The sequence below is a fragment of the Metabacillus arenae genome (genome assembly GCF_014773385.1).
GTDB lineage: Bacteria > Bacillota > Bacilli > Bacillales > Bacillaceae > Metabacillus_D > Metabacillus_D arenae.
On record NZ_JACXAI010000011.1, the window covers coordinates 115,344 to 168,539 of the forward strand.

51 protein-coding genes and 1 pseudogene (1 of these 52 cut by a window edge) are annotated in these 53,196 nt (G+C 37.7%); 14 read left to right on the forward strand and 38 right to left on the reverse strand.

What is annotated here, in order from left to right:
• A protein-coding gene (locus tag IC621_RS10590; RefSeq protein ID WP_191158265.1) for an IDEAL domain-containing protein crosses the window boundary here: on the forward strand, positions 1 to 58 show its final stretch. The gene continues 176 nt to the left of window position 1, outside the view; only the last 58 of its 234 coding nucleotides appear in the window; its start codon lies off the left edge, out of view; the stop codon is at positions 56 to 58.
• A 95-nt stretch (positions 59 to 153) separates the two neighbouring features.
• Here the strand turns inward: IC621_RS10590 and IC621_RS10595 are convergent, their stop codons facing one another.
• From IC621_RS10595 to IC621_RS10630, 8 genes are all read right to left on the reverse strand, one after another.
• Positions 154 to 1,413 (reverse strand): M48 family metallopeptidase, encoded by a 1,260-nt coding sequence (locus tag IC621_RS10595; protein ID WP_191158266.1) that lies wholly within the window; start codon positions 1,411 to 1,413, stop codon positions 154 to 156.
• Positions 1,414 to 1,731: 318 nt separating this feature from the next.
• Positions 1,732 to 2,526 (reverse strand): ABC transporter ATP-binding protein, encoded by a 795-nt coding sequence (locus IC621_RS10600; protein WP_191158267.1) that lies wholly within the window; start codon positions 2,524 to 2,526, stop codon positions 1,732 to 1,734.
• On the reverse strand, positions 2,501 to 3,520 hold the full coding sequence (locus IC621_RS10605; RefSeq protein ID WP_191158268.1) for an ABC transporter permease: 1,020 nt from the start codon (positions 3,518 to 3,520) through the stop codon (positions 2,501 to 2,503). Before IC621_RS10605 ends, IC621_RS10600 begins: the two co-directional genes overlap by 26 nt.
• A gap of 24 nt (positions 3,521 to 3,544) precedes the next feature.
• Positions 3,545 to 4,531, reverse strand: a complete 987-nt coding sequence (locus IC621_RS10610; protein ID WP_191158269.1) for an ABC transporter substrate-binding protein — start codon at positions 4,529 to 4,531, stop codon at positions 3,545 to 3,547.
• Between the two features lie 180 nt (positions 4,532 to 4,711).
• On the reverse strand, positions 4,712 to 5,488 hold the full coding sequence (locus IC621_RS10615) for an enoyl-CoA hydratase-related protein (protein WP_191158270.1): 777 nt from the start codon (positions 5,486 to 5,488) through the stop codon (positions 4,712 to 4,714).
• 8 nt (positions 5,489 to 5,496) lie between these two features.
• Entirely contained in the window at positions 5,497 to 7,056 is a 1,560-nt protein-coding gene (locus tag IC621_RS10620) for a fatty acid--CoA ligase family protein (RefSeq protein WP_191158271.1), read from the reverse strand.
• Between the two features lie 865 nt (positions 7,057 to 7,921).
• On the reverse strand, positions 7,922 to 8,911 hold the full coding sequence (locus IC621_RS10625; RefSeq protein WP_191158272.1) for a lipoate--protein ligase: 990 nt from the start codon (positions 8,909 to 8,911) through the stop codon (positions 7,922 to 7,924).
• Between the two features lie 11 nt (positions 8,912 to 8,922).
• Positions 8,923 to 9,657: an MBL fold metallo-hydrolase gene (locus IC621_RS10630; protein WP_191158273.1), complete on the reverse strand. Its 735-nt coding sequence runs from the start codon at positions 9,655 to 9,657 to the stop codon at positions 8,923 to 8,925.
• 160 nt (positions 9,658 to 9,817) lie between these two features.
• On the opposite strand from IC621_RS10630, the gene yhfH reads away from it, so the two are divergent.
• Positions 9,818 to 9,952 (forward strand): protein YhfH, encoded by a 135-nt coding sequence (gene yhfH, locus IC621_RS10635; RefSeq protein WP_191158274.1) that lies wholly within the window; start codon positions 9,818 to 9,820, stop codon positions 9,950 to 9,952.
• Positions 9,953 to 10,095: 143 nt separating this feature from the next.
• On the opposite strand, the gene IC621_RS10640 is transcribed toward yhfH, so the two are convergent.
• The 17 genes from IC621_RS10640 to IC621_RS10720 all read right to left on the reverse strand — a co-directional run bounded on the left by IC621_RS10640 (position 10,096) and on the right by IC621_RS10720 (position 31,533).
• The gene (locus IC621_RS10640) at positions 10,096 to 10,710 is read right to left on the reverse strand and encodes a nitroreductase family protein (protein WP_191158275.1); all 615 of its coding nucleotides are present in this window, start codon (positions 10,708 to 10,710) and stop codon (positions 10,096 to 10,098) included.
• Between the two features lie 242 nt (positions 10,711 to 10,952).
• Positions 10,953 to 12,272 (reverse strand): alpha-glucosidase/alpha-galactosidase, encoded by a 1,320-nt coding sequence (gene melA, locus IC621_RS10645; RefSeq protein WP_191158276.1) that lies wholly within the window; start codon positions 12,270 to 12,272, stop codon positions 10,953 to 10,955.
• 43 nt (positions 12,273 to 12,315) lie between these two features.
• Entirely contained in the window at positions 12,316 to 13,146 is an 831-nt protein-coding gene (locus IC621_RS10650) for a carbohydrate ABC transporter permease (RefSeq protein ID WP_191158277.1), read from the reverse strand.
• Positions 13,146 to 14,072 carry a carbohydrate ABC transporter permease gene (locus IC621_RS10655; protein WP_191158278.1) on the reverse strand — a complete coding sequence of 309 codons (927 nt, stop codon included), beginning with the start codon at positions 14,070 to 14,072 and terminating at the stop codon, positions 13,146 to 13,148. The genes IC621_RS10650 and IC621_RS10655 overlap by 1 nt, the downstream gene beginning before the upstream one ends.
• A gap of 97 nt (positions 14,073 to 14,169) precedes the next feature.
• On the reverse strand, positions 14,170 to 15,447 hold the full coding sequence (locus IC621_RS10660; protein WP_191158279.1) for an ABC transporter substrate-binding protein: 1,278 nt from the start codon (positions 15,445 to 15,447) through the stop codon (positions 14,170 to 14,172).
• Positions 15,448 to 15,960: 513 nt separating this feature from the next.
• Positions 15,961 to 16,995 (reverse strand): LacI family DNA-binding transcriptional regulator, encoded by a 1,035-nt coding sequence (locus tag IC621_RS10665; RefSeq protein WP_191158280.1) that lies wholly within the window; start codon positions 16,993 to 16,995, stop codon positions 15,961 to 15,963.
• A 331-nt stretch (positions 16,996 to 17,326) separates the two neighbouring features.
• Positions 17,327 to 18,154, reverse strand: coding sequence for a carbohydrate ABC transporter permease (locus IC621_RS10670; protein WP_191158281.1), 828 nt, complete (start codon positions 18,152 to 18,154; stop codon positions 17,327 to 17,329).
• A 14-nt stretch (positions 18,155 to 18,168) separates the two neighbouring features.
• The gene (locus IC621_RS10675) at positions 18,169 to 19,479 is read right to left on the reverse strand and encodes a carbohydrate ABC transporter permease (RefSeq protein ID WP_191158323.1); all 1,311 of its coding nucleotides are present in this window, start codon (positions 19,477 to 19,479) and stop codon (positions 18,169 to 18,171) included.
• A gap of 113 nt (positions 19,480 to 19,592) precedes the next feature.
• The gene (locus tag IC621_RS10680) at positions 19,593 to 20,906 is read right to left on the reverse strand and encodes an ABC transporter substrate-binding protein (RefSeq protein WP_191158282.1); all 1,314 of its coding nucleotides are present in this window, start codon (positions 20,904 to 20,906) and stop codon (positions 19,593 to 19,595) included.
• A 30-nt stretch (positions 20,907 to 20,936) separates the two neighbouring features.
• Positions 20,937 to 21,974 carry a LacI family DNA-binding transcriptional regulator gene (locus IC621_RS10685; RefSeq protein ID WP_191158283.1) on the reverse strand — a complete coding sequence of 346 codons (1,038 nt, stop codon included), beginning with the start codon at positions 21,972 to 21,974 and terminating at the stop codon, positions 20,937 to 20,939.
• Between the two features lie 485 nt (positions 21,975 to 22,459).
• Positions 22,460 to 22,630: a hypothetical protein gene (locus IC621_RS10690; RefSeq protein ID WP_191158284.1), complete on the reverse strand. Its 171-nt coding sequence runs from the start codon at positions 22,628 to 22,630 to the stop codon at positions 22,460 to 22,462.
• A 28-nt stretch (positions 22,631 to 22,658) separates the two neighbouring features.
• Positions 22,659 to 23,759 carry an ABC transporter permease gene (locus IC621_RS10695; protein ID WP_191158285.1) on the reverse strand — a complete coding sequence of 367 codons (1,101 nt, stop codon included), beginning with the start codon at positions 23,757 to 23,759 and terminating at the stop codon, positions 22,659 to 22,661.
• Positions 23,756 to 24,685, reverse strand: a complete 930-nt coding sequence (locus tag IC621_RS10700) for an ABC transporter ATP-binding protein (RefSeq protein WP_191158286.1) — start codon at positions 24,683 to 24,685, stop codon at positions 23,756 to 23,758. The genes IC621_RS10695 and IC621_RS10700 overlap by 4 nt, the downstream gene beginning before the upstream one ends.
• Before the next feature lie 708 nt (positions 24,686 to 25,393).
• On the reverse strand, positions 25,394 to 26,830 hold the full coding sequence (gene hemY / locus IC621_RS10705; protein WP_191158287.1) for a protoporphyrinogen oxidase: 1,437 nt from the start codon (positions 26,828 to 26,830) through the stop codon (positions 25,394 to 25,396).
• Positions 26,831 to 26,953: 123 nt separating this feature from the next.
• Positions 26,954 to 27,889 (reverse strand): ferrochelatase, encoded by a 936-nt coding sequence (gene hemH, locus IC621_RS10710; protein ID WP_191158288.1) that lies wholly within the window; start codon positions 27,887 to 27,889, stop codon positions 26,954 to 26,956.
• Between the two features lie 310 nt (positions 27,890 to 28,199).
• Positions 28,200 to 29,255 (reverse strand): uroporphyrinogen decarboxylase, encoded by a 1,056-nt coding sequence (gene hemE / locus IC621_RS10715; protein WP_396653002.1) that lies wholly within the window; start codon positions 29,253 to 29,255, stop codon positions 28,200 to 28,202.
• A 136-nt stretch (positions 29,256 to 29,391) separates the two neighbouring features.
• Entirely contained in the window at positions 29,392 to 31,533 is a 2,142-nt protein-coding gene (locus IC621_RS10720) for a transglycosylase domain-containing protein (protein WP_191158290.1), read from the reverse strand.
• A gap of 296 nt (positions 31,534 to 31,829) precedes the next feature.
• On the opposite strand from IC621_RS10720, the gene IC621_RS10725 reads away from it, so the two are divergent.
• Positions 31,830 to 32,345, forward strand: coding sequence for an antibiotic biosynthesis monooxygenase family protein (locus IC621_RS10725; protein ID WP_191158291.1), 516 nt, complete (start codon positions 31,830 to 31,832; stop codon positions 32,343 to 32,345).
• Between the two features lie 192 nt (positions 32,346 to 32,537).
• Positions 32,538 to 33,926, forward strand: coding sequence for a hypothetical protein (locus tag IC621_RS10730; protein ID WP_191158292.1), 1,389 nt, complete (start codon positions 32,538 to 32,540; stop codon positions 33,924 to 33,926).
• 335 nt (positions 33,927 to 34,261) lie between these two features.
• Here IC621_RS10730 and IC621_RS10735 read toward each other — a convergent pair whose 3' ends face one another.
• The 3 genes from IC621_RS10735 to IC621_RS10745 all read right to left on the reverse strand — a co-directional run bounded on the left by IC621_RS10735 (position 34,262) and on the right by IC621_RS10745 (position 37,083).
• Positions 34,262 to 34,972 (reverse strand): EcsC family protein, encoded by a 711-nt coding sequence (locus tag IC621_RS10735; protein ID WP_191158293.1) that lies wholly within the window; start codon positions 34,970 to 34,972, stop codon positions 34,262 to 34,264.
• Between the two features lie 154 nt (positions 34,973 to 35,126).
• Positions 35,127 to 36,347 (reverse strand): ABC transporter permease, encoded by a 1,221-nt coding sequence (locus tag IC621_RS10740; RefSeq protein WP_191158294.1) that lies wholly within the window; start codon positions 36,345 to 36,347, stop codon positions 35,127 to 35,129.
• A complete protein-coding gene (locus tag IC621_RS10745; RefSeq protein WP_191158295.1) occupies positions 36,337 to 37,083 on the reverse strand; it encodes an ABC transporter ATP-binding protein in 747 nt (248 codons plus the stop codon). The genes IC621_RS10740 and IC621_RS10745 overlap by 11 nt, the downstream gene beginning before the upstream one ends.
• A gap of 844 nt (positions 37,084 to 37,927) precedes the next feature.
• On the opposite strand from IC621_RS10745, the gene IC621_RS10750 reads away from it, so the two are divergent.
• The 3 genes from IC621_RS10750 (at position 37,928) to IC621_RS10760 (ending at position 40,448) form a co-directional block, all read left to right on the forward strand.
• Complete coding sequence (locus IC621_RS10750; RefSeq protein ID WP_191158296.1) at positions 37,928 to 38,350, forward strand: HIT family protein; 423 nt, start codon at positions 37,928 to 37,930, stop codon at positions 38,348 to 38,350.
• A 368-nt stretch (positions 38,351 to 38,718) separates the two neighbouring features.
• Complete coding sequence (serC, locus tag IC621_RS10755; RefSeq protein ID WP_191158297.1) at positions 38,719 to 39,798, forward strand: 3-phosphoserine/phosphohydroxythreonine transaminase; 1,080 nt, start codon at positions 38,719 to 38,721, stop codon at positions 39,796 to 39,798.
• Positions 39,799 to 39,923: 125 nt separating this feature from the next.
• On the forward strand, positions 39,924 to 40,448 hold the full coding sequence (locus IC621_RS10760; protein WP_191158298.1) for a tryptophan transporter: 525 nt from the start codon (positions 39,924 to 39,926) through the stop codon (positions 40,446 to 40,448).
• A 128-nt stretch (positions 40,449 to 40,576) separates the two neighbouring features.
• Here the strand turns inward: IC621_RS10760 and IC621_RS10765 are convergent, their stop codons facing one another.
• Positions 40,577 to 40,768, reverse strand: a complete 192-nt coding sequence (locus IC621_RS10765) for a hypothetical protein (RefSeq protein ID WP_191158299.1) — start codon at positions 40,766 to 40,768, stop codon at positions 40,577 to 40,579.
• 145 nt (positions 40,769 to 40,913) lie between these two features.
• On the opposite strand from IC621_RS10765, the gene IC621_RS10770 reads away from it, so the two are divergent.
• Together IC621_RS10770 and IC621_RS10775 are read left to right on the forward strand one after the other, a co-directional pair.
• On the forward strand, positions 40,914 to 41,270 hold the full coding sequence (locus tag IC621_RS10770) for a YtxH domain-containing protein (RefSeq protein WP_191158300.1): 357 nt from the start codon (positions 40,914 to 40,916) through the stop codon (positions 41,268 to 41,270).
• Between the two features lie 204 nt (positions 41,271 to 41,474).
• Positions 41,475 to 42,056: an HTH-type transcriptional regulator Hpr gene (locus IC621_RS10775; protein WP_191158301.1), complete on the forward strand. Its 582-nt coding sequence runs from the start codon at positions 41,475 to 41,477 to the stop codon at positions 42,054 to 42,056.
• Between the two features lie 2 nt (positions 42,057 to 42,058).
• On the opposite strand, the gene IC621_RS10780 is transcribed toward IC621_RS10775, so the two are convergent.
• On the reverse strand, positions 42,059 to 42,400 hold the full coding sequence (locus tag IC621_RS10780; RefSeq protein WP_191158302.1) for a DUF1878 family protein: 342 nt from the start codon (positions 42,398 to 42,400) through the stop codon (positions 42,059 to 42,061).
• Positions 42,401 to 42,927: 527 nt separating this feature from the next.
• Between IC621_RS10780 and IC621_RS10785 the strand changes: the two genes are divergently transcribed.
• From IC621_RS10785 to IC621_RS10800, 4 genes are all read left to right on the forward strand, one after another.
• Entirely contained in the window at positions 42,928 to 43,470 is a 543-nt protein-coding gene (locus tag IC621_RS10785) for a DUF3267 domain-containing protein (RefSeq protein WP_191158303.1), read from the forward strand.
• Between the two features lie 221 nt (positions 43,471 to 43,691).
• The gene (locus IC621_RS10790; protein ID WP_191158304.1) at positions 43,692 to 44,150 is read left to right on the forward strand and encodes a hypothetical protein; all 459 of its coding nucleotides are present in this window, start codon (positions 43,692 to 43,694) and stop codon (positions 44,148 to 44,150) included.
• Between the two features lie 5 nt (positions 44,151 to 44,155).
• Complete coding sequence (locus tag IC621_RS10795; protein ID WP_191158305.1) at positions 44,156 to 44,674, forward strand: hypothetical protein; 519 nt, start codon at positions 44,156 to 44,158, stop codon at positions 44,672 to 44,674.
• Positions 44,675 to 44,841: 167 nt separating this feature from the next.
• A complete protein-coding gene (locus IC621_RS10800; protein ID WP_191158306.1) occupies positions 44,842 to 45,027 on the forward strand; it encodes a hypothetical protein in 186 nt (61 codons plus the stop codon).
• Positions 45,028 to 45,151: 124 nt separating this feature from the next.
• On the opposite strand, the gene IC621_RS10805 is transcribed toward IC621_RS10800, so the two are convergent.
• Positions 45,152 to 45,244: a YjcZ family sporulation protein gene (locus tag IC621_RS10805; protein WP_191158307.1), complete on the reverse strand. Its 93-nt coding sequence runs from the start codon at positions 45,242 to 45,244 to the stop codon at positions 45,152 to 45,154.
• A gap of 111 nt (positions 45,245 to 45,355) precedes the next feature.
• A complete protein-coding gene (locus IC621_RS10810; RefSeq protein ID WP_191158324.1) occupies positions 45,356 to 45,442 on the reverse strand; it encodes a YjcZ family sporulation protein in 87 nt (28 codons plus the stop codon).
• Between the two features lie 171 nt (positions 45,443 to 45,613).
• Here IC621_RS10810 and IC621_RS10815 point away from each other — a divergent pair, with 171 nt between their 5' ends.
• The gene (locus IC621_RS10815) at positions 45,614 to 46,480 is read left to right on the forward strand and encodes a peptidylprolyl isomerase (protein WP_191158308.1); all 867 of its coding nucleotides are present in this window, start codon (positions 45,614 to 45,616) and stop codon (positions 46,478 to 46,480) included.
• Positions 46,481 to 46,607: 127 nt separating this feature from the next.
• On the opposite strand, the gene IC621_RS10820 is transcribed toward IC621_RS10815, so the two are convergent.
• The 6 genes and pseudogenes from IC621_RS10820 to IC621_RS10840 all read right to left on the reverse strand — a co-directional run bounded on the left by IC621_RS10820 (position 46,608) and on the right by IC621_RS10840 (position 52,344).
• Positions 46,608 to 46,832, reverse strand: a complete 225-nt coding sequence (locus tag IC621_RS10820; protein ID WP_191158309.1) for a sporulation YhaL family protein — start codon at positions 46,830 to 46,832, stop codon at positions 46,608 to 46,610.
• Positions 46,833 to 46,903: 71 nt separating this feature from the next.
• Positions 46,904 to 47,848, reverse strand: a complete 945-nt coding sequence (gene yhaM, locus IC621_RS10825; protein ID WP_191158310.1) for a 3'-5' exoribonuclease YhaM — start codon at positions 47,846 to 47,848, stop codon at positions 46,904 to 46,906.
• Between the two features lie 224 nt (positions 47,849 to 48,072).
• A pseudogene (locus tag IC621_RS27335) lies at positions 48,073 to 48,156 on the reverse strand (Pr6Pr family membrane protein); the annotation flags it as partial.
• Positions 48,157 to 48,593: 437 nt separating this feature from the next.
• Positions 48,594 to 49,796 carry a Gfo/Idh/MocA family protein gene (locus IC621_RS10830; RefSeq protein ID WP_191158311.1) on the reverse strand — a complete coding sequence of 401 codons (1,203 nt, stop codon included), beginning with the start codon at positions 49,794 to 49,796 and terminating at the stop codon, positions 48,594 to 48,596.
• Between the two features lie 121 nt (positions 49,797 to 49,917).
• Entirely contained in the window at positions 49,918 to 51,342 is a 1,425-nt protein-coding gene (locus IC621_RS10835; protein WP_191158312.1) for a sugar porter family MFS transporter, read from the reverse strand.
• A gap of 24 nt (positions 51,343 to 51,366) precedes the next feature.
• Complete coding sequence (locus IC621_RS10840; RefSeq protein ID WP_191158325.1) at positions 51,367 to 52,344, reverse strand: sugar phosphate isomerase/epimerase family protein; 978 nt, start codon at positions 52,342 to 52,344, stop codon at positions 51,367 to 51,369.
• Positions 52,345 to 53,196 lie beyond the last annotated feature (852 nt).

Below are 53,196 nucleotides of genomic sequence, written 5' to 3' on the forward strand. Positions count from 1 at the left end.
CAAAGACAGTTTTATGGATCTTTCGAAGAAATATAATAAATTAAAACTCATACTATAAGAGCCCAATCCTAAGGATGGGCTCTTTATTTATCAATAGACGGTGCCAGGCACCAAATTGAAATTTGGTGCCTGGCACCTAAATGGCTGTTTTTACTAATTTTTTGGATCAGCTTCCTCCAAATACGTAATTCGTTCTAACATGGTTGGATGTCCGTACCTGAATAGCTTGACTAACAAAGGAGGATGGACTTGACTTAGCCCTGCTTTTGAAAGCTCCTGAAATGTCTTTATTGCAGCTTCTGAGTCGGCCGTCATTTCAATCGCATACATATCAGCCTTCTTTTCTTGATACCGTGAGACGGCATTTGAAAACGGACTCGATGCAAATGTTAAAATCCCAACTAACATTAATAATAATGGTAATGACGCAAGCTGTTTTTTTGAAGTTAAATGTAATGTGTCCCCAAACCGCAGAATAATTAAATTGAGCAATCTATTTACTAAATACAATCCTAATAACGATATGGCGAGATAGCCGGCGATTCCAATATAAATATGATTCATGACGTAATGTCCCATTTCGTGTGCCATGATAAATAAAATTTCTTCATCACTTAGCTTATTTAACGTCGTATCCCATAATACAATTCGTGAATTAGAGGAAATCCCTGTTACATAAGCATTCAATGCATTTGTTTTCTCCGACATGTTCACTTCATATACATGTTCCGCAGGAATATCAGCTTGCTCGGCAAGCGATAAAATCTTTTCTTCCAGCTCTTTATTTTTCAATGGGTAAAAGTCATTGTAAAGCGGATCAATAACAACAGGCTGAAGGAACATCATAAATAAAGTAAACGGAATAGAAAGGAACCATGCGTAAAGCCACCATCTTTTCTCAAATTTCCGAATAAGCCAAAACAGCACAAAGACTATAAAAATCATCATCCCAAAATTCACCCAAAAATCGATTAGTTGATCTTTAAACCAGCTTGAAGTACTTTGGGCAGAAATCTGAAAAGTATAGGAAATTTTATAGCTGATCCATTCAACTGGCAAAGTAACTGCTGTAACAAGCAGGGTAAGCCAGAAAGTAAACACAGCACTTTGGACAAACAAAAATTTTGATGTGCTCTCTGACCAGCTTTGCATTTTTTTAGAAAGACCCGATATTAATGCCACGATAAAAATAAACCATTCAAATGGAATTGTTATGAAAAACAGAAAATTCTTTATCTTCGAATAATCCTCAGACAATATCAGCTCCCGGCTGTTCATAAATGTTTGAGGATCTGCTGCAGACCCCTGATATGCCTCTGGTACACCTGTAGAGCCACCCATAAAAATATATCCGTACATAAATAATCCATACAAAAAATAAACCAATACAGCAGCAGTCAGCCACTTCCGCATGCTTCGCCCCCCTAGAACAAGCTTCTTACCTCTATTGTAGTTATGTTGTCCACTTCTTAGAACCTAAAGACATTTATTATTGGAGGATCACCAACTAAGCCTCGTAAAGCTGTCCGCCAGGGAAAAAGAACTGTAAACCATTAAAACGACCACCTGAGCTCACATCGATTGCTAACTTTAATACGTTAACACTTTAATCAGCTTAAACTTTCTGAAACGATAATAAACACCTCAGGAAGTCAAAGCAGCTTGAACTGCAAATGGGAATAGACCGCCACATAATGTGGCAGCCTTAATGATTGATTGGTCCCTTAAAAACTATACGAGCAGCGTCCGATCTGACAGTTCCCCGTTTGTTTTCATTTTCGTAAACTCATTTAGTAAATCTTGAACCTTCAAATTCTTCTTCGTCTCTTCTCCTGCTTCATAAATGATTTTACCGCTATCCATCATGACTAACTTATTGCCTAGGTCGACAGCCTGCTGCATATTATGAGTGATCATGATCGTCGTTAATTTCCCATTTTCAACAAGAGTTTTCGTTAAATTGGTGACAAGCTCTGCTCGAGACGGGTCAAGAGCTGCAGTATGTTCATCCAATAGGAGGATTTTAGGATCAGTGAAGGTTGCCATAAGCAAAGATAATGCTTGCCTTTCTCCACCAGACAGAAGCCCAACCTTTGCCTGAAGTCGATTTTCTAATCCTAACCCTAACGTTTCCAGCTTTGCTTTAAAAAATAAGCGCCTTCTGGCTGTCACTCCTGGCCTTAGCGATCTTCTTTGAACTCTGGCATATGCAATCGCAAGATTTTCCTCAATTGTTAATGTAGGAGAAGTACCGGCCATTGGGTCTTGAAACACTCTGCCAATATACTTGGAACGTTTATGTTCAGGCAATCCGGAAACATCTGTTCCATCAATAGTGACAGAACCATGATCAGCAAAAAGCCTTCCTGCAATAATATTAAAAAGCGTACTTTTTCCAGCGCCATTACTGCCTATAACCGTTACAAAATCACCTTGCTGAACTTGCAGGGAAATTTGATTCAAAGCAATTTTTTCATCAGGAGTACCTTCGTTAAATACTTTATAAATCTGATTGAGCTCTAACAACTTGATCGCCCCGTTCTTTCATCGTTGTAATTTTTTCTTGTAAGCGTAATTTCTTTCTTCGTTTCTCTTTTTGCTTTTCATATAATTGGGGAATTATTAGCGCAGCAATAACAATGATAGCTGTAATTAACTTCATATCTCCTGTTTCTAGAAAATCAACTCGAAGGGACAGGGCAACAATGACTCTGTAAATGATGGCTCCTAAAATAACGGCAAGAGTGGCCCGAAAAATAGTCTTTATACCTAAAATCGCTTCTCCGATAATGACGGATGCAAGACCGATAATAATCATTCCGATCCCCATTCCTACATCAGCATATCCTCCAGTTTGTGCAACGAAGGCACCGGATAATGAAACTAAAGCATTAGATAGTCCTAAACCTGCTATCTTTAATGTGTCCGTATTTCCTGAAAAGCTGGTAATCATTTGGTGGTTATCCCCAACAGCCCGGATAGCAAGGCCAACCTCAGTTTTTAAAAAGTAATCCAGTATACCTTTTAATAGAATAATAAACAAAAACATCACGAATAGAACCAACCATGTACTTGGAGCAACCCAAGACATGCCAATATTTGCAAAGAAACCGTTTATCCCTTGATCTATCCCTGTTTTTTCCCACATAGCTCCCATAATCGTAAAAACCGTTTCCTGTCCATGGAGAGGTACGTTAGGCTTATCCATAATTCTAAGATTTATAGAGTAAAGGGCAATCATCATCAAAATTCCCGAAAGAAGTGCATTAATTTTCCCTTTTGTGTGGAGAAGACCAGTTATCGAACCAGCTAAAAAACCAGCCACAAATGCTGTTCCTGTCGCAAGAAAAGGATTAAACCCACTGACAATCATAACGGCTGCCACGGCTGCCCCTGTTACAAAGCTCCCATCCACCGTTAAGTCTGGAAAATCTAATATCCGAAAGGAGAGGTATACCCCAAGAGCCATAATGGCATAAATTAGCCCTGATTCAACTGATCCAAATAGTGCTGTAAACATTATTCCTCACCCTTTTCTTTTTCCCTACTCAATGTATTCCGCTTTTTCTTCCCAATCATCCTGCAATTCAATACCCATTGCTTCTGCCGCTTTTTTATTGATTTGAAGCTTTAATTTCTGTGGGTATTGAACCGCTAATTCAGAAGGGTCTTTTCCTTCTTCTAAAATCTGAACGGCAAGCTCTCCTGCTTCATAGCCAATATCAAAGTAATCAAATCCATATGCAGCAAAGCCTCCGCGCGCGACAGAGTCAAGTTCCCCGACAAATAATGGAATTTTATGCTCTTCTGCAACTCCAATGACCGATTCGAGTGCAGACACAACTGTGTTATCAGTAATAATATAGAGAGAGTCTACTTTTCCTACAAGTGACTCTGCTGCTTGCTTTACTTCAGCAGAAGATGAAACAGAAGCCTCTTCAATAGAGAGATCTGTTCCCTCCATTGCTTTTTTCACTTGCTCAATTTGGGCAACTGAATTTTGCTCACCCGAATTATAAACCATGCCAACTTTCTTACCTTCAACATATTGATCTATAAATTTTATCGTATTCGGAATGGCATCTGGGTGTGAATCTGTTGTTCCTGTTATATTTGCATCTGGGCTCTCCAAGCTTTCAACTAGCTTTGCACCAACAGGGTCGGTAACAGAAGTAAACACAATCGGTATCTCCTTTGTCGCATTTAACGAACTTAAGGCACTAGGCGTTGAGTTAGCAAAAATTAGGTCTACTTCGTCCCCAACAAAATTATTTGCAATCGTCTGATTGTTGTTTTGGTCTCCTTGCGCATTTTGAACATTAAAATCCACCTCAAGCCCCTTATCTTTAAATGCCTGTTGAAAGCCCTCATAAGCAGAATCAAGGGATGGGTGTTCAACAAATTGTGTAACTCCGATTTTATAGGTTTTTTCGGAGGATTCTCCTGAAGAACTCTCACTATTTCCACAGCCTGCTAAAACTAATAAGCCTGCAAGAGCTGCTGATATTCCTGCTTTCCATCCTTTTTTCATCGCGCATTTCCCCCTCTAGTTCTTTGTTCACTTTTACGCTTTTGTGCATAAAATTATACATGAAGATCATACCAATTAAAACATGTTTTCTTAATTTTTTGAAATTTATAGCATTTATGGTACCTGGTACTGAAACACCAAAAAATGCCAGAAATCCGGTTGTCTGGCATTTTGATAGCATTATTTACCTTTAAATTGGGGTGATCGTTTTTCTGAAAAGGCTTGAAGGGCTTCTTTGCGGTCCTTCGTCGGAATTGTAACCTCATATGCTTTTCGTTCGATTTGCAGTCCTGTTTGCAGATCTGTGTTCATTCCATTTTTAATCGCGAACTTTGCCTGCTTCAGAGCGATTGGGCCATTTTTCTTTATTTCATCAGCTAGCTCCCTTGCTTTTTCCATCAATTCAGCAGGGGAAACAATATCATGTGCTAATCCATATGAAAAAGCTTGCTTTGATGTTAATTTACGAGCTGTTAAAATTAGTTCGAGCGCTTTTGACTCTCCAATAATACGGGGGAGTCTTTGCGTGCCGCCAGCACCAGGAATAATAGCAAGACTCGTTTCTGTCAAACCAATCCTTGTTCCCTCGGCAATAATCCGGAGATCGCAGCAAAGTGCAAGCTCCAATCCCCCACCAAAAGCATAGCCATTAATCGCAGCGATAGTCGGCTGTGGGAGCTGTTCGATTTTAGAAAACACCTCTCCAATTTTATACAGGTTTCTTTTAACCTCTTCTTCGGTCAGTAATTTTCGTTCTTTTAAATCAGCCCCTGCACTAAATGCTTTTTCGCCCGCTCCTGTAAATATAGTAATGACTACATTTGGGTTCATGCGAATATTCTCTACACATTCCTCCAGCTCGATAATCGTGTTGTAGTTGAAACAGTTTAACTCGTCAGGTCTGTTCAAGGTAACAGTAGCGACTTGGTCTTTTATATCTAGCAAAATAGTATCCATAGACCCTCCTATTGATTTTGAACAAATTGATTTCTCAGTGCACGGCGGAGTATCTTTCCAGTCGCATTTTTCGGAAGCTCCTCCAAAAATTCAATTGAGCTGGGAAGCTTGTATTTTGCAAGGTGCTCTTTACAATAAGCTAACAGTGTCTCCTCTGTTAAATCTGGATTCTTCACAACAACAAAGCATTTCACTGATTCCCCATTATTGGGATCTGGAATTCCAATCACCACCGCTTCGACAACGTCCTCATGATCGTATAAAACCTCTTCAACTTCACGTGGATAAACATTATATCCGCCTACTAGAATCATATCTTTTTTTGGGTCAACAATATAAAAATATCCTTCCTCATCCTTCCTTGCTAAATCTCCTGTGTACAGCCAGCCATTACGAATCGTATGGGCGGTTTCTTCAGGCATTTTGTAATATCCTTTCATTACATTGGGCCCTTTTACAATCAATTCACCAACATGACCGGAGGGCAGTTCCTCACCGAGCTCGTTAACTATTTTATTTTCAACATTTAAGATATTTGTCCCAATTGAACCCGGTTTCCTCGAGCGATCAAGCGGATTAAAGCATGTAACTGGCGAAGCTTCTGACAAACCGTACCCTTCGGAAACAACTACTTTAAACTTTTGCTCAAAGCCTTTTAACAAGGCGACTGGCATAGAAGCTCCTCCGGAAATACATAGCCTTAATGAATTCAAATCTGCTGGATTCCCACTCTCATATTGAAGCAAAAAATTATACATTGTAGGAACTCCGGCAAAGATCGTCGCTTCATACTCTTTTGCTATTTTAAAAACTCCTGCTGGACTAAATTTCGGTAAGATAAGAAGCACTGCTCCACTCATTAAAGGAGCATTTAATGAAACCGTCAAACAAAAGACATGGAACATCGGCAGAGTTGTAATGATTTTGTCTGACTCATTCATTTTTAAATAACTCGCAACATCACTTGCATTACTGAATAAGTTTTTGTGTGACAGCATCGCCCCTTTTGGTTTCCCTGTTGTACCCGATGTATACAAAATAATAGCTGTATCTTCCTCGCTCATTTCAGGTGCAAGGAATGACTGATAATCACTAGATAACATTTTTGAAAACGGTTTCATTAAAGAGTAGATCGAATACTGTGAGACATCAAGCTGCTGCTTTTTATCACTAGGTGGAGTTTCACAAACGATTACCGTCTCCAATTTTGGAAGGTCCCCATGCATTCTCTCAAGCATTGGAACAAGCAAGTCAAGTGTAATGACTGCCTTAATATCCCCTTTATTCAGCATATAGCTTATCTCGTTTGCCGTATAATTCGGATTTATTGGTACTGTGGTTGCCCCCGCTTTTAAAGCTCCGTACAATGAAATAACAAAAGATGGACTGTTTCCAAGAAGTAATGCAACATGATCCCCTTTTTTAATCCCTGACTCCTGTAAACCGCTCGCAAACCTTGTCACTGCGTCTTCCAGCTGAATGTAACTTATCATATCACCATCATAATAAATGGCAGGTTTGTCCCGTTTCTCAGTTGCAATTTCAGACAATCTTTGACATACATTCATTCTCCCACCCCTTTGTCTTCAACAAAAAACTGAATGGCTATTCATTCATTTTAATTATTTAAAAAACTCTAACTATATTATAATTGAAAATGGAGATTTTTCTCAACCATTATTATGGTTTGTTGGAAAATAGATTGTTTTTAGCAATGAGTAAATATATTACTTGTTATATTTTGCTGATGCTGGGATTAATGCGGATCTTAGGGCGAAATTGAATCCTATGAGATTCTCTATGCGTTAAATCTATCTTTCTATGAGCGAATTTCTTCGGTCTATGCGCGATTTGGGGCTGGCTATGAGCGATACCGGGTCTATGAGCGCTTTACCCTTTTCTATGCGCGAAATTCCTCTTTCTATGAGCGAATTACTTCGGCCTATGCGCGATTTGTAGCTGGCTATGAGCGATACCGGGTCTATGAGCGCTTTACCCTTTTCTATGCGCGAAATACCTCTTTCTATGAGCGAATTTCTTCGGCCTATGCGCGATTTGGAGCTGGCTATGAGCGATACCGGGTCTATGAGCGTTTTACCCTTTTCTATGCGCGAAATACCTCTTTCTATGAGCGAATTACTTCGGCCAATCCGCGATTTGGAGCTGGCTATGAGCGATACCGGGTCTATGAGCGTTTTACCCTTTTCTATGCGCGAAATACCTCTTTCTATGAGTGAATTTCTTCGGCCTATGCGCGATTTGGAGCTGGCTATGAGCGATACCGGGTCTATGAGCGTTATACTCTTCTTTATGCGCGAAACCTCCTCTTCTATGAGTGAATTTCTATGTACTAGCGCGATTTGTAGCTGACTTTGAGCGAAATCGGGTCTATGGGAGATATGCCAAAAAAGCCCAGACACAAGGTCTAAGCTATTAATAAAGCATATTGAGAAATTCTTCTTTTTCTATATTTCCGAAGTAATGTTTGAAATTCACGCCAGCCAAAGCTTGCGTTATGGCTGCTTTTTCGTAACGTGTTCCGATTAATTTGTCTTCTACTTCGGAAACATCTCCTGCCCCGAAGAAATCTCCGTAAATTTTGCAGTTTTCTATCAGCCCCTTTTTCACTTCCATTCTGACATCGATTTGGCCAACTGGGAAGCGGTTGTTATGCTGATAGTTGAAAGTTGGGGATTTCCCGTAGTTCCAATCCCAACTTTGATAGCGCTCTTTGGAGATTTCGTTTATTTTTTTCCAATCTTCCTCTGTTAATTTGTATTGGGGGATTTCTCCATTTGTATCAAAGATATAATTTAATAACATTTCTTTGAATTTCTCTATAGAGATTGGCTCTTTTAAAAATTCGGTTATGTTCGCTACTCTGCTGCGGATTGATTTAATTCCTTTTGATTCGATTTTTTCTTTTCTGACTCTCAAAGCGGAAACAACATTCTCCATCTCTGAATCAAATAGTAGAGTTCCGTGGCTGAACATGCGTCCGCGGGTAGAGAATTGAGCATTTCCAGAGATTTTTCGGCCTTCTGCGAGCAAATCATTTCGACCTTTTAGCTCTGCATTGACCCCTAATTTTTGCAAAGCCTGGACAACCGGCTCGGTAAACTTTCTGAAGTTATGGAAGCTATCCCCATCATCCTTTGTAATAAAGCTAAAGTTCAGATTACCTAAATCATGATAAACCGCTCCGCCCCCTGATAGCCTTCTAACAACATGTATGCCGTTTTCTTCCACATAGCTCGTATTAATTTCTTCCATCGTGTTCTGGTTTTTTCCGATAATAATGGAAGGCTCATTTACATAAAATAACAAGTAGGTTTGCTTTGGATCTAAATATTTCAAACAATATTCCTCAATCGCCAAATTGACCCTTGGGTCAGTAACTTTTTCATTATCAATAAATAACATGCATTTCTCTCCTATTCCTTGCCCCAAGTCAGTCCTGATTGAGCTAACTGGATAGATCCTTTAAAAATTTCGCCGGCTTCTGTCACTAATTGATTGATGTCTCCATAATGAGGCAGATGAGTCAAAATTAGTTGGCCGGCTCCTGCTTTTTGGGCAATAGTAGCAGCGTTTACACTATTCATATGACCGGCACTTGATCCATCTTGATCTCCATAAAAATTACACTCACATAGTAACAAGTCAGCACCTTTTGTAAATGGCACAAATTCTTCTTTATAGCTTGAATCCGCTGTATAAACAATCGTATGTTTTCCATCTGATATCCTCATTGCATAGCACTCGACTGGGTGTTTCGTAAGTAGAAACGTAATTTGAAAAGGGCCGATTTGCAAAGATTTTGCAGGATAATAAGTGTGACCAACTGTCGCTTGTTTATAAGTTAACTCTGTAAGCAGCCCGCTGTTTTGATGAGCATAAATCGGCAGCTGGGTCGTTGATTTACCTAAATAAGTTGCAATCAGCCTTGCAAATTGCAAAGGTCCAATATCTGCTGTATGGTCATGGTGATCATGAGACAAAATGACGGCGTCAAGCTTTTCTGGCTCAATATAGTTTTGAAGCTGTGATAATACAGCACTTCCACAATCAACTAAAAGATGATAGCCACCGCTTTCAAATAAATATCCCGATGTGGCTTCATTTTTTCCTGGGAACCCGCCCCAGTAGCCTACTACAGTTACTTTCATGCCAGCATTCACCTGCTTCAATTCGATTTTTACCTCTTAATACAATATACCCATTTTTATAAAAAAAAGCATTTTAAACGATTTTTGTTACAAAACAGTGTTGACCAATCAACACCTGTTATAATACAATATGAGTAACAACAATGTGGAGGGGATATCAATGTTAGCTAAAATTACAGAATTTTTCAGAAATTTACCTCATAAAAAATGTATGGAATGTGGTGCAGAAATGGAAGAGCAGCATGAGTGCTACGGAAATACATGTAATAAATGTATCAATATTTCGGATCTTTAAAACTAATAAAAGTGCCTAGCCCTTTGTCAGTTATATTGGGCTGGCACTTTTCTTTTGTAATGATCTTCATAGGTTATGGCAATAAGACATAGTAAACCATTGTCTCTTCATGTGGTGATTATTTTTGGGAAGTACAACTTGCATTAAAACGTATTGTAAGTAATAATTTCTGCAGGTCTTCTTCTGTAACCGCGTTCTTTAGGAGCATCTTCTCCAACTCCAATGGTCATCATCATCACTGGAACGAGATGGTCTGGAATTTGAAAGGACGAACAAACCTCTTCAGGATCAAACCCAATCATAGGACAAGTTGAGTAGCCTTTGTTTTCAGCTGCATACATTATAGACATAGCTGCTAGTGACGCCCCTCTAACCGCTTCATCACGTTTTGTCCGATCATCCTCATAAAAAGAGTGAACATTCGAAATTAACTGTTCCTTCGCATTTTCAGGTAACATGTTTTTGCTTATCCAATCATTTGCCACTTCTTCAGCGCGTTCATAAGCTAGTAGATCTCCAAGAACAACAATTGTTGCAGAGGCATCCTTTACCTTCGGCTGGCCCCATGCCGCCTTCTTTAGTCTTTCTTTTTCTTCATCATCTGTAACAATTAGAAAATGCCATTGCTGCAGGTTCCATGCTGATGGAGAGAGTGAAGCTAAGTAAATGATTTCTTCTAATTCCTCTTTAGAGATGACTACATCCTTCTTATAAGTTTTCACAGATCTCCTGCTTGAAATAACGGCTTCAAATTCCATATGAAATTTTACCTCCTTTATTAACGTCTGTACATAATCGTACCATTTTATGTTTTAAGAGCCAATTAATCAATCTCTTCTCAAAAATCAAATGAAGTAACCAGGGAATGAAACCTGATTTTGATTTGTTAATCGGGATGGAAGTTTTAACTGTAGATATTGTAAGGGGATCGAAGATCGTTTAGTGACTGTCCCTTATCCTTGTAAAGTGGTGAGGGACAGTCACTTCTTGTGAATTGGAGTTAAACTCCTACTTTTTCACCTGTAAACTGAGGCAGCAAATGCCCATGCGCTTCAATTAAATCGTCACACATTGCGATGATGTCGTCCATTGACAGCTCGGCACTTGTATGCGGATCCAGCATTGCTGCCTGATACACATGCTCTCTTTTTCCAGAAATAGCAGCTTCGATTGTTAATAGCTGTGTATTAATATTTGTTCTGTTAAGTGCGGCTAATTGTTCGGGCAGATCCCCGATATAAGCAGGCATAATTCCATTGCGATCTACAACACATGGTACTTCAACCACCGCGTTTTCTGGTAGATTACTAATCAACCGGCCTGTATTTAGTACATTCCCGCCAAATTTAAACGGCACATTTGTTTCCATAGCTTCAATTATTCTTGAGCCGTATTCATGTGAACGAGTATGTGCAAGCTGGCTGTTGTTCACCATTTCTTCTCTCATGGACACCCAATCTTCAATTTGTTTAACACAACGACGCGGATATTCATCAAGCGGGATGTTGAATTTTTCAATCAGCTCAGGATACTTGCTCTTGATAAAATATGGATGGTACTCTGCATTATGCTCAGAAGACTCTGTGACATAGTAGCCGAACTTATCCATTAATTCGTAGCGAACCATATCTTCATGCTTTGTTTTTTGTTTTTCCTTTGCACGTCGTTTGATTTCTGGATATAAATCCTTGCCATCACGTTTGACCTCTAATAACCATGCCATATGGTTAATACCAGCGATCCGTTCCTCAATACCTTCATGGTCCATTTCTAAATCTTTAAACAGATGCTCAGTGCAAACTTGTACACTATGGCATAACCCAATGGTTTTCACATTTGTATAACGAAGCATTGCCCCAGTTAAACTTGCCATCGGATTTGTGTAATTTAAGAAAAGCGCATCCGGACAAACTTCTTCCATATCCTTTGCAAAATCCAGCATAACTGGAATTGTCCGAAGTGATCTGAATATTCCTCCGATACCAATCGTATCAGCAATCGTTTGCTGCAGTCCGTATTTTTTAGGAATCTCAAAATCTATTACTGTACTTGGTTTATACCCGCCAACCTGGATTGCATTGATCACATATTTCGCACCGCGAAGCGCTTCTTTTCGGTTATCATACGATTTAATCGTGACAGGGCTCTTGTAGTTATTTTTTAAATTATTCAGCATATTCTCTGAATCTTTTAGACGCTGTTCATCAATATCGAAAAGAGCAAATTCAAACCCTGCTAACGCTGGAACAAACATACAATCTCCTAGTACATTTTTTGCAAAGACAGTGCTTCCTGCACCGATAAAAGTGATTTTTGGCATAATTAAACTTCCTTCCTGGTACTTTTTGTTGGGCTAAACAATATTATCCTTTAACAGAGCCAGATGATAAGCCTGCGATAAAGTATTTTTGAAGAAATAGGAATAAAATAGTCATTGGTAACATTGCCATGAGAGCAGCCGCAGCCACTAAGTTAAGGTTGTTTTGGTTTGCACCAAAGAAGCTGGCTAATGAAACAGTGATTGTGTGCATCGACTTATCCTGTAAGAAGAAGATCGCAAATTGATAATCATTCCAAATGAACACACAAGAAATGATGAGAACTGTAGCAGTAACCGGCTTCAGTAATGGGAACACGATCCTGAAAAAGGTTCCTATTGTACTAGCTCCATCAATTTTTGCCGCTTCTTCTAATTCTTTCGGAATGGTCGACCGAATAAACCCTGCATACAAAAAGATGGTTAGCGGCATATAAGCGGCAACATTGTTATAAATCGCCACATCATACGTATTCATCATGCCGATATTGACAACCATTTTGTATAAAGGAACTAAAGCTGTTAACGGCGGGATAATCATGATCGCAATAAACAAGAAATAAACAAATTTATTTAAACTTGTTTGGCGCCTCGCCATTGGATAGGCAGCCAATGATCCAAAAACAATTAATAGAATTGCCGAAAACACGGTGATGATGGTCGTATTAAAAAATGATGAGCCTAAACTAGCGGCTTCCCATGCTTCTGTGAAGTTTTGCAAAGACACTTCAGTTGGAAAAACCCATTTTGAACTAAAATCACCCTTCGCTTTTAAAGCTGTTGTAACCATTATATAGAAGGGAATGATATGGAAAAGTAAAACGAGCAACGATACACCTGTTAACAAATATTTGGACAACTTTTTACGACGTTCCATTATGCTTCAACCTCTTTTCGTTTAAAGTAAACGAGAACGGATAAGCTTAAGATCAGGATGATGACTGCCATAAAAACACCTTGAGTTGCCGCATAGCCTGCATCCTGCCTCTTAAAGTATAGGTCATACATAAACGTTGACATTGATTGAGATGCATTCCCAGGGCCTCCACCTGTTAAAGCAACAATTACATCAAATAATTTCAAGCCTCCAATAATATTGAGGACCATATTAATAGTAATCGACGGCATTAACAGAGGGAGTGTAATGTTTTTAAATTGTTGAAATGCTGATGCCCCATCAATTTGTGCTGCTTCATAGAAATCTCTTGAGATACTTTGTAATCCTGCTAGATAGATGATCATCGCGATTCCGACATATTGATACGTATTGACGAACACGATAATCCACGTATTCAGCTCCGAATTTCCTAATGCATTCATTTTTTCAAATCCAAAAAGCTGCAATACATCATTCAGCGCCCCGCCTTGGAAGGCGAAGAAAAAGTACCAAATGTATCCCATAATCAGCGGGCTAATGATAACTGGTAAATAAATGACAGTACGTGTAACGGCTTTCAGTTTAATGCTTTGGTTTAAAAGTAATGCATATAATAAGCCGATCACGTTTTGAAGGACCGTACTGCCGATTCCATAAAGCAGTGTATTCTTTACTACGAGCCAGGTTGTAGAATCAGTAAACAATCGCTCGTATTGCGCGAAACCTATCCAATCATAATCCTGTGAAAAACCGTTCCAGTTTGTAAAGGATAGTTGAATACCATTGAAAAAAGGATATAGTATAAACAGAAAAACGACAACAAAACTTGGAAGGTACATCCACCATAGAGATGATTCCTTTTTTAGTTTGAGCTTTTGTGGCTTTTTCGTCACTGAATGCTCAGTTTTTGTGACCAACTCGCTCATAAATCCCACTCCTTATTTAGACGTTAGGTTTATTTTATACAGAGGAGCGAATATCAACTTTGCTCCCCATATGAATGAACCTAGTCTTACCGTTAAGTTACTGACTTCTTAAACGTGTATACTCTTCTCCCATTTTTTTCGAAAGTTGTTCAGGTGTTAATGCACCTGATAATAATTCTTGTCCGGTTGTTGACATTACAGCCCACATTCCACTTGGTAAGTATACACGGTCAAAATATGGTTCAACCTTAATATCCTCATACTCTTTGTAGAACTCAGAGAAATAGTTTTCAGCATCAACATTTGTTAACGGATCTGGTGCCGAGGTAGCTTTTGCCATAATTTCAACATTTTCAGGCTGGGCCATGAATTCGATAAAAGCTTTTGCTTCTTCAGGGTGCTTTGTATCTTTCCAAAGTGCAATCGTATATCGCTCCCCGCCAATCCAGCTTTGTTTATCTCCTTCATGAATAGCTGGAACTGGCATCGTACCTACCTTTACTTCCGGGTTTAATTCTGTAGCGTCCGGTCCAAGAGAACCCGCTACGAACGTAAACGCAATTTTGTCTTGTGCCATCAGCTCTGTCGCTTGTTGAGGCTTCGCTGTTAATACATCTTCATTGATTAAGCCTTTTTCTTGCATTTCCTTTATTTTTTCAGGAAGAGGTGTGTATTTTGACCAATCAAACGAACCATCCAGTAGCTGATCTCCATAGCTGTTTTCTTCATCTGTAATCAATAATGGTGTAGCAAGTTCATCAAAAATTTGAGCAATATTTCCGTTCTCTCCACCTGGAATCCATAAAGGTGTTACTTCACCTTTACTTTTTTCTTTAACTGTTTCTAAAGCCGTCATAAACTCGTCCAATGTTTTCGGTGCTTTAATACCATACTTTTCTAAAATGTTGACATTATAACTAATTCCATCTTTAGCTTGGTTAATCGGGAAGGCATATACTTTTCCATCTTTATCTTTAAGTATTTGATCTAACGCTGGATCAAGGTGCTGCACCCAATCCATATCTTTTTGATCGGCTACATATTCTCCATAACGCAGCTGTGACCAGCCATGTGTATCAAATAAATCCGGCATATCGTTCGCTGCCATTTTGACACGGAGCATATCTTCATACCCCGCACCAGGAAGGTTTACTTGTATATCAATAGTAGGATTTTCCTCTTCAAACTTTTCAACAAGACCTTCAATTGCCTTTTTCTCACCCTCATTTCCCAAGGTCAAGAATAAGGATAAGTTCACTTTTCCATCGTTTTTCGTTTCATTTGATGCACTTTCATTTGACCCTGCTCTTGAACAACCTGCTGTAATTACTGTGAAAGCGATAACAAATAGGAACATACTAAATAATTTCTTCATAATACTTCCCCCTAATCCTGATTTACGTGTGGAGTGAAATTTACAGTCCCTTTCTGATGCAAAGCCATGTCAGTAAATATCATTATTTTGCAATAAATTGAAACTTATTTTATAATTTACATCTAGACCTCTTCCCTTTTAAATAAGGGAAGCTAAGAGATTGAAGAGTCATAGGAACTAATTTTTAAAAATCAATTCTGCCAAAATTGATTTTTAGGAGCTCTTTGACTTTTTGATCTCTTTTTTCATGAAACGTTCTCCCGCTGGTTACTAATATCTATTTTTCCGTTTACGAAAGCCACCACCTCCTTTAAGGTTCATTCTTCTTGTGGTTTCAGAAAGTTTAAGTAGAATAAAGTATTAACGCATTAATGTTAGTTATCATGGTCTAGCTCCAGGCGCCATCGGCCCTTAGGTCATAAGCCAACCGTCAAAAAGGTTAAAGAACAACCTTTCTGCCGGCACGCCCGAATGCTTGTCCCCGAAGGACTAGCGCCCCTGGGCTTTTCGTTCTTACTCTTCCTTTTTCCCACCAGAGCTTTCACGTACGTTTAATTTAGTAGGGATTGTTACTTTTAACGGAATTTCCCTCCCGGAAATTCGGTCGAGAAGGAGTTGAACACCTATACGCCCCATTTGCTCGGTATATACTTTTACAGAAGTCAAGGGTGTACTCGCAAATTTCGCCATTTGAACGTCATTAAAGCTAGCAATCGCTATATCTTCAGGAACTCTCAAGCCTGCCTCTTGTAAAGCACGCATCGCCCCGATTGACATCGAATCACTCGCGATAAAAAAGGCTTCCGGAAGATTCCCCTTTTTGATAGCGTCCTTCATTAGTTCATATCCATGTGTCATTGAAAACTCTCCAACAAATACATGATCTTCTCGATAAAGCCCCATCGATGTCATCAAATCTACAAAGGTCGTATGACGCTTATCTTCCACAATTTCCTTTGTTATTTGTTCTCTTTCCTGTCCTCCAATGTAGCCTATTTCTTTATACCCTTGATTTAACAAATGCATTAACGCACTAGTCGTCGCTTTTTCAAAATCAGATATAACGGAATCATACTTATTCTCATCTGGTGAATGGTTGACAAATACAACATGCTCCAAACAATTGGTTACTAGATTTAATAAGCTGGGGCTTAAAACACCGATTACAATCAATCCATCAATATCATCAATGATCTGGTCTTGGAGATCATCTGACAATCGAATAATCTTATTCGAGTAGATCCCCTGATTGAGACACTCACTTTCAATACCAAGTCTAATGCCTGTAAAATAAGGATCATTTATGTCGTCCTCTTCTTCCTCAAGCGTATGGGCTAAAAACATGCCGACTCTAGGACTAGTTGCTCTTGAAAGCTTTTGTTCAGTCTTTCGCTTTCTCACCGTTTTATAACCTAGTTCCTTTGAAATCTCTAAAATTCGATCTCGTGTTTCAGCTGTTACCGAAATGGTAGGATCATTGTTTAATACTCTTGATACCGTCGCGCTTGAAACTTTCGCATGTGCTGCTATTTCTTTTATCGTTGTCATTTTCATTACCTCACAACTATATTTAATGGATTCAAAGGGAAGTCACGTATTTTCACTAAATATTTACTTTATGTATTTATAGATTAACAGAATTTTTAAGCGCTTTCAATTGTTTTTTAAAATTCAAATAATTTATCTACCTCTATTACATTGTTTATTATTAAAAAGCATTGTTGATTACTTTAGTGAATTTTTACTAAATACCACACAATATATTTCAAGTAAATTTATGATTTATCAAATAATTTACTAAAATATTAAGTCCATATCAAACTTAGAATTCTAACCCAAAAACAAAAACAGCCCTCCGGCTGTTTTTGTTGTTATATCCTTATTCTTTTACTGATCCTGAAGTAAGTCCTGATACAATTCTTCGCTGGAATAGTAGAACCATTATGACTAAAGGGATCGTTACAATGACTGTTGCGGCTGAAATCTCTCCCCATGGAATCGTATACTGTCCCCTGAACATCGCAATGCCGACTGGAACCGTTTTGTATGCTTCTGCTGTATTGATTGTAAGTGCAAACAGAAATTCATTCCATGCTGCTATAAAGACTAAGATGGCGGTTGTGAATATTCCTGGAATAGCAAGCGGTAAAATCACTTTAAAATACGTTTGCATAATGGATGCCCCATCAATCTTGGCTGCCTCTTCAAGATCAAATGGTATTTTTCTAAAGAATGTCACTAACAACCAGATCGATAAAGGCAAGGCAAATGTCGTATAGGGAATAATTAATCCTAAGTAGCTGTTCGTCAAGCCGACATTTTTCAAGAAAATATAAATTGGTGATATGGTTGCGATCTGCGGAAACATGGATACAGACAGAACAAGTCCTAGAATCCATGCCTTCCCTCTAAACTGCATCCGGGCAATTGCATACGCTGCAAAGGCTGCTATAAAAACGGTATAAACTGTCGTTATCGTCGCTACTACAGTCGAATTCCATAAATATCTCAGAAATGGATAATCAGTAAAGACAGAAACATAATAAGAAAAAGTTGGATTACTTGTAAACCAAGTGAAAGCCTTTTCTCCAAACAGTTCAGACAGCGGCTTTACAGAAGCCAGTAATATCCACAAAAATGGGAACATGACGAAAAACACAAACACGATTAGAAATACATAAAAGAATGGGCCTGCTTTTTTATTCAATGCCTTCTCCTCCCCTATCTCTTCGCATCATCTGAAATTAAATCTGCGCCTAATAGTTTGATAAAAATGCCAGAGATAATAGCAACGCACACAAAGACGATAACAGCAAGTGCTGAACCCTCTCCAAAATTTGTTTGCGAGAACATGACTTTATATGCGAGAATCGATATCGTTTCTGTAGAATTTGCCGGTCCGCCGCCTGTCAAGACGTAGATCAGGTCAAATACACGGAATGCATCCAAAGTTCTAAACAGTAGGGCTACAAGAATACTAGATTTGAGCAATGGCAGAGTGATAGACACAAATTGCTTCCATTTTCCTGCTCCGTCAATCGATGCAGCTTCATAAAGACTGCTTGGGATCGTTTGCAAACCTGCTAATAATAGAAGCGCCATGTACGGAGTCGTTTTCCAAATGTCTGAAAAAATGACCGAGAACATTGCCCCTGCACCCGTTGTTAATAAATCACCCATTTGTGAGACTAACCCAAGGTCTTCAAAATATTTTGCTACAATACCATTTTGCCCATCATATAAAAATTTCCACATAAGTGCGGATACAGCTGTAGGAATCGCCCACGGAACTAAAATAGAGGCTCTTACTAATCCTCTTCCAAAAAATGCTTTATTTATTAATATCGCGATAGCTAAACCTAGGACAAGCTCTACAGCAACTGAAATAAAGGTAAACACCGATGTATTAAAAAGGGCTGTCCACATCCGTGAGCTCGTTAAATTTTTTGCGTAATGATCAAATCCAATAAAATTGGGTGTAACGACAGATTCACTAAGATTATCAGTTAAACCATTGATTTTTTTCTCCTGATTTAATTCAGCCGATTCCGAAAGAACTTTGACTTCCTTAGCGACATCGTTCAAAGTATGATCAAGCTCATCTGCTGTTTCACCATTCAGATTCACCATTTTCAAGTCATCACTTGGTTTCTCAAAGTTAAACAGCATTTCATCAATCTTCTCATAACGCTCTCCGTAATTTTCTCGAATCTCACCATCTACCTTTTTTAAGCTGGAAATGATTTCATCAATGGAAGCATCACCTTCCGAGTCTAGTCCTTCCTTTTCATTTTCCAGAGCTGATACTAGGAAAGGATAGCTGTTTAAATAGCGACCTAAATCCAGGCTATGGTCCATATGAATAGAGGATTTTCTTGGATCATTTAACTGATAATCGAATAAGCTAAAATAAAACGACTGTATAACCGGCCAGATTGCAATGGCTAAAATAAGAACAAGTGAAGGTGCAATCAGAAAATATGCGAGACGCCGTTCTTTTAATTTGCTGCGATTAACCGGCTTTTTTTTCATAGACACGTCTGTTCCCTCCCAATACATTTAATCAGAGTGGAGACCTATTTAAAAGGAAAGCCTTCGGGGCTAGTTAAACTAGTTGAAGGCTTCACTTTCTTCCTTTGTAAAAATTAGTTGCTCATGACAGCTTTCATTTCTTCTTCCATGGCCTTTGCTGCTTCCTCTGGGGTAATTTCACCAGCAATAGCTTTAGAAACATTAATTTGTAAAATTTCAGTTACTTCAGGATAGTTAGGAGCTACAGGACGTGATACAGCTCCCTCTAATGCTTTTTGGAAACCTTCTTCAGCAAAGAATGGGTTTGCCTCAAGAACCTCTTTATCTTCAAATAGCTCTGGTAAAGTTGGGGCTGAACCACCATAAATGGCTGCAATTTTTTGACCTTCAGGACCTGTTAAGAATTTTAAAAACTCCCATGCTTCCTTTGGATGTTCAGAATATTTATTAATCCCTGACATCCATCCGCCAAGAGCGGCTGCAGAACCTGCATCACCGGCTGGAAGCGGTGCTACACCTACTTTGTCAACAATTTTCGATTGTTCTGGATCGTTTGCAAGATTCCATTGGTATGGCCAGTTTCGGATAAATGCAGATTGTCCTTCAATAAAGGATGTATGTGATTCAGTTTCAGTAAATGTCGTGATGTTACCAGGTACAACGTCAGAGGTGGCAATCTCCACAAGCTTGCTTAAACCTTTTACTGTCTCAGGACTGTTTACAGCGACTTCCCCATTTTCATCAAGGATTTTTCCACCGTAAGAAGCAATGAATTCAACAGCGTTTGTTACAAGTCCTTCATACTGCTTAGCTTGCATTAAATAACCGAACTGAGTGCTTTCTTTCCCTTTGTTTTCCTTAGCAGCCTTTAATAAATCATCCCATGTCTTAGGTACTTGATCTTCAGAAATGATGTCACTGCGGTAGAAAAGCATACCTGCATCAATAAATCTCGGAATAGCCCACTGTTTTCCGTTAAAGCTCGCCGCAGATAGAGCACCTTGGTTATAAGAATTTAAATCAATACCATCTCTTTCGATAAAGCGATCTAACTCTAATAGATAGCCAGCTTGTGCAAATTCAGCCGGCCAAATAACATCTAACTCAAAAATATCGATTTCAGATGACTCCGCATTCAACATTGTGACATATGCATCGTGCTGTGCACCTGTATCAGAAGGCATTTCACGACCTTCAACTTGGATATTCGGATTTTTTTTGTTAAATGCCTCAATTAATTTAGCAGTAGCTTGGGTTGAGTCTTTTCCGTATGCATATACTAATTTTACTGGCTCATTAGATTTTTCTTCTTTTGCTTCGCCTTCGTTTCCTTCGCTTGAGGTTTGAGAGCTCCCCCCGCCAGAACAACCTGCCAGGACTAGAATAACCGCAAAAATAACAGTCAAAAATTTACCCATTTTTTTCATCTGTTTTCCCCCCGTTACTAAAATAATAAATTATGAAATCGATTTCGGAATGCTCGAACATTTTTCAAGGTTATTTGAAACTGTTGACCCACGAACAATCAATTTTAATGGAAATTGATAGATTTCTTTCGTTTTATAGTCTTTACTGTTAATTTTCTCGTACATGACTTCCATTGCTTTTTCTGCCATCTCTGTTACAGGCTGATGAACCGTTGTAATATTGGGTTCGACTATCTCTGTGATCGCTTGATTGTCAAATCCTATGACAGCCAGGTCAACAGGAATATTCCATCGATATTTCTTTGCCTCGGAAATAATGCCTGCCGCTACTTCATCTGAACCTGTAAATATAGCAGTTGGACGCTCATTCATGCCCTTAATCCAATGAAATACTTGCCTGCCATGCTCAATGTTATAGACATTTCTAAATGCAAATTTCTCTTCAAAGCAAAGGCCTGCTTCTTTAAGCGCTTGCTTCACCCCTTTTTCACGTGCTGTTCCCACACTGCTGTAATGACCGCCTGTGCAATAACCTATAAGGCTGTTCCCTTGTTCGATCAAATGCATTGTAGCTATGTACCCGCCGTACACTTGATCTTGATAAATCATGGGTACATTTGCCTTATTATCAAACTCATTGCATAAAACGATCGGTCCATATTGAAGATACGGCTCAATTAATTCCCAATCATTTTCATGAGAAGCTAAAATAACCCCGTCTACTTGCTTTGTTTTCAAAAGATTTAAGTAATTAAGTTCCTTTTTAGCTGAGTACTGTGTCTGACAAACAATTAACTGATAATTACGTGCAGCTGCAGCCATCTCCAATGTTTCAATCAATTGACTGAAAAATGGATTCATCACGCGCGGAATAAACACCGCAACAGTTTCCGTTTTTTGAATCCGAAGGCTTCTAGCTGAGGAATTTGGAACATATCCCAGTTGTTCCATTGCTTCATGTACAAGTTTCTTCTTTGTTGCTGATACGTATGGATGATTATTGATCACCCTCGAAACTGTAGTTCTAGATAAACCCGCAAGCTTAGCTACATCTTCAATTGTAGACATTAGAAATCCCCCCTTACTTTCAACAAACTATCACACCTCCTAATTAAAGATGAAATCGTTTTCAGTTAAATTATAGTTAATAATGAAAGGGTTTTCAATACTAAATTCATAGTTTTTTAGATATTTCGTTTTCCGAAATAGAACTAAATGCTCAGAACGCCTTGAAACAAGGCTTTCCCCGATTTAATCAGTTAACACATAAAAATCAATTTGGAAACGAAAAAGAAGGTATAGTTGTTATCCGTCCAGATGGTTATATTAGTTTTAAATGTGAAGGGCTATTGGTTGAATTACTAAAAGATCACCTAAAGAATGTATATATGTAAATTATAAACGGAATTGACGAGGGACATTAAGCAGGAGAAAAAAGAGCACTTCCACCAAAGTGCTCTTTTCTTCGTTTACTTCAATTTCAGCATCTTCTTGCCAAAGTCATTGTTCGCTTCTTCAAAATACTTACTCACTTCGCTTTCAGGAACCACATTTTATGCATCTGCAGATGATTCAAAGTTCACATTCAAATCATTTTCAATTGATGTGAAGGTCAAGTTTTGGCCAGCAGCGGGATCAATCCGCAAGTTTAGAAGATTCAGTATAGATAACACACATGTGATTGATAGTCTTGTTAATTCATCTTTTATTCTTTTAAATCCCATTTTATTATCTCTTTAGTAGCACCTTTACTTATTCCCATTTAAAAGTATAACTGGCAACAATAAATGCACCTATGAGCCAACACCCTAGTATGAGTGCCTCTGTCCCTAAGCTCATAAACGAAGCTCCGACATTCATCACCTCTCGCAGGGCATGACTTAAATGGGCAATCGGTAAAACTTGAACAAACGGCTGAACAAATTCCGGCATATCTTTTATTGGGAAAAAGACTCCTCCTAAAAATAGCATCGGGAATGATAGAAAACCAGCAATCGGTGCAGCACTTTCTGGAGTTTTGGCTATTCCAGCAATAATAAAACCTATTGCCATAAATGCAAGTGTTCCTAATATGACAAAACTGATTAATGTGAACCAAGATCCACGAACTTCAATACCAAAAATCAGATCTGCAACACCCAGGATTATGAGTGCTTGCAAACCATTTAGGAAAAGTCGTGCGGTAATTTGAGCTGCGATAAACGTCGATGCTTTTAAAGTGGTCCCTTGCATTCTTCTTAATATTCCTCTTTCTCTCCATGCCGCAATTTGTCCTGCGACGCCATTCATGTTATTACTCATTATCATCATTGCAACAATACCAGGTACTAAGAAATCAATATACTTTAAGTTTAGCGCTTCTATTCCCTGCGTATCTGTCACAACAACCGGAACATACTCTACCATCTTCTTACTAATGGCATCTACCGTACCATTGACTAACTGAATCCCCACCTGAGAAACGGCAAAATTGGTTTCATTATAGTAAACAGGTAGGGTGAATGGTTTCAAGTTTGTTGACGGGCTGCTAAAATGGGATTCATATCCTTTCGGAATAATAACAACTACATGTGAATCCCCTTTTTTCAACAATTTTAAAGCCTCATCTTTATTTTCTTCTTTTTCCAACTGAATCGCTTTGTTTTCCATTAATATATCTATTAATTGCTTAGATTGGGTGGAATTGTCTTGATCGACCACACTAATCGATATAGACATTCCATTTCCACTCCCTAAAAATGATCCCAGCATGACCATGAGAAAGATCGGGAAGGCCAATGTCCAAAATAAGACTTGACGATTACGTATGAAAATACGTAATTGTGCTAATGTTAATTGCCAATATGCTTTCATCCTTCTCGTAAACTCCTTCCAGTCATATGTATAAACACATCTTCTAGAGTAGCTGTTCGTGTTTGCAAATCGGATAATTTTAGTTGTTTTTCCGAAGCAGTGTTAATTAAGCTCGTTAACGTCAATTGCAAATCATCTGTATACAAAATGTACATATCATTTTGATTTCCTACTTGTTTAACTCCATGAATAGCATGTAATTCTACTTCATGAGCATCACCCAGAAAACGAAATTCTACCGCACTATCTGACTGAAGGTTTTTCACAAGAAAAGAGGGGGTATTTAATGCTATGAGCTTTCCTTGGTCCATAATGGCAATACGATCGCATAATACATGCGCTTCATCCATATAATGAGTCGTTAAAACAATTGTTTTTCCCTTTTCCTTTAAACGAAGAATAATATCCCAAAGAGTTCTTCTAGCTTGAGGATCTAGACCTGTCGTCGGCTCATCCAAGAAAATAATCCATGGATCATGAACAAGGGCTAATGCTATGGCTAACCGCTGCTTTTGGCCGCCTGATAAACTTTTGATTCGGTTTTTCGTTTTGTCGGTTAAAAGCATATCTTCTATTAATTCTGGAATAGACACATGTTGATGATAAAAACTGGCGTATAGGTGTAATATTTCTTCTACAGTGAGCAACTCAAAAAGCGTCGTCGATTGAAGCTGTACACCTATTACTTCTTTTACCTTTTTCAAATCTTGTATTATATCAAATCCTCCCACAAACGCCGTTCCCTCATCTGGTTTTCGCAAGCCCACTAGCATTTCTAAAGTCGTGGTTTTCCCCGCTCCATTCGGACCAAGCAGACCAAAAACTTCTCCTCTTTGCACTTCAAATTCTATCTCTTTTACCGCTGTAAAATCACCATATTTTTTCACTAAATTCTGTACTTTAATGATTTCTTCTGGAGAACTCATCGCTCACACTCCATACTTTTATCTTTACTTGTTTATTCAATTATAGAACATTCGTTTTAAAAATTGAAAGAAAAAGACTAAATTTATCCATTTTAAGCTATCTAAATAAATTATTGCTAATCTCTTTGTCTATAGGACGTAGACTAATGATAGTTATCCAAAAGGAACAATAAATATGAACCAGTTTCAGCAGCTTAGATATCCACGAACGAGCACGATTGTGTTATAACACATAGATTTAAACGACTCGTTATATTTTTATGTGAAGTTCCTTCAAAAAATAAATAACTATATTTTATCCCCTTCCTAAAAATAGAAAGGGGGGCGTGTTAGAGTTTTCAAATTTAAATCACTTTATTTTCACTTCACATTTAAGCCCTTCCCTTTAAGGGAGTTCACCCTACAAAAAGGGAATTAGACATGAATGAACTTAATAAACAAAAATAACCTTGTATTTCAAGAGCCTGCTGAAAAAGAAAGAATCAAAGATTTTCATCAATATACAGATAATAAAAGAAGCTAACAACCAATATGCAGTAGGTTGTTAGCTTCTTTTTCTCTTTAAACGGACTTTTCAGTGCCCTCATATTTCAATAGCGATTTTGGATTTTTAAAACTACCAAAAATGATCGTTTAGGGAAAATTCTTATTTATCAATGGTTTTTCTTTTCGCCGGGAATATGATAAATGGTTGAAGCTGCCCCTTCTCTAAGAAATAACTCTATTTGTTTCTTCACTTAAAAATTGCAGGACATGCTGTACGGCCGTTTTTCCTTGGTCTATACAATCAGGGAGTCCGATTCCTTCGTAGGAAGCTCCAGATAAGAATATTCCGGGGTAGACATCTTTCATTCTGTCTTTAATTCTTTTTATTTTTTCTTTATGTCCTACATGATATTGCGGCATCGCTTGTTTCCATCTAGTAACATATGCAAAATTAGGTGAATCGACATCAATTGAAATGATTCTTTTTAAATCATCCATGACTGTTTTGATAATAACATCGTCCGGTTGATCAACGATTGCCTGATCCCCTGGCTTTCCTACATAGGCCCTTAGCATAACTTGATCATCTGGAGTAGTATGCGGCCATTTTTTATGTGTCCATGTACAGGCCGTGATCGTGTAATCACTATTTCTCGAAATAACAAAGCCCGTACCCTCTTGATCCATTCTCACGGCGTTTTTAGGAAAAGCCATTGCTACGGTTGCAACAGAGGTTGAAGGCATTGCTTTAAAGTAATCAAATAGAGCATGATCTTTTAAAATAGCTGGTACAACTGTATGAGGAGCAGCAAGGATGATACTATCTGACTCCATTTTATCTCCATTGCTTAAAGTAATCTCATACTTGTCATCACTTTTCTTAATGTCAAGCACCTTTGTTCCTTTTAAGAGATTGATATCAGACAGGTTTTCTTCGAATGCTTCTATGATCGTTTGAAGTCCGCCTTGAACCGTTTGGAAAATCCCCTTTTTCCGCTCCGCTTTGTATGTCTGATTCGACTTAGGTGTTGATTTCTTCAATCCCAAAATGAGGCTTCGGTGTTCTTGTTCGACTTTGTAAAATTGCGGGAATGTAGACATGAGGCTTAATTGATCGATGTCTCCGGCATAGATACCCGATAGAAGCGGTTCAATTAGGTTTTCAACCACTTGATCTCCAAGCCGTCTTCTGAAAAATTGCCCTAAGGATTGATCACCATTTATATTTTTTGCAGGTAAAAGAAAATCAGCAGCCGCTCTCGCCTTTCCCCCTACAGAAAATAAACCAGTTGTAACAAACGGCATAATCTGGGTTGGGATCCCCATCACAGCCCCTTCTGGCATTGGATGAAGCTTGTCGTTAGCTAGCACATATGATTTCCCTGTTGCATTGTTGACAAGCTTTGATTCTAAACCTAAATCCTTGACCAGCTGAGGAGCACTCTCTTTTCTTTCCAGAAAGGAGTCCGGTCCTCTCTCAATCGTAAATCCATTTCGGCGAACCGTCTGGATTTTCCCCCCGAGTCTGGGACTTGCTTCAATCAATGAAAGTTCAACCTCTAATTGCTGATTTTGAATTTCTCGTTTTAAATAATATGCAGCTGAGAGACCTGTCAATCCCCCTCCGATAATCGTGACATGCTGATTTCTCTTCCTCATTGTAATCGCCTTCTTTTATCCCAGACTTAGAAGCTGAAATTTAACTCTACTCTATATAAATATCTAAACAAACCATCAACTGACTTACTCTGCCTCAGCTGATGGTTTATATAAAATAATTCTTTATGATTTATTTATCTGTTTTAATACAACTGAAGCCAAACTATCGATAAATTCCGGTTTTGCATTTGGCATTTCCGGACGATAGTAGCTTGCGCCAATTTCATCTGTAACAACTTTACATTCAAAGTCATTGTCGTATAATACTTCGAGATGATCTGCTACAAACCCAACCGGAGCGTAGATAAACGCACGATAACCATTTTTTTCATACAGATCTTTTGTTAAATCCTGAACATCAGGACCGAGCCAGGGCTCAGGTGTGTTCCCAGCACTTTGCCAGCCAATCACGTAGTTTTTAATACCGGCTGCTTCTGCAATTAAATCTGCCGTTTCCTGTAATTGATCCGGATATGGATCACCTGAGGCAATAATTTTTTCAGGTAAGCTGTGTGCTGACACAACGAGTACAGCTTTTTCTCTTTCTCCACTAGTCATTTTCGCAAAGGTGTCTCTAACTTGCTTTGCCCAATAATCAATGAATTTAGGCTCTGTGTACCAGCTTTCAACAGAGGTTATCATTGGACCGCCAATTTTTCCGGCTGTTTCTTTCGCTCTGCCGTTATACGATTTTACGCTAAATGTTGAAAAGTGAGGGGCTAATACAATACTAACCGCTTCCTCAATTCCATCACGATGCATTTGCTCAACGGCGTCTTCTACAAATGGCTCAATATGCTTTAAGCCAATATACATTTTAAACTCAATATCGTTTTGTACATTATTAAGTCTTTCTTCCAGCTTTTTTGCTTGATCAAGGGTAATTGCAGCAAGTGGAGAAATTCCGCCAATTGCTTCATAGCGATTCCTTAAATCCTGCAAGCTTTCCTGATCTGGTTTTCGTCCATGTCGAATATGGGTATAATACCTTTCGATATCTTCTTCTTTATAAGGAGTTCCATACGCCATAACAAGAAGACCCATTCTTTGTTTTGCCACTTTCTACACCTCTTTTTATTCCACTCTTAACAGAAGTAAGACTTTCACTGTCTGCAGGTGTCCGATTGGTTCAAGGGACCTTGTGGTCATCCCGTATAGGGACTAACCAACAGCCGGGGATTTATTGAAAGAAGACTAAACCAATGACGACTTGTCTTGAACGTCTTCACTAGAACATCCTGTGCGTCTAACCCCGCTGCCTGAACTCTTCACCTTATTTCCGCGATATAACCGCCAATAATCGACGCTTCCCTTTATTCTCTATTATTTTGTCATTACTTGTCTATTAGTGACAAAAGAAAAGCACTAGTTATGCCCTGGTATTTTTTTCTTGGGCAGAATATTCATGAATAAATGCTGTTAATCGCTGCAGAGTCTCTGGCTTAATTTCCGGAAATACGCCATGGCCTATATTGAAGATGTAACCGTCAGATTTCATACCTTGATCCAATATTTCTTTTGTCCGCTCCTCAATCACTTCCCAAGGTGCCAGAAGAATAGCAGGATCCATATTTCCTTGGAGAGATTTTGTCAGGCCGAGGTTCCGCGCTTCTTGAATTGGCAGCCTCCAATCAAGCCCAACAACATCAACCGGAAGGTCATGCCATTCTTTTGCTAAATGACTCGCTCCAACTCCGAAAATAATTAAGGGAACTCCTTCCGTTTTTAAAGAAGCAACGATCCTCTCAAGCGCAGGTTTAATAAATGTACGGTAGTCAGCTGCATTCAATGCACCTACCCATGAATCAAAAATTTGAAAAGCTTTTGCACCAGCTTTAATTTGCGCTTTAGCATATGTAATCGTCATATCTGCCAGCTTCTCCATTAAAAGCTTCCATGCCAGCGGCTCTGCATACATAAATGCTTTCGTTTTATTGTAGTTTTTTGAAGGACCACCTTCAATCATATAGCTTGCCAAAGTAAAAGGAGCTCCAGCAAACCCAATTAATGGGACAGAAAGCTGTTCAGTTGTCAAAAGCTTAATTGTTTCCAAAACGTATGGAACATCTTTTTCAGGATTGATTTCCCCGAGTTTATCAACATCAGAAAATGTGCGAATTGGTGTGTCAATAACTGGACCAATTCCTGATTTTATTTCTACGTCAACGCCGATAGCAGGAAGCGGAGTCATAATATCTTTATATAGTATAGCTGCATCAACGTTATAGTTTTCGACTGGCAGTCTTGTTACATAAGCACATAATTCCGGCTGATGAGTTATTTCAAACAAACTGTATTTTTCTTTTAAAGCACGATACTCAGGTTGAGAACGTCCGGCTTGTCTCATATACCATACTGGAACATGGTCTGCTTTTTCCCCCCGGCAAGCTTTTAAAAAAGTATCGTTAAATTTTTTTGTTTCCACCAATTATCCACCTTTCACCTAACCCTTTAAACCGTTTACTTTGCTTATTCCACTATACTCTTTTCCAAATTGATTGTATAGTTTAATGGTAAAAGTTCAAAAAATAGACAACACGCGGGTAACCTGACTTAACAAATTATCTCCGCGAGGTAAACAGGCTTGGTTCTATAAATTGGGAGCCGGGACCTTCTTTTTTTGTTTGGGTATTGTAAGGGACTACTTTATATTTGGCATCATTGAACACATTCGCATAAGGGATGTCATATTCTCCCTCACCCTCAACTTCACCGATTAGCTTTTCCTTACTACCATCCTTTTCATAAATACGATAGATGACTCTTTCATCTTCTTGCTTATCCCATCGCAATGAAACAGTGATTAGACTAAACGCCCTTAAAGAATAGCTAGCACTTAGAGAATCCACAGACGCGAGCCGAATAGGCTTTTCTAAATCTTTTACACCATCTGGAACTTCAAAAGCAAGGTTGGTTTCGGGATGTGTTTTAGTCAGTATGTCCTTAAACAGTCTGGTTGGATAGCGGCTTCCTTCAACAAGATACTGATCCTTAGTCGTTTGGTCATATCCCATCCAAATGGACCCTGTCACTTCAGGGGTATAACCAACAAACCAAGCATCCATGACAGCTCCATCTTTTCCAGGGTATGAAGTAGTTCCAGTTTTTCCGGCTAAATCACCAAGATATGAACCTGCTTTTGCCGTTCCTTCATTAACGACTCCCTCAAGCATCCTCGTCATATTCCATGCAGTTTGCTGTGAAAATACTTGAGTTGATTTTTTTTCATGCTTTGCAATTATTTCTTTCTCCTGATTTTTGATTTCTTTTATAAAATAGGCGCTGTTGTATGCCCCCATCTTCGCGAAGGTGCGATATGCATTCGCCAATTTCAAAGGTGACACACCATTCTTTAGACCCCCGAGTGAAAGGGCCAAACCGCTGTCTTCAATAGAAAGACCATTTTTCTTTAAATATTCCTTTCCAGTTTCAATGCCAATTTCATTCATTGTCCATACAGCTGCAGCATTTTTTGAATGAATGAGAGCATCAAACATCGTTACCTCCTTTTCGTATTTGCCATCATAGTTTCTGGGCGAATAGCTTCCATAGGATAACGGCTCATCTTTCAATAAGGAGTAGGGAGTGAATTTATCTTCCTCCATTGCCGGTCCATAAACGGCTAGAGGCTTAAAAGTTGAACCTGGCTGACGCTGCTTATTTACTCGATTGTATCCTTTTTGAACATAATCTCTTCCGCCAATTGCTGCTAAGACGCCGCCCGTTTGATTATCTAAAAGCACAAATGCCCCCTGTGCCTTATTATCTGTTCCCGGAAAGTATTGTCCGTCTTTAAACATCTCATAGGCTGTTTTTTGTGTAGCTTCGTTGAGAGGTACAACAATCGTATAGCCTCCCCGCATAAGCTCTTCATTTGAAATTGCATACTTTTGCTCTGCTTCTTCCATGACAAGATCAATATACGGTGCAAGCCATGGTTCCTTTATCGTTTCTTTTATGGAAAGGCCCAATGTTTTCCCTTGAGCCCTTACGACTTCTTCAGGAGTTAATAGATCCTGCTGCTCCATAAGGGAAAGGACAACATCTCTTCTTTCTTTACTTTTCTCAGGATTGAGAATTGGCGAATACGTCGAAGGTGCCTTAGGCAAGGCTGCAAGTAAGGCCCCTTCAGAAACAGACAGATCTTTAACATTTTTGTTAAAATAATAATTTGCAGCCGCTTGAATTCCATACATGCCATGTCCAAAATATACTTGATTCATATACATTTCGAGCAATTTTTCTTTGCTGTAACGATTCTCAAGGTTTATGGAAATAACAACCTCTTTTGTCTTTCTAAGTAAGGTTTTTTCATTTGATAGGAACAAATTCTTTGCCAATTGCTGAGTAATAGTACTTCCGCCTTCTACCTTACTTCCTGACAGTAAATCTTTATAAAGAGCCCGTCCTATTGCCTGAACGTCTATCCCATGGTGTTCATAAAACCGTTTATCTTCAACTGCTACAAAAGCCTCCTGAACATGTTCAGGTACTTCATCTATTGATACAGGCTCCCGGTTTTCAACAAATAAACTGGAGATAACATTCCCTTTTTCATCAACTAAAGTTGAGGCACTATCTAGGACAAGCTTTTTTTCGTCAATTACATAGTTGCCAAGCATAATAATCAGAAGATATCCAAAAAGAGCAACACCAATAGTACTGACAATAACAGCTGATGTAATGATCATTTTTCTTTTCATGTTCATCACCCCTTATAGGTGTAGTATTGTTAAAAATAGGAATGTATATTCTAGATGTGAGAAGTTAGAGATCGGACTAGAGGAAATCAGCGAAAGAGCTGATTTTTTTAATAACCATGTTATCAGCCACCTTACGAAAAAGCTTTGAAACTAGGTTAATTAAAAAGTTGAATGACCAATTTATCAGGTACCATTCCTGCTAGATTTAATTTTTGGATGTCTATTTTATAACGATGAAAAAATAGATATTGTTTCCAAACTATTGTTATAATGACTTAAAAAGAGGTGAATTGTAAATGAATTTTTATGTGACATTTGGCACTGCAGATTATTTGTCAACAATTGTTCAAAAATACCCAGAGGAAAAACTATTATTAATGCAAAATGCTGAAAAATCTGTTTTATTTCACGAAACCGTCGGGGAGTCAATTTTTAAAGAACCTCACAGGTATGAAGTTTTAGATCATTCTGGTGACATTATAAAGGGGAAATTTGCTGTTTTAAATAACATTCCAGTTACAGATGAGGGAAGACCTTTGTTTGAACACCGCTTTAAACAGCGGGCTGGTTTAATAGAAAGCGAGCCTGGATTTACGGCTATTCGCGTTCTTCGTCCTATAAGTAGTGATACATATGTGATTTTAACATTATGGGAAAACGAAGACGCTTTCACTAACTGGCAAAAATCAAAGTCCTTTGAAAGAGCTCATCAAAAACGTGAGTCATCAGAAGATGTAAATCAAAAGTCAGTTTTCCCGCGGTCATCCTTTGTCACAAGCTATCATGCAATAGAAATAGATGAAGAAAAATAATGCTTTGCAAATAAAGTGCCAGTCTCCAAAGCTATGGAGCTGACACTTTTTTAGTCATTTATTGCCGTTTGATGACAATATTTCCTAGGAAATGACAAGCTCATTCCTGAATTGATCATTATTTTTCAAAACATTTCACACCTGGGTAATCCGCTCATAATCTGTATTACACCTAATTATGGAGTGATACGCATGGGCACAGAATTAACAATCATTCATGTTATTTATATGATATTTGTTTTAGGTATTATTGGATTTATGGTCATGAGAAGAGATACTACTCTTGTCTGTATTATAGGTATTTTCACAATTGCTGTATTTTCAACCTTTTCTATTAGCCAATCTGTCAGCAGCTTGTTCAATAGCTTTATTTATGCCATTGTCGAACTTCTCCCAACAATCCTGGTCATTTCCATTATTGTTGCAATGAGCAGACTTCTAACCACAACTGGTATAAATGAGGTTATGATCTCACCTTTTGCAAGAGTAATTCGCGGTCCTGGCTTTGCATTTTGGACGATCGGTATAGTCATGATGATGATTTCTTTCTTCTTTTGGCCCTCCCCAGCTGTCGCCCTTATCGGAGCTGTTCTCCTGCCAGTCGCTCTGCGTGCGGGTCTGCCTGCTTTAGGAGTTGCGATGGCCATGAATCTATTTGGGCACGGGATTGCTCTATCTGGAGATTTTATTATTCAAGCAGCGCCAAAGCTCACATCTGATGCTGCTGGCTTACCTGTTGGTGAAGTTATACAAGCAAGCATTCCTCTAGTGATTGTAATGGGAGCTGTTACAACCGTCACTGCCTATATCTTCTTAAGACGCGATTTAAAGAAGGGTGTTCATTTCCCTGATTTAGCCATTAATGGAGAAGAGAAGATAGAAAAGGAAACCTTCCTATCCAACCGTTCAAAACGTTTCTTCTCTCTATTTATTCCCATTCTTTTCGGCTTAGATGTTTACCTAATGTTCCAGCTCAACTTACAAGGAGGAGATGCCACTGCACTTGTCGGCGGAACAGCACTTATCATTCTTCTGTTTATATCTGTGGCAGCACACAAACAAAAAAGTTTGGAACAATCAACAAAGTATTTAATTGAAGGATTCCAATTTGGCTTTATAGTATTTGGACCAGTCATTCCAATTGCTGCTTTCTTCTATTTGGGGGATGCAGGCTTTCAATCTATAATCGGTGAATATTTGCCTGAATCTTCCCAAGGCATTGTAAATGATTTAGGAGCAGCATTAGCCTCAATAGTCCCTTTAACCCCTGAAGTTGGGGCAATAACAGTGACAAGTGTGGGTGTGTTGACAGGTCTTGATGGTTCAGGGTTTTCAGGGATTTCGCTTGCAGGCTCTATTGCCCAATTATTTGCGGCAGCTATCGGTACAGATGCCGCTACTTTGACTGCACTCGGACAGGTAGCAGCTATCTGGGTAGGCGGGGGAACAATTATCCCATGGGCTTTAATTCCAGCCGCCGCTATTTGTAAAATAGACCCATTTGAACTCGCACGAAGAAATATACTTCCTGTAGCCATCGGATTGGTGGTAACTACTATTGTTGCCATAATTCTTTTATAGGCCATTTTAGAAATACTTAAGACTCTAGTTCTTCGGTGACAAGGTCTGGGGCCCCTAGAGGCAGATTGCTCTAGGCCGGCAAAGACATCCTTACTTTAAACGTATATACTTTAATTAATTTATGAATTCTGTCTTGAGAACAAAAAACTTGTAAAACAAAATGGCTCGTGCTATATTACTAGAGCGATGAGCTGAATTGTTTAAGCCGAGAGACATATCCTTTAGGATACGAACGAATGTGGCGTTTGGTCTCTCGCCGCAATACGCATAAGGCGCCTGTTATTTAAACAGGCGCCTTTCTAATTTGATACCTAACCAGCCATACTTAACAGCCTCTATTCATTACCATCTTTTATTATTCTTAATCGAAAGCCATTCATGGCATACTCTCCCAGATGATCTAACAACTTATAATTAGCTACTCCCCCAACTACCGCACCGATGCCAGGTAATAGCTGGAATAGCTTGACCAGATCAATAAAATCCCGGTAGTCTTGCTGAAAGACTCTCCAATCAATATTATTTTCGTTCATTTGGTCCCAGGCTTCAATCTTTTCCAAGAGCAGAGGACGTTTTTCTTCACTTGAAAAAGCGAGCTGAAAAAGGTGAAGCAAGAAGACTCTTTCCTCGATTTTTTTTGTATTAAAGCCATAAATGCTTGCTGCCTCAAAAAGAAATTTCATTTTTATGCCAAGTAGTAGAGGAAAATCAGCCAGGCTTAGCGCAAAACCACCTGCCCCTGTTCCTGCACCTTCTATTGCTGCCGCTTTTTGATATTTTTTCAGTGTCTCAAACACAAGCTTGTCTTTCTCTTCTAGTGAAAGGTTAGACGTATCCTTTTTAAATGTCGTTAGGTTCGAACCATGCAGTGTAGCCTCCACCATCTTCTTTATACTTTCGGTAACGACTACATGTATTTTTTCCGGAATTTTTTCATTAATTTTATTTTGTACTCTTTTGGACACTCGTTCAAATACCGATGATTTTCTTAACAGCTTTGTTTTCCACTGTTGAACTTCAAACTCGACCTTTCTTTCATAGCTCATTATGCCGCTCCTTTTTAAAAGTGTGCGATTATTGTTATTTTCGTGCTATTTTTCCGGTTTTCATACAATTTTCTAGCTGTAATTATTCATTTACAATTCAACTATTCACAGCAACTTTGCGTTTATCCCATTTACATGGATTTAATTTGGTTTTTCAGACGAGATTACGCTTTACCATTCGCTGTTTTAAATAAAGCATGACAAACACATAGCTAAATCCGACCGAAACGATTAGTGACAGGACAGCTGCAACAAGCTGAACCTTAATGATTAGTACAATCGACAATAACAATCCTTGTATGATTAGGATACTGAGCACAAGACGAAAGAATGACTCTGACTTTGTACTTTTTTTGATTGGGTACAAATCGGGTAATGTCAGCAAATCGTAATGCTTATAAAGGGAAGCAATTTGAACACCTGTTAAATACAATACAAAGATAACAAGAATGAGAATGGAATAAAGATTCAATGTCATAAACCAGAGAAGCACCCCACCAATAACAGTCAGCCGGAGGTAAATTCCCAGAAAATCACCAGAACGCAAAAACGCACGTGCAAACATGTATGTAAAAACATGATCTTGTTTATTTGGTATAAGTGATAAAAGGAAATCCAGGTAAACCCTGCGTTTTGCTTGTTTTTTCAGCTTTGGTACGTCAGTAAACAGATTAGCCAATCGATAAAAGCCTTGCTTTCTTCTTAACTCCTGGTCAATCGCTTCTTCCCATTTAAATGATTTTCTCTTCGCATCTTTATATAGATACAATGCCAACCCAATCATAACGACGTATAAGATTCCTGCAAACAGATAGCTTTCGTTTAAAATAAAAAAACTTACTAAAAAATTGATCGTTAGCCTTACAATAAAATCGCCGTACTTTGTCAATGCTTCAACTGAATAGACATTATGCCAGGATAAAAAAAGATTCCACGCCTTTATGACTAGCAATTGAGCAAAAATAAGCAAGTAACCTGTGAATGCAGCTTCTGTTACAGCAAAATAAAGAGGTGCTAAAAAGGCAGCTGTAATCAGCAATAAATAGAGCTGAGAAAAGAAGCTATAAGTAAAAGACTGCTTAAAATATTCCTTCATTTTCATTTCAACTGGAAGTAAAAATACAATATCTGGTTCTTTCAATAAAGTTCTTACATAAGAATTTGTTAGCACAAAAGCAAAGACAATGCTAATCAAGAAAACTCCAGGGAATTCAGGTGTTATCGTATGCAGCCATTCTTGATAGGTAAGGGCCCCGCCTGCAGCTATAAAAATTAACACGATCAATAAGTGATCATTAAGCATATAGCGCAAATAAGTTCTGACTTCAGTTATATGCTCACCGAGACGCTTTCTCCATATCGCTTTAACGTCCATTTTCTTCGTCTTCCTTTGTAAGCTGTATGTATAAATCATCAAGTGCAGCTCCCGTCATGTTAAACTGCTTTTGAAGATCTGCTAGTGTGCCCTTTGCTTTAACCCGGCCGTTGTGGAGGATAATAAATGAATCACAATATCGTTCAGCTGTTGCTAAAATATGGGTGGACATTAAAACACTAGCCCCGCGCTGCTTGGCCTCATCCATTCTTTCTAATAATGCATTAATAGCTAGAGGGTCCAGCCCTACAAAAGGTTCATCAATAATATAAAGATCTGGTTCAACCAAAAAGGCGCACATAATCATCACTTTTTGCTTCATTCCTTTTGAAAAGTGAGCCGGAAACCATTTTAGCCTTTTATCCATTCGAAATTCTTTCAATAATCTTTCAAGTCGTTCCTCAAAGGTTTTCTTCTCAATTCCATATGCCATCGCCGTTAATTCTAAATGCTCATAGAGAGTTAATTCTTCATATAGGATCGGCGTTTCCGGGATAAAACTGAATAAACTCCTGTATTGCTCAGGATGATGTTGAAAAGTTAAATTATTTATTTTAATCGTTCCTTTATGAGGTTCCATTGTTCCGATTAAATGTTTAATCGTCGTGCTTTTCCCAGCACCGTTAAGTCCTATTAAACCGACGATTTGCTGCTTATCAACTTCAAATGAAACGTCTTTCAGCACTGGATTTCTTGTATATCCGCCAGTTAATTGTTCAACCGTTACTAACGACATGTTCAATCCCTACCCTACCGTTTTTCTTTTATCTTAACAAAAACCGCTTCCCTTGTCCTAATCGACTTGGAATAAGAATGGCACTTGCATAAATTTAACATTACATAACTCGGTCATTTTTGGACATGATAATTGATGAAGAGGGGAAATAGTTGTTATATCTCAACTTTAAATGAAATGTTTGTTGAAGACAGTTGTTCGATTAATTAAGGGTTCCACTTATCTAATTAAGGGGATGGTTATATTGAACAATATAAGTGCCATTGTTTAATTGTAAATCATCATACGAAATGAGGTGTCTACGGGCCGTTACTAAAATGTAATGTCCTCGGAATACCATTTTGTAAATGAGGTGTTTGTTAAAGACACTAACATGATCCCAATGGAAAGACACATACATTTATTTATAAATGAGGTGTTTGTCAAAGACAAGTTGAATTAAAGTTGCTGTTAACAGCTTCTCATCCCTTCTTCTAAGAACAGGGAGATCCGTATCGGATTCCCCCTGTTCTTTTTATATCCTCGAGAGTAAAGGTATCGCGATAATTGCACGTTCATTGAAATCATTGGACCGTCATTGAAATGAATTGCACGCTTATCAAAATAATGCACACAATTGTGACAAAGCTGTGAACTCACCATACTCCTTTCAGTTTGCATGCATCTATTATGACGTGCGTTAAAAAACCAAAAACATATAAATTTTGATGTTTAAAACAAGCGACGATTCATAAATTGCCTTTTAATAAATTATCTCAACATAAGAGCCTTTTATTTTCACCATAAAAATATGGTAAAATGAGGGTTAAAGATAACCATTCGAACTCAGAAGGGATGAATGAAGATGAGCAACTGTATTTTTTGTAAAATTGTTAATGGTGAAATTCCAAGCTCAAAAGTATTTGAAAACGAGCATGTTGTAGCATTTTTAGATATTGGTCAAGTCACAAAGGGTCATACCCTTGTTGTACCAAAAGTACATAAAGAAAACATTTACGAGCTTACTCCTGAGCTTGCCCGAAACCTTTTTGAGGTTGTCCCTAAAATTTCTAGTTCCATTAAAGAGCAATTTAATCCAATCGGATTAAACCTTTTAAACAACAATGGAGAAAAAGCCGGCCAATCTATTTTTCATTATCATATGCATATTATTCCTCGGTATGGTAAAGGAGATGGTTTTGGCGCTGTTTGGAAGACACACGAAAATGAGTATACACCAGAAAAACTGCAGGAAATCGCTCAAACAATTCGTGAAAATATAAAATAAATCTTCCATTTGTATGAATTACTTGTCATTCTTTTCTTCAGGACCTACAAGAAAATTATAGGCAAAATGACAAAGGCTTCAGGAAGCGGCGGCTCGGCCTGCATTTCCTTTTTTAGGAATTTAAGGTGTTTAATTCCTATCTCCCTTTTTGCTAAAGAAATTAGGAAGAATAAGATGGTGTAAAACCTGCTAGTGTAAGATAAACAAACGAATTAGTTTTCCATTATTACATTCAAAACTGGAAATCAAAAGTATCCAGTTTTTTATTTATTCTTAAAATTATCACTACATATTAAAAAAGATTTGTGATAGGATAACGTTATTCAATTTAGTTATTTAAAGCACAAAATTAAAGTGAGGTTATTGATATGAGTAAAGTCTTAAATTTCAATGCAGGACCTGCTGCTCTTCCCCGCTCCGTTTTAGAACAAGCGCAAGCTGAGTTAGTTGATTTTAATGGAACTGGAATGTCTGTAATGGAATTAAGCCATCGCAGCGGAGCGTATGACGAAGTTCACGTACAAGCGAAGGAACAGTTGAAATCAATCATGAATATTCCGGATACTCATGATGTTTTATTTTTACAAGGAGGGGCAAGCCATCAATTTGCTATGCTTCCAATGAACTTCCTTCATTCTAATAAAGTCGGCTATTACGTCTTATCTGGATCATGGTCTGAGAAGGCCCTTTCAGAAGCTGAAAAAATCGGTGATACAAAAGTTGTTGCTTCAAGTAAAGAAGATACTTATTCTCACATCCCAAAAGAGTTGGCGCTTGACTCCCTGCCAAATGCAGCCTATTTACATTTAACAAGCAATAATACGATTTTTGGAACGCAGTGGGGTAATTTTCCTGATGTAAACGTTCCTTTAGTAGCAGACATGTCAAGTGACATTTTAAGTAAAGAGATTGATGTTTCTAAATTTGATTGCATTTATGCAGGTGCACAAAAAAACTTAGGGCCATCTGGAGTAACAGTTGTGATCATTCGTAAAGATTGGATAAAAGAAGCTAACAAAGCAATCCCAAAAATCTTACAATATGAAACACATGCTAAAGCAAATTCTCTTTATAACACTCCTCCAACCTTTTCAATCTACATTCTTTCTCTAGTTTTAAACTGGGTAGAAGCTCAAGGCGGTATAGGAGCTGTACAAAGAATGAATGAACAAAAAGCAAACCTGCTGTATGATTGTATAGACAGCAGTGAAGGGTTTTATAAAGGACATGCTTCTAAAGAGAGCCGTTCAAATATGAATGTCACATTTACTCTCCCTAATAAAGAGTTAACGGAAAAGTTTCTAAAGGAAGCAAAAGAACTCGGAATGAGCGGGCTGAATGGCCACCGGTCAGTTGGGGGCTGCAGAGCGTCTATTTATAATGCTGTCCCGCTTGAAGCTTGCGAACAATTGGTAGAGTTTATGAAGATATTCAAAGGTAAGAACTAACTGATAATTATAACTTTTCCTTTTAGTTATTCTTTGTTATAATTCTAGATAAATACTCCTGCAATAGGGAAATTAGCCTACTATTGGGGGGGGAAATGATGAGTTTAGTAGAGGAGAGCCTAAGAATGAATACAAAAACACTAGTTTCAATGTCTTTATTTGTTGCTATTGGAGTGGCATTGCATGCGATTATTCCGCCATTTCCTAACGGAATGAAGCCTGACATGATGCTCACAATGATGTTTCTGGCCATCTTACTGTTTCCAAGCGTGAAAAATGTTTTGCTTGTAGGAGTTGCCACCGGATTTTTATCAGGTATAACAACAAGCTTTCCTGCAGGACTAATACCAAATGTCATTGATAAGCCTGTAACAGCTTTCATCTTCTTCATACTGTTACTAGCAGTAAAGAAATATGCCCAATCTGTTGTTACAGCAGGAATTCTCACTGCTATTGGCACGTTAATTTCAGGCGTGGTATTCTTAACGTCTGCCCTGTTGATCGTCGGATTACCAGCAGGTGCAGGATTTACGTTCTTATTCTTGACTGTTGTATTGCCTGCTACTTTATTAAATACAATTGCAATGGTCATCATATATCCAATTGTTAAGTCTATTGCAAAGCGCTCTAACCTTGTCAGCGCAAACTAAGCTGTTCATAACAGAGGGTGACTCAGGCAGTGCTTGGCACAAGCTTACCTGAGTCACCCTTTTTTCATTGGATTCATAATCGTTTTCAGCCATTACATCCTCGTCTTTAAAATCTTGAAAGAATGTTTTTACTGAAAAATGTATAAAATTATACTAATTAATAGTGTAATTCCCCCACCGCCTGCTAGTACATAAGCTTTTTGCTGCAGAACTCTTTTAGGCGGATAGGATGCTGATTGACCAATGAGTTTTGCATAATGAAATGCACCAATAAAGAATAACAAACTAACTATAAAGAAAAAGAAAATGACACCTGACAACCTACTCCCCCCCTCTTATACAACCTATGCTTATCCAAGCACACCTATGAATGAAAGTTGTTTAAGCTTCTGTTTGCAGGGAATAAAGTGGAATAGAGATCAACAATCAAAGGACTCAAAAACTATTTTTAATGGAGTGATGTGAGTGACTAATCAAAAATCATTATTCTTAGGACTAATCGTCGGGGGTGTCATCGGCAGTGTATCAGCATTACTATCAACCCCTTCTTCAGGTCGTGAATTTAGAGATCAAATAAAAGGGAATAGAGAGAAACTTGAAGAAATCATTGTTCGATTAAAAAATGATAGTATTGCTTTAAAGGAGCAATTAGTAAAAACGGCAAAAGAAAGCTCTGAAGTCGTCAAAGAGGTTTCTACAGACCTGCAGCAATCTGTTAAGGAATGGCGAGAAGAAATTGCTCCCCATCAACAAAATTTACAGAAAGAAATTGCTGAAATTGAAGAAAAAATGAAACAGCTAGAACAGACTTTACAAAAATAAAATACTTTCATATAAAAATGTTATCAGAAAGATGTGTGTGACAAAATCTACCTAGCACATCTTTTTTTTATTGCCATTTTCCGCCTATATAATAAGGAATGGAAAATTTTTTTTAAAAATTTTGAAATTTACATCTTTATTAATCTTTATTTTTTTGGGATAATGGTGAATAACAGTAAAAGGGGAAAAGTAGGTGAAGGATAATTGAAAAGAATAGAAAAGGAATACACAATTAAAGAAGCACTGCTTTTTAGTCAACGAGTGGCACAGTTAAGTAAAGCTTTATGGAAATCAATCGAAAAGGATTGGCAGGAATGGATTAAGCCTTATGATCTTAATATTAATGAGCATCACATTCTCTGGATTGCCTATCATTTAAAAGGGGCTTCCATTTCAGAAATTGCCAAGTTCGGGGTGATGCATGTTTCAACAGCCTTCAATTTTTCGAAGAAGCTTGAAGAAAGGGGCTACCTCGAATTTTCAAAGAAACAAAACGACAAGCGGAATACGTATATTCAATTAACCTCTGAAGGTGAAGATATTCTTCTGCGGTTATTAGAGGATTATGAGCCTTCTAGAAATGCAGTTTTTAAAGGGGCACAGCCTCTGCAGGATTTATACGGGAAGTTTCCTGAAATTATCGAGCTTATGTGTATCATTCGTAATATTTACGGGGACGATTTTATGGAAATTTTTGAACGTTCCTTTCAAAACATAGAAGAGGAGTTTGTTATTGAGGAAGGCAAGCTAAAGAAGGTACAGCCTCCTTCTCTCGTTGAAGACTAAGATTAATTATGTTTTGCGATGATTGATAAAAATTCGCCCATCAATTCTGAATACATCTCTTGATCATAGAGGGATTTTATAACCTGATTTACGGGCAATTTACTATTTAACTGGCCAACAAACTGAGCAAGGAGGTCTTCATAGATGACCCAACCTTGTTCTTTTTGTACGTAAAAATCTATTTCTGTCTGTTTACACAGTTCGATAACTTCTGTAACTTCTTCTTCGGATAATTGATTTTCTATCACTAGTTTAAAAAATGGATACTTCGTGTCATCAACCATTTGAAGTAAGAGGGAAATGTAAAATTCCAATTTATGAAGTTTTCCTTCTAGCTTGTCCACTTGCGTTCACTTCTTTCTTCATTACAAACTCGAATGACCTTTATTTCACTCTTAATGGGCAGTAATGTCCCTTCAATCTTCGGAGAAATTAACCCTCACTGATGGAAAGTTTTACTTTATTTTACCCAATTTATAGCATTTAAGAAAGGACTAACTCTCCTACTAAACATATTAAAGCGTTAAATTCATCCATTCTCCATTGAATTAAATTATCCTTCCAATTTGTTGTAAAATTTATATCGAAGGAAGCGTATTTATTTTAAAAAAGGGATTGATTTTTCTTCCTTTTGGCTGTAAATTATGGGAGTAGAACGAAAAGCGCAGAGCGCTAGTCCAACCTAGGGCAAGCACTCGGGCGAGCCTCCCGGAAAGGCCGCCTTTGTCTTTTTAGGAGGCTCGGCTGGTGACCTCAGGCGGGTTAGGCGCTGGAGCTGGATATCTTTAAATAAACTATTTCACGTTATCCTTTATCAATCTTAAGATTCTTAACCTTTAAAGAAAAACTCTTTCCATGGATGGTGATTCTTATGAATTGCTGGAAGACCATTAATCTTTCAAAAGATTTCGGTTTTCAACGTTTACTTTTAATTTCATTAATAACAATGATCTCAGCCTTTATTTCGTTCTATGTGCCATTGAATTTTATTCACTCAAACGTTCAATTACAAGAGGATCATTTCCTGCTTTTCATGTGTTTTATTTTTATAACTTTTATCGTGCATAAGCTTCTTCATTTTATAGTATTAATTGCTTGTGGACAGAAGGTTTCATTAAAAATGGAGATGCTCCTTTTTTATCCTCAGTTAAGAATTAGAGCATGTCATAGCATTTCTAAAAACCTAATGCTGCTCTCCCTGGTGACACCATTTGTCATTTTGACACCTATATTTCTATGGGCAAGCGTATACTTCCCGCAATACTATCATTATTTTGCAATGCTTGCGGCATTTCATACAGGGTGCTGTGTCCCTGATTTTATTTATATTCGTCAGCTTGTTTTCGCTCCAAAATATAGTTTAGTAGAAGAAGACAAGGACGACTTTGAAATTTTGATTCAAAATAAGCACTAACCTTGTGAACACACTAGATAAACTCACTTACACCCCGGCTGAAAAACAACCGGGGTTTTTGTTTTGCCTCTTTTAACGGCTCTAAGTATACCTTGTATCTAAAGAAGAATAAGCTATAATTTGATACCGAAAAGAAGCTTACAAATATTTCGGATTAAATGTTTCCAAATAATTTGGGAACACTATGTTTAAATCTATAAAATAAAGGGGCGCCGATTAAAATGGTCATTGTCGGGATACTCTTGATGATTCTGATCGGAGTGTGTATTCTATGGAAGATAAACAAATTAAAAAAGTTAGAAATCGCAGCAATTTGGCTTTTAATTCCCATCATTATACATGACGTTGCCGTGGTAACATCAAACTTGAAAATAATAGAAATAGCTAAAAATACTGAAATGTATTTGTCTTTTGTAATGATCCAAATCCTGCTCCTTCCTCTATTGTTGATACTGTTCTTCAATACATATATTGATATTCGATCTGTTCCGATTAGAACGATTATTTCTCTGTGCCTTGTTGGCATTTTACTCTTAGTAGAATACACCTTTGAATGGGCTGGTATCATAACTTACAAAAATGTGAACCTATGGGCTTCATTTGTCTTTTGGTTATTAACAGTATTCGTACTGTCAATGTTTCAACAATTTTTTCTTACTTCATTGTACAAGGAGGTATAGAAAAAATGTTTACTATGCCTGTCCATTTTGACGAGAATGAGTGGTTCATTCTTATCGTTTTGTCCTTATTAGTTGTTGTATTTTGGCTAATGCCCCGAAAAATGCCAATTTCATTATCTATCCTAATTATGCTTTTTTTTGCTTTTTTAGGTAGAATTGCTGACTTTGTCCTTGCCTTTGAATATCCCTTAAATTTTTATGACACAATGGACACAAAAAATTATGATTTATTTGATTTTATTACATATTCCATTATTTATCCTCTTTATGGATACTTCTTCGCCGACCTTTATTACAGATGGAATTTAAAAGGTTTATATCGAATTTATTATATCATTGGATGGATTTTTCTCTCCTTATTCTTTGAACACATCGCTAGTTTGTTAAATGTATTCCATTACAATAGGTGGAATATGTTTTCCTCCTTCCTTGCATATATAGTTACTTTTTTAATTGTTATCTTTTTTTTGGAGCAAATAAAAAAATGGTACAATCGAGAAGTGGGAAAGTTTAAAGATGTCTAAAAAGTTGTTTTCTCCCAAGATCCCTAATCAATCTTTTTAAATTCCAGATGAATTGGAATTTTTTTAAAAAAAATAGGCCTAAATTGTTAGCTGCAAAGTTTTTTTCCTATCTTTTTCATAAAAAATTTGATAATGTAATATGTATCAGTGAGGGAGGGGGATCTCATATGATGATATACTTTATTTTCTTAGCTGTATTCATCTTATATTATATAAATAAATTAACTAACTCACTTTGTTTGGTTAGGGAGATTCCAGAGGACCGCCAAGGTAAAGTATTTCGCACGATTAATATACTTGTTACGATATTGCTGATCTCATCCTACATAGAAATTTTATTTGCATCCATTTAAACATAAGGCATCTCATACTTTAATCATCTTATGTTTATGAAACTATTAAAAAGGTGACTCTGTGAAATGAGTCACCTTTTGTATGTTAATGAAACCTGCCCTCATCAAGCCTTGACAAGTTAAATTAGTACAACCAAGCTGCACCAACGATGATTAACAAGATGAACAAGACAACGATTAACGCGAAACCTCCACCATAAGAATAACCGCCCATCATGACACCTCCTTTACCTTTGCTACTAGCTTATGCAGAAGTGATAAAAGCGGATTAGGCTTCTAACACATTTAACATATTTAACTTTTAATCCTACTGGATTTAAAAAATGAATTAACAAACGTATGCAGCACCAACAATGATCAATAAAATAAACAACACGACAATCAATGCAAAACCGCTTGAATAACCTGCGCTCATCTATTATGACCTCCTTAATTAGTGTTCACTATATCCTATGGAACATAAGCGGAGTTTGACTAGACGAACGTCATGGCTACTAAGCAGTTGCAAAAATTTTTTGTTCATGTAAAATGTTTTATAGTGTACCATTAGAAATTATTAATTTTATACATAGGAGTTGTGACTCGAATGAAGAAGTATGCGGTTGCAGCAATTGCTGCTACAAGTATTTTTGCACTTGGTGCATGCAATAATTCTGGAGGAGATTCAGAGGTAGTTGCAGAAACAAAAGCAGGTAACATTACAAAAGATGATTTTTACGAAGCGATGAAGGACCGTTTTGGACAAGATGTCTTAACCGAAATGGTGCATGAAAAAGTACTTAGCGATGAATATAAAGTATCCGACAAAGAAATTGAAGAAGAGCTCGACAAGCTTAAACAACAATACGGACAACAATTCGACTTAATTATTCAGCAGCAAGGCGAAGATGTTGTAAAAGAGATGGTTAAGGTTGACGTTCTCAGAAAGAAAGCTGCTGAGAAGGACGTAAAGGTAACGGATAAAGAAGTGGAAGAAGCTTACGAACAGCAGAAGGGGCAAATTAATGCGAGCCACATTCTAGTTGAAGATGAAAAAACAGCTAATGAAGTTAAGAAAAAGCTTGATGAGGGCGAAAAATTTGAAGACCTTGCAGCAGAATATTCAAAAGACTCATCTGCTCAAAACGGCGGAAACCTAGGATGGTTTGGAAAAGGCCAAATGGTAAAAGAATTTGAAGATGCTGCTTTTAAGCTGAAAGAAGGCGAAGTAAGCGAACCTGTAAAAACGGAACATGGCTACCATATCATTAAGTTAGATAAAAAATTGGGTGCTTTCGAAGAAGAAAAAGAACGATTAACGGAAGAACTTAAAAATCAAAAGCTAATGGATCCTCAGCTGATTCAAGGTGCTCTTGATAAAGCATTAAAAGATGCGGATGTAAACGTTAATGATAAAGATCTTGAAAATCTCTTCCAATCTGAAGAGCAGCCCGCTGAAAAAGAAGAGAAGTAAAACTTAAAAAGGGAAGAAACTTCGTTACAAGTTTCTTCCCTTTTTCTTGTTTTATAAAGCATTTTAAGTTTATTAAATTATAATGTATTAGCCTTGGCTCTTTGTCCAAGCTCCTTAGCTTTACGTTCTAAGCAATCGAAGTATCTTTTTGTGCTTGCTGCTCTTCAGCTTCAATTACACCTTGTTTTCTTCTTTCACGTTCTTTTTCCATCCGCTCAATGAAGACTTGCCCTTCCTTTTCAATAAAGGATTCATCCACTGTTTTTTCTTCTTTGGAAATAGTAAATACCTTATAGCCGCTGTAAATAATCCCAATTATACACAAATAAACCCACCAAGGCAGCATGATCAATGTCCTTATCCTCCTTTTAAAGCTGACTCGCTTTTATTAGCCACTATATGTAAAGAGGACAAGATATATGCTTATTTATGAAAGGATGGTTTGTAAAAAGTTCGATTATCTAGCGGGAAAATTCTTTCTGTAAATTCTCCTGGCTTCACACGCTCAAGAGCACGGTCAAGCATATTCATTTTTGCATCGAGATTATCAATATAATGAAGAATTTCCGCTTCTTTAATCATTGGAGGTTTCGGGCTTCCCCACTCAGCTTTTCCATGATGACTAAGCACGATGTGCTGCAGCATCGTGACTTCCTCGCCTTCGATGGAGAGCTCTTCTGCTGCTTTGGCAATCTCATTTACCATAATAGAAATATGCCCCAGCAAATTCCCCTCAATGGTATAACTTGTAGCAACAGGTCCAGAAAGTTCATAAACCTTTCCAAGATCATGTAAGATAACACCAGAATAAAGCAAATCTGTATCCAAAGAAGGATACAGCCGGCTGATCACTTTAGCTAAATCAAGCATGGATACTACATGGTAAGCCAGCCCAGAAACAAATTCATGATGATTTTTTGTTGCAGCAGGATACTCTAACAGTGCTGTCTGATGTTTTTTAACAAGATGTCTTGTAATCCGTTGAATATTAGGATTTTTCATTTCAAAAATATATTGTGTAATTTTCTCCATCATGACATCTTTTTGAATAGGAGCTGTTTCTAAAAAATCTGATACACTCACATTTTCGTGATCCTGAGCTGTTCTTATCGTCCGGATTTTCAATTGATTTCTTCCACGATAATGATGAATATCTCCCATAATTTTTACAATCGTTTGTGCCGAATAACTCGATTCATCCCCCTGGTTTGCATCCCACAATTTTGCCTCAATTTCACCTGATTGGTCCTGGAGGATTAATGTTAAAAAAGGTTTCCCGTTGCTTGCGATCCCTTTTGTAGACGATTTAATTAGTAAGTGCAGATCGATTTGTTCTCCGACCTCATAATGTAATATTCCCTTACTCATCCCTTAGCTCCTTCCGTGGTGTTTGCTATGTTCATTATATCACTAGATAGTCTTGCCAACCATTTAATCTTGTTATATTGTCCAATCACTCCAGAAAGGTATAGGCTTTGAAATAAAGCCCTTTGAGTTTCTATGAAAATAACATTATAAGACTACTGATTTTTTCAATTTATCTGGTAGAGTTACCTAGTCTACTCACTCATACACTTAATAATCCAATACTATACTATCTTTCCATAACCACCTTCTCTTGGATCAAGAAACGGATATGGATACCAGTTAACAAAAAGACCCCTTATTAATCTGTATGTTTAAGTATGTTAATGGGAAAATAGACCGAGCGGCTATAAAAATCTTATTGCTTTATATAAATCATCTTTTAAATATGGGCCATTTTCATTCCAACCCGTAGTTTTATATAATTGATAAAACCCTTCTTTGTTTGGAACTGTATTTTTATATTTTATTTCTAAAAATAACCGTCCAAATGCAATAAATATGTATATTGTTCTTATTCAAAATATAACATTAAAATTATTTCTAAACAATCTGGACCTGAAATGCAAATGAGCGCCGATCCTAAAGAATGGCGCCGTTTGCTGTAAACCGTATGACTAATGAGCTAAAGAGTTATTATACTAAACGAATTCCTATTTATCATCTGTTTAATGTACTAAAAAAAAGGAACCTTCGGAAATATTTCCAAAGGTTTGTTGATGATTCCATTGATAATTTAAATTATTTTTTAAATAAAAGTTTTATCTAATGCCTCAACAAAATCTACCCAAACAGAGCCATTATTGGCTGAACGAACACAATTTTCAACCCAGCGAACTCCTTCAAGTCCAGCATTAATATCAGGATAAATCAATTTACTTAAAGTTTCTTCATCTCCTCGATCTTTCGCATCAATAGCAATAGCAAACTTTAAATAAATATTTGCCCATGATTCAGATAAACCTTCAACATGCAATGCTCCTAATCTCTCATCAGCATTACAAATGTCATCTAAGTAAGGCATTGCTCTAACTAATGTCTGAATCGGTTTGCCTTGGACTTCATATCTAAGTTCACCAGGATTGCTGTCCCACCATTCTAAGCTTGCCTTCGAACCAACAATACGAATTCTATGGCCATCCATACATCCTGCATTTATGGAAGATGCCCACATTGTACCTACAGCACCATTCTCATAATGCATTATAACGTGTGCATTGTCCTCAAGCGGGGCACGGCTACTAATAAAGCTTTGGCGATCACATAATAACTTCTTTATTTTCATGTGGGGCATAATTAATTGTGACATATAATAAGTGTGTGTAGACAGGTCACCTAGAACAAAGCTCGGTCCAGCAATTTTAGGATCCACTCTCCATTTTTGAGCGTCGCTGTATTTATCTGCGTCATCAGTCGCATTGAAGCCATGTGTATATTGCAAATCTACTACACGAATTTCACCGATATCCCCTTTTTTAATCATTGCACGCATTTGAAGTAACATTTGGTTACCAGAGAATCCATAAGTTACTCCAACAATTTTTCCTTTCTTCTCAGCCAGTTCCTTAATTTCTAGAACCTCTTCACTAGTAAAAAATAGTGGTTTTTCACAAATTACATGTAAATTAGCGTTCAGTGCAGCTTTACAGATTTCATAGTGTGTTCCATTTGGTGTAGCAATAGAAATAACTTCAATCCCATCATCAAGTGTAGCTTCTTTCGCAAACATCGTTTTATAATCTGGGTAGCAACGATTTTCTTCAACACCTATATTCATACCAAAGTCTTTTCCTCTATCAGGATCAATATCAAATGCACCAGCTACTAGTTTAAAAGCAGTATTGTCTCTCAACGCTCCAATACGGTGTTTATAACCAACCTGTCCAAGTCTTCCACCGCCAACCATACCCCAACGTAATGGCCTTTCGATTTTCTTTTCTCCATTTAACATAAAAAATCTCCTCACTTTTAAAATTGTTTATATTTATAACTACTAAACAACTTTTTTCAATTTTTTAATCATTGCCTGAGCATAAAGTCATCAGAATACTGTAATCGTTTGCAAAGATAAATTAAGTTATATTACTTTTAAACTCGGCTTCCAATGCATCTTCTTTATTCTTTGCTTTATAGTTACGGAAATAAAGTTCTAATTCCTCAAGTGTTCGACCCTTTGTCTCTGGCAAATATTTCTTGACAAATGCGATAGCCAGAATCCCCATTGCTGTGAAGACAAAGAATGTTGTAGATAGTCCAATACTTTCAAGAAATACCGGGAAAGTCAAACCAATAATGAAATTTGTTATCCATAGACAAAACACACTAATTCCCATTCCAAACCCCCGCAATCGCAGTGGGAAAATTTCTGCTAGCATTAGCCATGTTACAGGAGCAATTGCTCCCTGCATAAACGCTAAAAACAAAACTGTTAAACTTAGTACAACATACGGTAATGCCGCAGAACCCTCCAGTACTTTAGAGAATATTCCTATGAGAAGCAGTGCTGTCGTCGTTCCAATGAGTCCAATTACTAACATTGGTCTGCGTCGAACCCTTCCTAAGAACCAAATACCTACACAAACTGCTATAACAGATATGAATCCATTTGCAATATTCGCTATTAAGGCTGCCTCTGTTTGGAAACCAGCATCTTTTAGAATTTCAGTCCCATAATACATGATTGAATTTACCCCTGTAATTTGTTGGACGATAGCTATACCGATTCCAAGGAATACAATACGACGTACCCAAGGGACAGCCATTTCTTTAAAGGTTGCTTTCTGAGTTTCCGATTCTTTAACAATAGCTGCATCGATTTCATTAAACTCTGATTCTGCTCTATTCTCCTCACGGATCTGCAGAAGGATAGATAAAGCACCATCTTTTCTCCCTTTTGAGATAAGCCAACGAGGACTTTCAGGAACTCTCAACATTCCAACAAAAAGGAAAATTGCTGGAACGGCTGCAATAACCAGCATATACCTCCAAACATGAAGAGTATCACCCATGGTATTTCCTAATATGGCGTTGAAAACAAAGGCTAATAATTGTCCAACTACAATCATCAATTCATTTTGGGTAACCACTCGTCCCCTTCTCTCAACAGGTGACATTTCTGCTAAATAGGTTGGTACTGTTACCGATGATCCTCCTACAGCAAGCCCTAGAAGGAATCGAAAAATAACCATAGTCATAACATTTGGTGCAAGAGTACAGCCAATCGTTCCAATAAAGAAGAGTACCGCAAGATAGAGAATGTTTTTACGACGACCATTAAAATCTGAAAGTCGTCCACCAAACACAGCACCTATTGCTGCACCCAAAAGCAGTGAACTTGCAACAAGACCCTCAGTAAATGAATTGAGCCCAAGATCTTCAGACATAAAAGGCAAAGCACCATTTATTACACCCGTGTCGTAACCGAAGAGTAACCCCCCGAATGTTGAAACTAAAATAATTGTTCCTAAAAAAGAGTTTTGCCTCGTCTTTTTACTCATTTCAACCCTCCCCCTTTATTATTTTTATTGGACATTAGCTAATGATTTGATTTCCACATCCTTAAAATCTCTAGGTAGAGCTTCTTTCAGAACAGTCATAGACTTCTTAACTCCTGTTAGAGGATCCATCGTTAAATCTTCCATTTCAAGAACAACTGGCCCTTGATAACCTGTCATCTTAATAACTGTGAAGAATTCTTTCCAATAGCTAACGTCATGTCCGTAGCCAAGTGCTACATAATTCCAAGAACGATTTTGGAAACTTTCCATTGGTTTTACATCAATTAGACCATTAATATTATAAATACCTCTTTCTATTCGCACATCTTTCGCATGTACATGATAAATAGCATCACCTAATTCCCTTGCCGCAAAAATAGGGTCACCACCCATCCAAAATAAGTGACTTGGGTCAAAATTCATCCCAATCATATCACCTACCTCATTCCTTAATTTAAATAGAGTTTCAGGGTTATAAACTAGGTTACAACCTAGATTTTCTATAGCGATTTTTTTTACACCATTCTCTTTAGCAATTTTTACAGCCCTTTCCCAATATGGGAAAGCAACTTCATTCCATTGCCAATCCAAAGTTTTAAAATGAGAAGGTAATATTGGGTGTGTTAACCAATTTGGTGTCACATCTTTTGGCCCTCCACTAGGACAACCTGACATCATGACAATTGTTTCAACTCCTAAAAGCCCTGCTAGTCGAAATGTTTTCTCTATAACTTCTTTATGAGCCTCTCCTTCCTCAGTTGGCTCTAGTTGATTACCAGAACAATTTAGAGCAGCGATTTCCAGCCCTCTTTTTTTAATAGAATCTAGAAACTTATCTCTATGAACCGAGCTTTCAAGTAGAAGATCTAAATTTACATGCGGCGATTTTGACCAGTTTCCACAACCTAACTCTAAGGATTCCACACCATTTTCTGCACATATATCAAGCATTTCCTCAAATGACATGTATCCTAATATGTCAGTTACTAACCCCGTTTTCATCATATACATTCCTCCTAAAAATCTTATATAGTACCTGAGTGATATACCTTTAAATTAATACCTAACCACGTTTGCTTAGAGATAGACAATCAGAGCTTAAGGATAAAATTCCAACTTAACCTAAAGATGTTATTTGTGTTTTTAGGACACCATATATTAAATTACTTGATTCACTTGATTCTGCTTAATAGCGGTTCATTTCTAATAAGAAATTAAGTTTAAGATTATCTGTCATTAGTTCGTTTTATGATTGTCCTTTTAGCAACATCCATGTAATCGCTATCATTAGTTGGTGGAAAGGTATTAATCTTTATCACTTCTATTATGATTATATAGATTCTTAAGATAGACGTATTTACACAAAATAGACCACTTTTTTATACTTTAAGGACATATTAAGTGAAAGAACGAAAAGCTCAGGGGCGCTAGTCCTTCGGTGACAAGCATTCGGACGAGCCGGCTGGAAGGTTGTTCTTTAACCTTCTCGGGCGGATTGGCCCTGAGACCTAAGGGCCGATGGCACCTGTCCGGCAAAGGCGTCACGGCCTTATGCCTGCCGGCACTAGGACGTCCTGTCCACCTGCGCTGGACATAGATAGCTAACTTTAATACGTTAACACTTTAATCATCTTAAACTTTTTGAAACGATAAGAAAAAAACCCTCATTCTAAAATTAAGGGTTTACTTTAGAGGTGCAAACATTGTAAAACACATAGGAAAACGCACTTGAATTCACAATATAATTCACAGTGCGTCTGGCGAATTTTCATCGCTTATCATTTCCTAATTCACATAGGAAATCACAGGGTATGAAATAATTATTGGAGGGTGTGTGAATTCTTTGTGATTTAG

Coding starts and splice junctions, on each gene's coding strand:
- IC621_RS10790 (WP_191158304.1), top strand. CDS start 43,692: ATGGTCATTGTCGGGATACTCTTGATGATTCTGATCGGAGTGTGTATT.
- IC621_RS10720 (WP_191158290.1), bottom strand. CDS start 31,533: ATGAAAAGAAAAATGATCATTACATCAGCTGTTATTGTCAGTACTATT.
- IC621_RS10735 (WP_191158293.1), bottom strand. CDS start 34,972: ATGAGCTATGAAAGAAAGGTCGAGTTTGAAGTTCAACAGTGGAAAACA.
- IC621_RS10785 (WP_191158303.1), top strand. CDS start 42,928: ATGAATTGCTGGAAGACCATTAATCTTTCAAAAGATTTCGGTTTTCAA.
- IC621_RS10700 (WP_191158286.1), bottom strand. CDS start 24,685: ATGAGTTCTCCAGAAGAAATCATTAAAGTACAGAATTTAGTGAAAAAA.
- IC621_RS10805 (WP_191158307.1), bottom strand. CDS start 45,244: ATGATGGGCGGTTATTCTTATGGTGGAGGTTTCGCGTTAATCGTTGTC.
- IC621_RS10730 (WP_191158292.1), top strand. CDS start 32,538: ATGGGCACAGAATTAACAATCATTCATGTTATTTATATGATATTTGTT.
- IC621_RS10665 (WP_191158280.1), bottom strand. CDS start 16,995: ATGACAACGATAAAAGAAATAGCAGCACATGCGAAAGTTTCAAGCGCG.
- IC621_RS10750 (WP_191158296.1), top strand. CDS start 37,928: ATGAGCAACTGTATTTTTTGTAAAATTGTTAATGGTGAAATTCCAAGC.
- IC621_RS10630 (WP_191158273.1), bottom strand. CDS start 9,657: ATGAAAGTAACTGTAGTAGGCTACTGGGGCGGGTTCCCAGGAAAAAAT.
- IC621_RS10675 (WP_191158323.1), bottom strand. CDS start 19,479: ATGAAAAAAAAGCCGGTTAATCGCAGCAAATTAAAAGAACGGCGTCTC.
- IC621_RS10685 (WP_191158283.1), bottom strand. CDS start 21,974: ATGTCTACAATTGAAGATGTAGCTAAGCTTGCGGGTTTATCTAGAACT.
- IC621_RS10830 (WP_191158311.1), bottom strand. CDS start 49,796: ATGTTAAATGGAGAAAAGAAAATCGAAAGGCCATTACGTTGGGGTATG.
- IC621_RS10605 (WP_191158268.1), bottom strand. CDS start 3,520: ATGTTTACAGCACTATTTGGATCAGTTGAATCAGGGCTAATTTATGCC.
- IC621_RS10800 (WP_191158306.1), top strand. CDS start 44,842: ATGATGATATACTTTATTTTCTTAGCTGTATTCATCTTATATTATATA.
- serC (WP_191158297.1), top strand. CDS start 38,719: ATGAGTAAAGTCTTAAATTTCAATGCAGGACCTGCTGCTCTTCCCCGC.
- IC621_RS10625 (WP_191158272.1), bottom strand. CDS start 8,911: ATGTTATTTATTGATAATGAAAAAGTTACTGACCCAAGGGTCAATTTG.
- IC621_RS10660 (WP_191158279.1), bottom strand. CDS start 15,447: ATGAAGAAATTATTTAGTATGTTCCTATTTGTTATCGCTTTCACAGTA.
- melA (WP_191158276.1), bottom strand. CDS start 12,272: ATGCCAAAAATCACTTTTATCGGTGCAGGAAGCACTGTCTTTGCAAAA.
- IC621_RS10655 (WP_191158278.1), bottom strand. CDS start 14,072: ATGAGCGAGTTGGTCACAAAAACTGAGCATTCAGTGACGAAAAAGCCA.
- IC621_RS10595 (WP_191158266.1), bottom strand. CDS start 1,413: ATGCGGAAGTGGCTGACTGCTGCTGTATTGGTTTATTTTTTGTATGGA.
- hemY (WP_191158287.1), bottom strand. CDS start 26,830: ATGAGGAAGAGAAATCAGCATGTCACGATTATCGGAGGGGGATTGACA.
- IC621_RS10835 (WP_191158312.1), bottom strand. CDS start 51,342: ATGAGTAAAAAGACGAGGCAAAACTCTTTTTTAGGAACAATTATTTTA.
- IC621_RS10840 (WP_191158325.1), bottom strand. CDS start 52,344: ATGAAAACGGGGTTAGTAACTGACATATTAGGATACATGTCATTTGAG.
- IC621_RS10815 (WP_191158308.1), top strand. CDS start 45,614: ATGAAGAAGTATGCGGTTGCAGCAATTGCTGCTACAAGTATTTTTGCA.
- IC621_RS10740 (WP_191158294.1), bottom strand. CDS start 36,347: ATGGACGTTAAAGCGATATGGAGAAAGCGTCTCGGTGAGCATATAACT.
- yhfH (WP_191158274.1), top strand. CDS start 9,818: ATGTTAGCTAAAATTACAGAATTTTTCAGAAATTTACCTCATAAAAAA.
- IC621_RS10620 (WP_191158271.1), bottom strand. CDS start 7,056: ATGAATGTATGTCAAAGATTGTCTGAAATTGCAACTGAGAAACGGGAC.
- IC621_RS10640 (WP_191158275.1), bottom strand. CDS start 10,710: ATGGAATTTGAAGCCGTTATTTCAAGCAGGAGATCTGTGAAAACTTAT.
- IC621_RS10690 (WP_191158284.1), bottom strand. CDS start 22,630: ATGGGATTTAAAAGAATAAAAGATGAATTAACAAGACTATCAATCACA.
- IC621_RS10725 (WP_191158291.1), top strand. CDS start 31,830: ATGAATTTTTATGTGACATTTGGCACTGCAGATTATTTGTCAACAATT.
- IC621_RS10615 (WP_191158270.1), bottom strand. CDS start 5,488: ATGGATACTATTTTGCTAGATATAAAAGACCAAGTCGCTACTGTTACC.
- yhaM (WP_191158310.1), bottom strand. CDS start 47,848: ATGAGTAAGGGAATATTACATTATGAGGTCGGAGAACAAATCGATCTG.
- IC621_RS10650 (WP_191158277.1), bottom strand. CDS start 13,146: ATGGAACGTCGTAAAAAGTTGTCCAAATATTTGTTAACAGGTGTATCG.
- IC621_RS10795 (WP_191158305.1), top strand. CDS start 44,156: ATGTTTACTATGCCTGTCCATTTTGACGAGAATGAGTGGTTCATTCTT.
- IC621_RS10610 (WP_191158269.1), bottom strand. CDS start 4,531: ATGAAAAAAGGATGGAAAGCAGGAATATCAGCAGCTCTTGCAGGCTTA.
- IC621_RS10695 (WP_191158285.1), bottom strand. CDS start 23,759: ATGAAAGCATATTGGCAATTAACATTAGCACAATTACGTATTTTCATA.
- IC621_RS10745 (WP_191158295.1), bottom strand. CDS start 37,083: ATGTCGTTAGTAACGGTTGAACAATTAACTGGCGGATATACAAGAAAT.
- IC621_RS10680 (WP_191158282.1), bottom strand. CDS start 20,906: ATGAAAAAAATGGGTAAATTTTTGACTGTTATTTTTGCGGTTATTCTA.
- IC621_RS10760 (WP_191158298.1), top strand. CDS start 39,924: ATGAATACAAAAACACTAGTTTCAATGTCTTTATTTGTTGCTATTGGA.
- IC621_RS10810 (WP_191158324.1), bottom strand. CDS start 45,442: ATGAGCGCAGGTTATTCAAGCGGTTTTGCATTGATTGTCGTGTTGTTT.